The sequence below is a fragment of the Membranihabitans marinus genome, from assembly GCF_019802045.1.
In the GTDB taxonomy this organism is placed as follows: domain Bacteria; phylum Bacteroidota; class Bacteroidia; order Chitinophagales; family Saprospiraceae; genus Membranihabitans; species Membranihabitans marinus_A.
Map to the genome: position 1 here is coordinate 1 of NZ_JAHVHU010000007.1, position 57,671 is coordinate 57,671.

The following is a 57,671-nucleotide window of genomic DNA, read 5'->3' on the forward strand; positions in this document are numbered from 1 at the left end:
TTTTTAACCAACTGACTATCTTATTCCCGGATCGGGTGAAAGTCATAAAATGATTATTTAACTTTACTCATGAAATCAGAATCAATTTTGAGCGAATACACAAAATTTTAAACAAGCCCCAACTTAAATCTGCTTCGTAATTCCGCTTGAACTCCAATGCCATTTGGGGGTCCACTTGAACTCATAGCCGATAGATGAACGTCTTTTTAAGATTTTAGCAATAAATCCAACTCTTCCAAAAACTTATCTGCATTAATCACCTTTATTGGAGGGAATCTGATGGTACTTAAAATCCTAAAATCTTTGACATTGGAGACCAAATACTTTGCTCCGGAGGCAACTGCACAGTCAGCAAATTTGTTATCATCTGGATCTTTTGAGATTAAGTTCCATCGAAAGTATATTTGCGTTTTTTTCTACGTTTTTAAGCTTCACTAACAATTTGGCTACATTAACAGATATTTCTGAAGTTGTTTTCTGACCGATTATTTCTATATATTCTTGTAATATCTCATTACTTATGGTTAAAGTAAACTTTGATTTCAATAATCCATCAAATATCGGTCTGTACTTTGAAAATTTCGGGAGAGATATTAATAAGACATTCATATCTAATACTACTTTCACAATTCTTATTTATACTCCGTTCTCATATGTTCTTTTGACCATTCTTCTATCTTTTCTTCTCCCCAACCTTTTTCTTTAAATAATTCATCTACATCTGTAGTTGTCTTATCTGCAAAATATTCTACTAAAAGGCTTCTTATTTCTTTTACTTGCTCATCACTAACCTCAAAGCTAAAAACCTCGAGTAGCTCCATTTGCAAGCTACTTAGCTTTTTCCGAGAATTCATTTTCTATAATTTTAATTTATCGTAAGATTCAAAATAATTGTTTAAACACGGCCTAAAACCGGTACCCAATTCTCAGATGCAAATTCAAAGCAAATTCACCATTGTTTTTGGCAAACCCGGCTTGTTTTGCAAACTGATACCGGTATCCTGCACCTATTCCGGCCTCATAGGTAAAGTGTTTCCCCAGATGTCGCCGGATCCCCCAGGTAGGCATTATGGACAGGTCACTCATTACGCCCTTATCTTCATAATTTGAAATGGTGAACCAGTCCGGATGGTAGCTCATTTTCAATGAAAAAAAGTCGCCACTGTTCCCATCGATCGATTTCCCTTTTTGTGCTCTTTTCTGAAGATTGTAATACCATCGGGGTTCGAGCGTAAGCTCCGGAAACATTTGTATCCCCGTGTTGTCAAAATAGTCACTGCTCGATATACTGCTGCTAAATCCTACTTCACTTCGCAGCGCGATGGATGGAGATAGCCTGGTTTCGTTGTGCGCCCAAATTCCTATCGGTCCGGCCTGAATGCCGAAAGTGGAAGGAACCACACCTACATCTTGTGCGTAGGTGAGTATCGTCAGGGCACTCAAAATCAGTGTAAGTAGCAAAGCTTTCATATGATAGTATTTGTTGGTTGATTAATAGATCTGAACAACATACTTCTTCACAGTCCATACCGATGAACAGAAAGAATGCAGGCCATAATTTGTAAAATCCTGTCCACTCCAAAACGAATGAGCATTCTATACCGTTGCTTACGGTTTATATAAAATAATATACCAATAACAATAATTATGATTTTATTCTAAGGGATTGGGATGAAATAAAATAGCAAGTCAAGCCTGTTCGATTATTCCATACCGGTCCCTAATACCGCTTATCAGCCACAAACGGCACCTTCTCCATATGGGACACCTCCACGCTGGGAAACCCAAAATCCAGTACGATCCGTCCGCGAATCACGTACATTCCTTTCCCTTTGAACGGACACCGGGCGAGAGCTGGTGGAAAATGGACCGTATCAAAAAAGTGGCCCGCCCGGTCCAGCCAGGTTCCGAAGTTCATATGCTTTTTGTTGACCGTAGTCACATGTTTGCGGCACACGTAGTATCCCAGCATCGTCACCGATTGCCCTTCCCTTCGGTGCAGTTCCAGAGCCGGACATTCGTGAGCGGGGGCTTCAGCGACTAACTCAAACGGAGACGTGAGTGGAAACCCCAGAAGCTCAATTTCGTCAAAAGCCTGTTCGTGCGGAACCACCTCAAACCGGGGCAAGGTAAATTCATCGCGTTCCTCTTCAAATAAATCACCCACTCCACAGGCCGTCGTTCGGGCGGATCGGACTGTATTTTTCTCCCACATCAATTCATATTTGCTCATTCCCGTAAACCGGAAAGCACCCACCCGGATCAACAAGTCCAGTTGAATACGCGGGAGATGAACCCGTTGCAAAAAATCAACCAATCCCGTAAAAGCCCCGTTGTTTTCCCGCTCTTCGAGAATGGCCGTCGCTACTTTTCGTTCCAGTTCCCGAATATGAACAAATCCAATATAGATATCTTCCCCCGTGACATGGGTCAGATAACGACTGTGGTTGATGCAGGGTGATTCGATATTACCACCCGCCATCCGCGCCTCATGCACATAGAGCTCCGTGCTGTAGAATCCGCCAAAATTATTGATGACCGCCACCATAAATTCCAGTGGATAGTAGGTCTTCAGATACAGGCTCTGGAAAGATTCCACAGCAAAACTCGCGGAATGGGCCTTGCAAAAGGAATAGCCGCTAAAACTCTCTACCTGACGCCATACCTCCCGGGTCAGCGCCGGATCATGCCCCCGCTCCCGGGCATTCCGGAAAAACTTCGCCTGCAAATTGCGGAAGGTATCCGACGATTTTTTCTTTCCGGTCATAATCCGCCGCAGCACATCGGATTCATCGAGATCAAGCCCGGCAAAATGATGCACGATCTTCATCACATCTTCCTGATACACCATGACTCCATAGGTCTCCTTCAGATGAGTCTCATAAGTCTCGTGCAAGTAATTGAAGCTTTCCGGATGGTGTGCCCGATGGATGTATTCCCGCATCATGCCGCTCTTTGCCACACCGGGGCGGATGATGGAGCTCGCCGCCACCAGTCCCACATAATTGTCGCACTCCAGCTTGTGCAACAATCCCCGCATGGCCGGTGATTCGATGTAAAAGCAACCGATGCAATTCCCCGACCGGAGCCGCTCCTTCACCCGTTGATCCGATTTGATCCGGGCAATGTCGTGAACATTGACCGATTCGTGCTGGTTTTCCCGGATGTAGTCCACCGCATCCCGGATGTGACCCAGCCCGCGTTGGCTGAGAATATCGTATTTATGAAATCCCATGTCCTCAGCGGCATACATGTCAAACTGGACGATGGGAAACCCTTTGGGCATCATCTGCAATGCAGTGTGGTAATACAACGGACGTTCACTGATCACGATCCCTCCGGCATGGATCGACAGGTGATTGGGCAATCCCTCCAGTTTTTTTCCAAAATAAAAGATGTGCTTGCCATACGCATGGTGTTTGTCCGTACGCTGCGGTTCGTTGACCAGCACATCAATATCCGCCTTAGGCAACCCGAATACTTTTCCCAGTTCGCGGATGATCGAACGTCCTTTGAAGGTGCTGTAAGTCGCCAGCAAAGCAGTCCGCTCCCGGCCATACCGCTTGAAAACATAATCGGTGACGTCATCCCGTTCATTCCAGCTGAAATCAATGTCAAAATCGGGCGGTGAAGTCCGGTACGGATTGATGAATCGCTCAAAGTACAAATCGAGTTCCAACGGGTCCACATCGGTGATGTAAAGACAAAAAGCAACGATGGAATTGGCCCCGCTCCCCCGACCGATGTGGTAATACCCCACGCTCTGGGCATACCGCACAATATCCCAGGTAATGAGAAAATAAGTGGCAAAACCCAGTTGATCGATCACCTTCAGTTCTTTATTCACCCGCTCCCTGGCCCGTGGGTCCGACGCATACCGTCGTCTGCATCCCCGATACGCCAATTTGGTCAGAAGCGCCATATCTTCCTCCCCGTTTCCGGTGAAATACCGGCGGTTGTTTTCCGACCCCAGCCTCATTTCGAACCCACATTCTTTCAGGAGCGCTTCCGTGTTGTTGACAATCTGCGGATAAGGAGCGTACCGTCGCTTCAGTTCATCTACCGGAACCAGGTATTCGTGTTCATCGGCAATGGGGTAATCCCGGAGCTGCCCGATGACAATGTTCTCGTCGATGCAACGCAACAATTTGTGAAGACGATGGCCGTCTTCGCGGTCAAAAGTGACCGGAGCAAGCGCCACGACCCGGTCGAGGTGCTGTCGGATCGGCGATGAATATAAATTATTAACTTCCTCTGGTCGCACACCGTAGTATTCATGAGGCCGGAAGTCCCCGATGGGTTTGGGCAAAGCCGCATAGATCGCTACAGCATGTTCCCATTCCGGCGCAATCCGTGGAATCATCTTTCCCGCCGTCAAATGCGCAGACAGTAAAGTCGTCAGCTCCCGGAAACCTTCTTCATTCTGCGCCAGACCAATGTACCGGAGTTGGTTATCCTGACGAAACTCGATCCCCACCACCGGCGTGACCCGGGCTTCCCGGCATGCTTTGTAAAATTCAAAGACGCCCGACGTATTGTTGATGTCGGTTAACACGACCCGATCCAATCCACAATCCGTGGCCTGCTGCACCAGTTCCTGCGGCGACAAGGTGCCGTATCGTAAGCTGTAGTATGAGTGATTATTGAGATACATATGTCGCAATATACGACATTGATTTTATTTTTAGTCGTTTTTTTCGACATTGATTTTGTGAGAGCGCATCCATGAATTATGAAGGGCTACTCCTTTACCGAGAATTGAAGTCCTCACATCCTTGTTTAGGAACAACAAAGCTCCTTGAGCTATTCTAGGAACTGGACTTTCAGAATGACGATGCTCCCCTTCTTGACAAATAAATTTTTCCACTCGTCTACGTAGTACCACGTACATCAATGCGAATTTGACCTGATAACTTTACCGGGTAAAAACCTTAAAAAACATCACCATGAATGTTACACCCCTTATAATAGCCCAGTCTGCGCATAAAGTGTCAATCATTTTTTCCATAGCATTTTTGTTCGTGTTGATACTCACTGCAGGATCCGCCACAGCCCAAGCCACCTGGAACGTGACCAGCTCTGCCGATGCTGGCGCTAATACCCTCCGTGAAGCGATTGATGATTCCGCCGATGGGGACATCATCAACATCAATGTGTCTTCCGAAATTATGATTGAATCGGGGCTCTATGTATTTCTCAAGGATCTGACCATTCACGGAAACGGAGCCACGATCAATAGTGTCAATTCAAGTAATTATACGTTTTTCTTCGATATAAGCAACACCACCATCAATGATTTGACGATGAAAAATCTAAGCAAAAGTTGGCCCGTAATCACAGCCATCAATTCCGGACCGATCACGCTCAATAACTGCACTATAATAGATAATCCAACTTCTTCTGTCAAAGGGGGAGCTATACACAGCAACGTTCCAATAGTACTTAACAACTGCACCATTCAAAACAATACGGCCCAGGACGGAGGGGGCATCTACATGGATTTCAATGCCCTGACACTCCTCAATTCGATCATCTCCGGAAATACGGCTACCGGAAGTTTTGGAACCGGTGGCATTTCGTGTACGGGCCCTTTCAAGATGACCAATTCTGAAATCATCAACAACAACGCTCCTAGTGGGTGGACCGGCGGACTTCAGGTTTACAGTTCGGCCATTGTCGAAATTTCCGGTTCCAAAATCAATAACAATTCGGGAAATTCAGGAGCCGGTGGATGCTCGATTTTTGGTGCACTCGCCCTGACGAATTCTGAAATCGTAAATAATACCTGCAACGGAACAGGAGGCGGGATCCAGTTTATATCTTTTGGTGGAACTACACCTTCGATCATTATGAACTCTACGATCAGTCAAAACACTGCCAACCATTCAGGAGGAATAAGCTATGCCGGAACTTCATTAACCATTAATGATTCACATATCGATAACAACCATTCAACCCAGTTTAGTGGCGGGGGTCTGTTTATCAGCAGCGGGGAGCTAACCCTTAAAAATTCCACCGTAAATAATAATGAAGCGAAAAGCACAGGAGGAGGGATCTATTCCAATGTGGACTGTATCATTGACAACTCAAAAATGAATGGCAATACATCCAATGACAAAGGCGGCGGAATCTATATGTACGCTGGAAAGCTGGAACTTAAAAATCAATCTGAAGTCAATGACAATACAACTTCCATCGATGGTGGTGGTATCTACCTCAATAATAGTGCATCCACTCAACTGATCGCCAACAATAGCTCGATCAATAGTAACAAAACCATCCACTGGGGAGGCGGGGGCATCCACATCCGTCCTAATGGTCATACCAAAATCCTGACCAACTGCGAACTCAAAAACAATCGTGCCAACACACAGGGTGGTGCGATCTATAATCAGGGCGGGCTCCAACTGAACGGTGTGACCATGACAGGAAACAAAGCTCAATGGGGTGGCGGTCTCTACGTATGGTCCGGACAGGCAGAGATAAATAATTCATCCCTGGATATAAACGAAGCAAGCAGTGATGGGGGCGGTGTGTACTCCAGGAGCAAACTCATCATCGAAAATAATTCCACCATAAATGAGAATACAGCCGGCCAAACCGGTGGCGGACTGTGGATATCGCACACCGGCCAAACCTCGACCATATCAGGCAGTCAGGTCAACGGCAATGAAGCCCAGCGGGCAGCAGGAATTTTGATTGGAGATGGTGCACTAACCATTGACCAGGGGTCGCAGGTGAACAGCAACACGAATGTCAGCAATTTCGACGGAGCCGGCATTTATAACAGCAATGCCGCCCTGACCATTAAGAGTTCTTCCGTCAATGACAACACCACAGCGGCAAATGGTGCAGGTGTCTTTATAGCCCATGGTAGCCATGCTTCGTTGACCACGGACCAGGCGGATATTACCGGGAATACAGCCGGCAAAAACGGGGGTGGCGTGTATCTCAGCACCATCGGAAACATCCAGAATTCGACCATCACACAAAATACAGCCACAGGTCCCGGAGGAGGAATATATGTCCGTGAATTAGCCGGCGCAAAATTGAGCGTAACAGGGGGCAGTATCAGTGACAACACAGCCAGTTATGGCGGGGGCCTCATACTTTATCACAACAATAACGCCAACACCATTTCAAATTGTGATGTCAAAAACAATGAGGTGACTCAGCAAGGTGGGGGTGCATGGATCAAAGCCAACACTTCCATTACCGGATCAACTTTTGAGAGCAATTCGGCGGTCGCAGCGGGTGGTGGGATATTTATGGACTCCGGTACATCTACCGTGAAGTCTTCCACTCTTTCAATGAATTCAGCTGCCCAAGGAGCGGGTTTATATGTCCGTACCGGTGATCTCGAAATACAATCTACGAATATAGAATTTAATGAATCCTTAAATGCAGGTGGAGGAATCCATCAGAAGGAGGGCACATTATCCATTTCCGATCAGTCCTCCATCAGTAACAATGAATCCATCAATACAAGTGGTGGAGGGATTTATGTGGACAATGGAAAACTAACGCTCAATGATTCAGAGGTCAAAAACAATAAAGTGAAAAATGGAGGTGGCGGAATCTACCTGAATAGCAATCCGAACGTACAATTTTCCGCTGAAAACAGCTCTATTAGTGGTAATACTACCCAAGTCTATGGAGGTGGCGGACTTCTCATCAAAGCGAACAACCATAAAAAAATTATTCGCAATTGCATCATTCAAGAGAATACTGCCAAAGGTGAAGGTGGTGGTTTGGTCAATAATGGGGAATTGGAAATTCTGGATAACTCCATCATTAAAAACAACGAAAGCCAAACAGGCAATGGTGGAGGCTTATATAATACGGGCGCACTTATGTTTAACCATACAAAGGTATTAGAGAATCACGCCAGGAGAGGAGGTGGTTTATTTACAAAAACCGGAAATGCAACCATAGAAAGCAGTTCTGTGATTCAGGGGAATGAAGCCATTCATTTCGGTGGCGGAGTATTTTTTCATTCCGGTACGCATGTCATCAGGAACTCAGCAGTGCTGGACAACCAATCCAACAACAGCGGTGGGGGGATTTTTTTCAACGAAGGAAGTTTGACCATTGAAAGTGCAAAAGTAAATGACAATTCCTCAACGGGAAGCAAAGGTGGTGGAATACACAATGAAAAGGGCGCCCTGATCATCAAAAAATCGGAGATCAACGGGAATTCAGCGCTCACCTGGGGCGGAGGAATTTACAGCAGCTACCTCACAGGGGCTGTTTCCTTTTCCATTGATGGTTCTGAAGTGAACGGCAATTCGGCCAACAATGGTGGCGGGATCAGCGTGGATGTAATCAATAACTACACAATCTCCAATACAGAATTCAAAAACAATACCGCCCAAAATAACGGTGGAGCTATCAATATCATAGGTGGCACCGGCATGGTAGATATCAGTCAGGTCACAATTGTGAATAATCAGGCTACCCACGGTGGCGGGATCAGCAACACCAGCCTGGACTTGATGGTGCACAACTCGACCATCAACCACAATCAAAGCACCCACCACGGTGGTGGCATTTACAATGAAAATAATAATACAACCCTGACGAATTCGAAAATCAATGGGAATACATCCAATTCTAATGGCGGCGGGATATGGAATAACGGGACATTGGATATTTCGGACTCAGAAATCCGGGGCAATACGGCTCTATACTGGGGGGGAGGAATACTTACTTTCGGCACCGCCACCCTTGATAAGATGATCATAGAAGGAAATTCAGCGAACGATGGCGGCGGAATAGCCAATGTAGCCAGCATATCCATCGATTACTCCACCATCACAAACAATACCGCCACGAATGGCGGGGGGCTGCATAACCTGAGTTCCGGCGCTTACCAGGGGAATCTGACCCTCACAAATTCAATCGTATCTCTGAATCATGGAACCAGCGGTGCGGACATTCACAATACGGCGTCTATATCCGGAGATCACAACCTGCTGTCCGATTATACCGGCAGCGGATTGACTGCGAATGGTACTAATAATTTGACCGGTGATCCGCTCTTTGTTTCGGATTTCAATAATCTCAACCTCACAAAATGCTCTCCCGCTATCGATGCGGCGAGCAACGGAGATGATATGGGAGCTCTCCAATCGGGCTTGACAGCCATCGTCCCAGTCATCACCACAGCATCCATCACGGTAGCTCTGAATGATCAACACCCCAACCTGATCAGCATCGATCCCTCCATGGTGTCATACAACTTTATGGGTTGCACGGATATAACTATCTCCCTGGCGCCGGTGGACTTTGATTGTTCCCATGTGGGCCAATCTGTGACCACCACAGCTACGGTAACCTATTCCGGTGGACAATCTTTTCAGCAGCCCATATCGGTTATTGTATTAGATCAGGCAGCACCCCATTTTACTCCATTCCCACCTGATACAGTCTATGTAGCTGCCGGAGATCCTTTGCCGGCCCCTGATCCTGTGACCTACGCAGATAATTGTGGGGGAGTCGTGGCGTTGAATGTGAGTGATGGTTCATCTACTACCCTGAAATGCGGCGAAAAAATTTACCGAACCTATTCGATTACCGATGTCCACGGAAACGTTAGAGCTTTTGTTCAAACTATAATCATTGGTGATGGCATCGGACCAGAGATTACCGTATGGGATGAGGACCAGATGGATATCACCGGTTTGAATTCTCTCCCTGTTTACTCGGTACAGCACGACACCACGTACACTTCTTTCACCAGCGATGCCGTCCTGGCCCGGTATTGCGGACAATCGCAGTATATTCAGCGAACCTATACCGCTCTGGACGCCTGCCACAACGAATCGACAAAGACCCTGAATATTATGTTTTCTGATGAAGAAAAGCCTGTGCTGACCAAGGAAGCAGACTTTTTGCAAAACGTGGAGAATGGCGACACCATCGACTGGGTGGACTGCATTTACCCTGCCCCTTCCCGGAATGACATCTCCTGGTCCGACAACAGCGGCAAGGCGGTAGTGAAGACACACGTATATCCTCTTCCTCTGCCCGATACTGCGCCTTTCGGTCTATTCAAATTATTGAACTATGTCTATGAAGTGGAGGATGAATGTGGGAACTCAACCGAACTGAATTTCTACATGGGACTATATGATCTGCAGGGACCCATTTTCCAATACATTCCTCGAGATACGATCATTCAAGCCATCCCCGATCTCCCGCCGATCCCAAATCAAGTGATTATACTGGATGTCTGCAACTATGTGGTGTGGGATACCGTTGCGACCGCACCAATCATCGATCCTTGGACCGGGGACACCACCGCTTTTTCCCGAAAATGGATGGCCCGGGATGTGGTGGGGCATGAAACTTTTGAGGAGCAGATCATTTACATAAAATCAGACAAAATAGCCTACGGAGAGGTTACTGCCCGGATTGCGTATCACGATAAGTTGACTCCAAAACACTTTGATGGGGAAATCGGAGAAAATGGAATTGAAATTCACCTGTACCGACTAAATACGGATGGTGGGAAAAATGTTGTCACAGACAGCACCACCACGCAAAATTGGTTCGGACGCAATGGTTCTGGCTGGATGACAGGCATCCTGCCTGGCTCCTATCAGGTCAAGGTCGATGTACCGGAAGGATTTTACATCCGGCAGAACAGCCGGGTTGATTCGCTGGGTTGGTCGGACACTCTGACTTACAATGGTGAATTGATCGATTTGGGGTTGATCGTATTTACGCCTATTCTTGAACCCAAGGTCCAAAATGTGCAGCCCTTGCGATCCATGGCTCAAAATAAAATACCAGCCCAAAACCAGGAATGGATGGTTTATCCCAATCCCAGTCATGGACAGGTAAAAATAGAATATAGCAACAACGAACAATATGATTTTGATCTTTTTGACCGGACCGGGAAGCGGGTGCGATCGGGCAGGACAACCAATGGATCGATCATTTCCCTTGATGAACTGATTAATGGGGTTTACGTGCTGCAGCTCCGAAATGGTGACGAAATCATTGGTCATAAAAAATTGGTGCTAATGAGATAATTTGGTCTACCCATGTACCGTACCTGACGGCACGGGTAAATCTGCTGTATTCCTATGTGTCTACCCATGTACTGTACCTGACGGCACGGGTGAATCTGCTGATTCCCTGTATATCACCCACGTGCCGTACCTGGCGGCACGGATGGTTCTGAGCCATGCCCATCTTTTGGTAGCACCAGGCAGAAAAAAATGCCGCGGTGGGGCATGCCCTGCGTAAAAAATAGACATCGAATATCCATCGCATGTCCGGTACGCTACCTTTCCGTATATTGTGACTTCCAACTCATCCTTTTTTTTTGAGCATCATATAAACCTTCTTATGACCAATATATTCAAGATTTTCGTTGGCGTTATAACACTGCTGACCATATTCTCCTGTGGATCTTCCAAGCAAAACTTCAGCTTCTTTGCCATCGGCGATATGCCTTATAATGTGCCAGAAGATTATGAACGATTTGAGCACGTCATCACAGCCATTAACGAGCAAGATCCTGCATTTACGGTTCATGTTGGTGACATAAAAGGAGGAAGCAGTCCTTGTACCGATGCCGTATTTGAAAAACTGTATGACTATTTCCAGGAATTTAAGAACCCGGTCATCCTCACTCCCGGGGACAATGACTGGACCGATTGCCATCGAAAGGGAGCGGGTGAATATGATCCGGTGGAACGTTTGGAACAACTAAGATCTGTCTTTTACAAGGATCGGAAAAGCATGGGGCAAACCAAACTCGATTTGCACACCCAGGACACCTACCCGGGCTATGAGAAGTTCGTAGAGAATGCCCTTTGGGAACAAAAGAAAATCCTGTTTGCCACACTCCATGTGGTTGGGTCGAACAATAATTTCAACCCGGACAACCCGGCAGACAATACAGAATTCAACGAACGCAACACCGCCAACCTGTTTTGGCTGGAAGAAGTATTCCGACAGGCCAAAAACCGCAACAGCCAAGGTCTGGTACTATTCTTACATGCCGGCATGAACTACGCGGATTCAGACCAAAGCGGATTCAAGGACTTCACAAAAAAACTTCGACAGGAAGTTTTGAATTATGAAAACCCCGTACTATTAGTTTATGGGGATCACCATCGGTTCCTCATCGAGAAACCCCTGCGAAACGATGATGGCCGGGTTGTAAAAAACTTTACATCTCTGATGGTGTTCGGAAACCCGGACATGCATGCGGTTCAGATCTCTGTAAATAGAAAATATGACGCTCTGTTTGAGATTCGGCAACATTTTATAAAAGAAGCAGAATAAGAGGCGACAGCCCAACTTAGAACCGGAAACTTGGTTTCAACATGAAAACATCTACAAAACTGAGCCTACTTACGCTGTTGCTCTTTGGCGCAGGTGGCTATTTAGTCATCGAATACGCACAAGACCAAGACTTCCTAGAGGTATTGGAATCAGGACGGGGTATCAACACCCAGTTAATGACCGGATTAATCGCAGGTATGCTTGCTTCGGTGGTCGCTGTAGGATTGATCTCTCGTCGTTTTTTTAAGGAAGAGATGGAATGTTATAAAGGATTAATTGACCAGCTGAATCTGCGCTTTTTGGACATTATTTTTCTCTCACTTTGTGCAGGCATCGGCGAAGAACTCTTCTTTCGGGGTGGGATTCAGCCTTTCCTCGGAATATGGTGGACCTCCATCCTGTTTGTATTGCTCCACGGTTACCTCAACCCCAAAAACTGGCGGATCAGTATTTACGGAATGGTGATGGTAGGCATCATCGCAGGGTTTGGCTTTTTATTCAGGGATATTGGGCTAATTTCCGCCATGACCGCACATGCGGTCCTGGATATTGTCTTGCTAATCTATATTACCTCCTATGCCCCTGAATGATTCAGAGAATGGTTTTTCAACATTCTTTGACTTAGAAGAAGTCGCAATGTCTAAGCATGCATTACGACCTCTCTGAGGTCGATATTTTGAAAATAACCATTGCTAATATACTTCGACCTACGCTGCAGGTCTGCTTAGAATCTACATTTAAAGCGCTAACTACATACCCCAACTTGGCCGTGAATTTAATTGATCACATGAAGTAAGTTAAGACTAATTATTTGACACAGATCCAATCAACATTGTCGTTGATTTTCGAATTTCAATCCTTTAATTCTCCATTTACTGAAACCAATTAAAAAGGAATAAGGTTTTATTACAGATGAAGTTACCTCAAGAAATACCGGTCCTCGTCGATCATCGGGAAAGGAATTCCGTCCTACTACAGGCGTTGGAAGACCACCCTATATTTTGCCCGGAAACGGTGTATTTACCGGAGGGAGACTACCGGATCGGTGAAGAGATGTTGGTCGAGCGCAAGACCTGCGTTGATTTTGCGCTATCGATCATTCAGGGGCGGTTGTTCCGGCAGGCCATACGACTCAGTGCTGCCGTGAAGGACAGAAAGATAGAAGCGGCTGTGATTATCATCGAAGGTCAGGAAGATGAATTCCATAAAATTGACATAAACCGGGAAGCTGTTTTAGGGGCGATGGCCAGTCTCTCGCTGAAATTTCAATTACCGGTTTTCCGGACTTTAGCCCCGCTGGAATCCGTCAAAATGATGGATTACATTTATCATCAGATCGATATGGAAGTTGATCAGCACCATCGGACGTTTCCGGTTCGTTGGGGTAAGTTCAGCAAGGGAACCCGCAAGAGAAAGCAGATTTACATTTTACAGGGATTGCCGGGAATTGGTGCTGCGCGGGCTGCAGACCTTTTAGATCATTTTGGCAGCGTAGGTAGTGTTTTTGCAGCTTCCGATAAAGACCTTTGCGATGTGAAAGGAATCGGTAAAGGCATAGCGAAGGAGATCCGAAAGATCATTGAGCCATAGTCGTTGTATTTTGACTTAGAAGCGTCCAAAATAAGTAAGAAAGACGCGGTTGAGACTTCCATATAATCAGGTTATTAAAATACCAAACCCTTGTCAAAAAATAAGAGGGTCAGGTTGAACACGGAGTTCAAAGCACAACCATTCCCCTCCCCGAATGGCGCCTATCGGCTTATTCGGGGTTATTCACCTTCAACACCTCCGGCGTTGTTGGGTAGTCAATATGAGATCGAACACATTGAAACTTCACGATAATTGGAGATAGATCACCACTATTCAGAACCCCGGATGGGGTTCAATATTAAGCTTTAGGGTGAAAAAGATCAGGGTGTTTAATAGAGGATGAAATTGAAAATAATTCAACAATTTGGTAAAATAATGGGATCCTGAAAATAGGTTTGATTTCCAGAGCATCCTCTTAGTGTAATTTACTGGCTTTGAAAGGTTTTATTTATTTCTGAAATTTATTTTGGACGGGTGTGATTCTGACTATATAATTCTAATTCCGTCCGCTGATCTACAACAATGTGGATAGGCGATAGTTTGATTTGTCCCATATTTACCATCTCGGGTCCCCATTCTGCAGTTTTATTCTTAACTTAACGATCTGAAGCAAATAAGAATCCTTTAAGTGAATGATAGTATGTCCAGAAGAGAATCCAAGGTTCGTCAGATTCCGGTTCACGAATTGCAACAGCGCGATTTGGAAACCTTCGATTATAAACTTTACCACCTCAAGGGGCAATATTCCGAATCCCATGCACTTCCTTCCATGCCCGGAGATACGGCACGTCCGCACCGGCACAAATATCATGAAATATGCTTTTTTAAAACGGGCTCCGGCATTCATGAAATCGATTTTAAAAAGATCAAAATCCAGGCTTATAGCATTCATTTTGTCGTAGCAGGGCAAGTTCATTTATTGTCGGGCTCTCAAAACATGACAGGTCATGTATTGGCATTTTCACCCGGTTTTTTGTGGGATCACGCTCAGGATCACCTGTCCACTACCCAACGATACCCCTTCGTCAATCCGATCAATGACATACAGAGCCTCAATCTCACCAAAAAAGATTTTCATTCCATCACAAGTACGGTCGAAATGCTCGCCAGCGAAGGCCCCCTGTGGAAATCAAGATCCAGCAAAATTATTCAGCATTACATTCATATTCTATTGGAAAAATGCAACTACCTGATCGACCGGCAATTTGAAAACAACCCTGAGTTAAATCCTTTAAAAAACAATCTCATCTCCAAATATAAAAATCTCGTAGAAGCCAATTTTCGACGAAAACATCAAGTGAAGGAATATAGTCAACTGCTCAGCATCACACCCGGCCACCTCAACCGTCACTGTAAAAACCAAACCGGCATGACTGCTTCAGAAATCATCTTACAACGACTCATCCTGGAAGCCAAGCGTTGGTTGCTTTTCACAGACAAATCAAGCAAAAGAATCGCTTATGATCTCCATTTTGAAGATCCTTCGTACTTCAGTCGCTTTTTTAAGAACAAAACCGGCTATTCTCCCATGAAGTTTCGACAGCTATTGCGTGAAAAGTACCATTGATAACAGGAAATGTGCATTTTCCTCTACTCCATTTAGCTTAGTTTTGGCTCAGTACTTATTTAACACTTATTAAGTGACTTTTCTGTTCACATTGATGCTGTAAATAATTTTTTATGAAAATCAATCAAGACTTAACACTTCATGATTTAGTACCGAAAATTCGCAGACTTTGGGAATTGTCCGGCGAGAAAATCGACCACATTCACCAACACTACGATCACAGTCAGGGATCCCCCGTATTTACCGTCCAGGGAAAATATTCAACCCGGGGGTGGACCGAATGGACCCAGGGGTTTGAATTTGGTGCGGCGATATTACAACATGATATCACCGGTGAAAAACGATATTTGGAAATAGGCCGTCAGGCAACACTGGAAAAAATGGCGGACCACGTCGGTCATTTTGGGGTCCATGATCATGGATTCAACAATGTCAGCACCTATGGCAACCTCCTCCGACTAATGAAAGAAGGCAAAATAGCACAAAACGACTGGGAACAGAACTTTTATGAACTGGCCCTCAAACTTTCCGGTTCGGTGCAAGCCAAACGATGGACCAATATTCCCGATGGTGGCTACTTGTATTCCTTTAATGGACCCCATTCGCTCTTTGTCGATACCATCCGAACCATCCGATCGCTAGTCGTCAGCCACGAGCTGGAATTTTATATGATGGGCGAGAATGATCAAAAGACCAATTTACTCCATCGCGCCGTACTGCATGCTTTATCCACGGCCAAATATTCTGTCTTTTACGGGGAGGGGCGGGATACCTACGACGAATGGGGACGAACTGCACATGAAAGCGTTTTCAATGTAAATGATGGAAATTTCCGCTGTCCGGCGACCCAACAGGGCTATAGTGGCTTTACCACCTGGACCCGTGGACTGGCTTGGGCTATGGTGGGCTTCCCGGAACAATTGGAATATCTAAAAACGCTTGATCCGTCGGAGCTGGAATCACTTCCTGTCGAAGAAGACATTATTGAAGTCTACGAAAAAGCGGCCAGAGCCACTTGTGATTTCTTTATTGATAACACGCCAACCGACGGAATTCCATACTGGGATGCCGGAGCACCGGGCCTTGCCCACATGGGAGATTACTTATCTCGTGCATCGGACCCATACAATGATCATGAACCGGTAGACAGTTCTGCTGCAGCCATCGGAGCTCAGGGGTTGTTGCGACTGGGGAAATACCTCAATGATAAAAATGATGGAGACGGCACCAAATACTGGCAGGCAGGTCTCACCGTATTAAATCATTTGTTTGACGAGCCTTACCTGAGTACCGATCCGGAGCACCAGGGCTTGATCCTGCACTCGATCTATCACCGGCCCAACGGCTGGGATTATGTGCCGAAAGGGTCCAAAATTCCATACGGTGAGTCCAGCATGTGGGGCGATTACCACGCCCGGGAGGTTGCTTTGTTGGCCTATCGCATACTGAACGACGAACCGTATTATACTTTTTTTAGTGCTGTAAAGCCTTAAGATCAATGGATAAGAATCTCAACAAGCTCTGCGTTCACACCATCACCACAAAACCCTGGGAAATCGAAGAATCTTCAGAAGCCTTCTCGGCAGCCGGAGTGGGTGGGATTACGGTCTGGCGGCAGGCACTGGAAGGTCGAAACGCTGTTCACACCGGAGAACGACTGCGAAAAGACGGACTGGAAGTGGTTGCTTTGTGTCGCGGTGGATTTTTCCCGTCGTCTTCCGAGAAACAACGCCAACTGAATATCGAGGATAACCTACTCGCTTTGGAAGAAGCGGCAGCAATCGGTGCTCCACTCGTGGTTTTGGTCTGCGGCGCCGAACCCACTCAACCACTTGCCCAATCCAGGGATCAAATCCGGGCTGGCATCGAAACACTGCTCCCCCGGGCGGAAGACCTGAACGTAAAGCTCGCCATCGAACCTCTTCACCCGATGTATGCCGACACGCGATCAGCGATCAATACCATGGCTCAGGCCAATGACATGGCGGAAGCCATCGATTCTGCGCTGGTCGGCGTCGCTGTCGATGTTTACCACCTGTGGTGGGACCCCGATCTGGAAAAGGAACTCTATCGCTGTGGTAAGAACAACAATTTACTGGCTTTTCATATTTGTGACTGGAAATTTCCGGTGGAAGATATTCTCAATGACCGTGGACTCATGGGAGAGGGGTGCATCAACGTACCTGAAATCAGAAGTTGGGTCGAAAAAGCCGGATTTGATGGATTCAATGAGGTGGAGATTTTTTCAGATCGATATTGGTCGATGGATCAAAAAGACTTTTTAGACAAAATCATTCATGCATATCAGCATCATTCGTAAACTACTGCAACCACTATGAGCACAAAGAAAAAAACACATCGGATAGGTATCATCATGAATGGAGTGACCGGCCGCATGGGAACCAATCAACACCTGAAGCGATCTATAGTAGAGATCATAAAGCAAGGTGGTGTTCACCTGAGCCCTGAGGAAGTCATTCTGCCCGACCCCATTTTGGTCGGACGAAATGAAGCCAAGTTGAAAGCGCTTTGCGATGAATTTAACCTTGATAATTACTCCACGGACCTCGATCAGGTTCTGTCGGATGACCGGTATTCGGTATATTTTGATTCACAAACGACAGGGAGACGGGCCGATGCCGTAAAGAAAGCGGCAGCAGCGGGTAAGCACGTGTATTGTGAAAAGCCCATTGCCACGAGTGTCCAGTCTGCACTGGAATTGTATCAGTACTGTACGGAGCAGGGTGTAAAAAACGGGGTCGTTCAGGACAAACTCTTTCTTCCTGGCCTGCGGAAGGTCCAACGATTGATTGAAAATGGCTTTTTTGGCCAAATTTTATCGGTTCGGGGGGAATTCGGCTACTGGGTTTTTGAGGGGGACACCATTCCCGCTCAAAGACCCTCCTGGAATTATCGCAAGGAGGATGATGGCGGGATTATCGTAGATATGTTGTGCCATTGGCGCTATGTCCTGGATCGCATTTTTGGCAAAGTAAAATCGGTTTCCTGCCTGGGTGCCACACACATTCCGACAAGAGTGGATGAACAAGGTAAATCCTATCAGGCGACCGCAGACGATGCAGCTTACGCAACGTTTGAACTTGAAAACGATATTATTGCACAGTTTAATTCTTCCTGGACGGTTCGCGTTCGAAGAGACGACCTGCTGACCTTACAAATTGACGGCACCAAAGGTAGTGCCGTAGCGGGATTGCGAAACTGCAAGATTCAGCACTATGGAAACACCCCCAAGCCGGTATGGAATCCGGATATTCCGCAACCCATCGATTTCTATGAAGGTTGGGCAGAGGTTCCGGAACAGGAATTTTACGACAATGCGTTCAAAGTTCAGTGGGAAATGTTTCTGCGCCATGTGGTCAAGGATGAACCTTTTCCCTATGATCTGCTCGAAGGGGTAAAAGGCATTGAACTGGCTGAAAAAGGGATCGAAAGTTGGGAAAAACGATGCTGGGTGGATTTGGGCAATCTTGACAAACACCGAATCTCATGAAAAAAGTGGCACTTATTACCGGAGGAAGCCGTGGAATCGGGCTGGGAATAGCCGCCGCACTCGCTGAAGCGGGTTACCACCTCGTGATCAACGGTCGCCGGGACAAAGAAAAAGTGATGGATGTGATCGAATCTCTGGAGGAGAAAGGCGCAGAAGTATTGTATTGCCAGGCGGACATCGCTTCGCAGGATGATCGGTCGGGTATTATTGATGACATCAAAAGTCATTTTGGGCGGCTGGATGTGCTGGTCAACAACGCCGGCGTCGCGCCATTGGAGCGCAACGATCTCCTGGACGCAACCATGGAAAGCTACGACCGAGTCATGAAAATTAATTTACAGGGTCCGTACTTCCTGACACAGGCGGCAGCAAAGTGGATGATCGACCAAAAGGAGACGAATGAAAGTTTTAACGGATGCATCATTAATGTGGGCTCCGTATCAGCAACCATGGTCTCGGTAAACCGGGGGGAATATTGCCTCTCCAAAGCAGGCATGGCCATGATGACCCAACTGTTTGCCGTTCGTCTGGGCAGCCATGATATTCCAGTATATGAAATCCGACCGGGCGTTATTGCAACGGACATGACATCCGGGGTTAAAGAAAAATACGATCGTTTAATAGAAGAAGGTCTGATGGTTCAGCGACGATGGGGCCAACCTGAAGACAATGGAAAAGTGGTCGTGGCACTGGCGGAAGGATATTTCCCCTATTCCACCGGCCAAGTGATTAGGGTGGATGGCGGAATGACGATTCCGAGGTTGTAATGAGTTTTTATTGCTTAATTTTTAGTTTTTAATTGAAAAGCAGATCCTCCTACGCTATCTAATATAGCTTCGGCGGACAAGGAAAGCTGTAAGTGATACACCGAGCGAAGTCAAGGTGCTCAATATTCAACCCGGTAACGAAATAACTAATAACACAGTAACTCAATAACGAAACCACGAAATGAATACACAAAATTCCAACTCCGCCGAAGGCTACGCTCTTCCAGATCAGTCGGACCAGCGTTCGGTCATGATGCATCTTCTCCGCTTACCTGTGATCGTTGCATCATTGGGCTATTTGGTGGACATGTACGATCTATTCTTATTCACGATAGTGCGGGTAGATAGTTTAACCGACATTGGATATAGTGGGGATCAATTATTGGAATATGGGGTAGCTCTTCTTAACATCCAAATGGCCGGTCTCTTGGTAGGTGGGTTATTTTGGGGAATACTCGGCGATAAGAAAGGGCGTTTATCGGTCTTATTTGGGTCTATATTAATTTATTCGCTGGCCAATATTGCCAACGGATTTGTTCAGACGTTTGAGCAGTATGCTATTTTACGATTTATAGCGGGAATTGGCCTGGCAGGTGAGCTGGGTGCCGGTATTACCCTGGTCACCGAGATTCTTCCAAAAAAGATCCGGGGCTATGGAACAACGTTAGTGGCCACGATGGGCGTATTTGGGGCTATATTGGCTTTTGGGATTGCAGAGACTTTTGATTGGCGGGTGTCTTACTGGATTGGCGGCGTACTGGGATTATTACTTCTGGTCATGCGGGTCCGGGTCTTTGAGTCCGGGTTGTTCCTCAAGTCGGCCAGCGAAAAAGTAAAACGCGGAAATGTCCTGATATTGTTCAATAACAGGGAGCGGTTCCTGCGCTACCTGAAAAGCATCGTGATCGGATTCCCCATCTGGTTTGTCGTCGGAGTGCTGATCACGTTTTCACCCGAATTGGCCAAGGCGATCGGGGTTATCGAGCCCATCGAAGCCGGGATTGCCGTCTTGCTTTCATTTGGTGCACAAGCTGTGGGCAATGTAGTCAGTGGTGTAATGAGTCAATATGCGCAAAGCCGGCGAAAAATTATTGGGTTGTTTATTCTGTTGTCGTTCTTATTTACCGTATTGTATCTGCTCTTACCGATCACAAGTACCTATGGCTTTTATGCGTTGTGTATATTGCTGGGATTCAGCAATGGATACTGGACCCTCTTTATCACGGTGGCTGCCGAGTTGTTTGGCACCAATATCCGGGCCACCGTAGCGACCACGGTTCCCAACTTTGTTCGGGGAGCCGTAATTCCCATTACGACCTTATTTATGTTAATGAGGTCCGGTGTCGGTATTATTTATAGTGCGCTAATTGTCGGAGCCATCACCACCGCATTGGCGTTGTGGGCACTGCGCACGCTCCCGGAGACCTTTCACAAGGATCTGGATTACAATGAGTAAACATTCTTCTTCATTGGAAGATGGGCTCGTCAGATGAAAATCGGGCCCTTTTTCATCATGTAAAACACCACATTCAAAGTTTGCTGTTAATTTCAAAAGACGCATTCCCCTTTACAACGGGGATACTGAAGCCGCATTTAGCGCAGAACAAAATGCACTGGTTACGATGAATGCGGAAAGGTATTACCGCTCCGTGATGGAAGGAACTGGCAATTCATGGAACATTCGGGATCGCCATATGATGAGCACTCTGAACCGCCTGGCTGATTTCCACGGTAAGCGGTCCAAAGCGGTCATCTGGGCGCACAATACCCACATAGGCGATGCCAGAGCAACGGACATGGCCCAGCATGGTATGATCAATATAGGGCAACTGGCTCGCGAAAAATATAAGGATGATGCGGTGCTGGTGGGATTTGGCTCCTATGAAGGTACAGTTATTGCCGGCAGTCGTTGGGAAGGAGAAATGGAAGTCATGAACATGCCCTTGGCAAAAGGAGGCAGTTGGGAATCGGCGCTTCATACCAGGAGTCCCGAAAACAAATTATTGATTTTCGACAACAGATCCCGTAAACTTCTGAATTCACCTATTGGACACCGGGCCATCGGTGTGGTTTACGATTCCGGACGTGAAAACCAGGGAAACTATGTACCTACTGTCATACCGGACCGGTATGATGCTTTTCTGTACGTGGATCGTACCCAGGCGCTTCATCCTCTGCATTTATCTCCGGACGGCCACAAAATACCAGAGACATATCCTTTTGGTGTATAATTTGAGATAGATTCTCTTTCGCCTGGACTTTCACGATTTGTGAATAGCCTGGCCTTAGGAATAGCTCGATCCAATGGAATCACCACACTAGTGGTGGTACGATGCGATTTGCAAAAATAAATTTTGAGTTTGCCCGCCATACTTGTATCTTTCATCAAGTCGTTTGAGTGCCCAGACATATTTTCTGATTAAAACAACACACCATGATTGAAATTCAGCCCAGTGCAAGTTATAGCTTTACCATGCGATTGTACATTGAGAACAAACCGGGAATGCTGGCCAGAGTGCTTCAAGCCATAGGCCAGGAGAAAGGGGATGCCGGTGCCGTCGATGTGGTCAAAGTAGAGGGAAAATTCAAGGTGCGGGATGTTACCGTCAGTGCCCGGGATCAGGCTCATGCCAAAAACATCGTTGAAGCGGTCAAGAAAATCGATGGTATTAAAATCCGCTATGTTTCTGACCGGGTTTTTCTGCTCCACCTCGGTGGTAAAATTCGCATCGAGAACAAGGTGCCGGTGGACACGCGCGATGCATTATCTATGGCTTATACACCCGGTGTGGGTCGCGTATGTGAAGCCATCGCAAAAAACAAGGAAAAAGCCAGCACGTTGACCATCAAGCAGAACTCTGTCGCTGTGGTCAGTGATGGCACAGCAGTACTTGGGTTAGGAGACATCGGACCGGAAGCAGCGATGCCAGTGATGGAAGGGAAAGCCATGCTGTTCAAAGAATTTGCAGATATCGATGCGTACCCAATCTGTCTGGACACAAAAAAAACCGATGAAATCATCTCAGCGGTCAAATGGATGGCACCGGGTTTCGGCGCCGTCAATCTGGAAGACATATCATCTCCGCGCTGTTTTGAGATCGAACAACGGCTCAAAGAAGAACTGGACATTCCAATATTTCATGATGATCAACACGGCACTGCAGTGGTGACGCTTGCGGCCACCATCAATGCGTTGAAGGTCGTTAAGAAGAAAATGGAAGATCTGCGCATTGTCATAGTCGGTGCCGGAGCTGCCGGTGTCGCCATTGCCCGGATATTGCGTGGAGCTGGTGCTGAGGAAATCTTGGTCTGCGACAGCAAGGGGATCATCCAAAAGGACCGGGATGACATTACGGACGGCATAAAAAAATGGCTGGCCGAGAATACAAATGCCAGGAATGAATCTGGTGACCTTCATGATGCCATGAAAAATGCCGATCTGCTCATTGGAGTCAGTGGACCAGGGATTATCACCCGGAAGGATGTGGAAGCTATGGCCGATGACCCGATGGTCTTTGCATTGGCTAATCCGGTGCCCGAAATCCAGCCGGAAGAAATCAATGATCTTGCACGTATCATTGCTACTGGCCGCAGTGATTACCCCAATCAAATCAACAATGTTCTGGCCTTCCCGGGGATTTTTCGGGGCGCTTTGGATAGCCGGGCCACCGACATTAATGAAGCCATGAAACTTGCGGCTGCACACGCTATTGCGCAGTGCATCGATGAAGATGATCTCGGCACAGAGTATATCATCCCGAGCGTATTCAATAAAAAAGTAGTGCGCATGGTTGCCCGAGCCGTAAAAAAAGCGGCCTATGAAACAGGGGTAGCCGAACGAAAAAAAACGGCTTTTGGAGGGGAGATCGGAATGTAGCGCTCAGCTGTGATGAATTTCAGGAATAGCTCCTGGACGATCTGGAGGTGTTTATGAAGATGAGTTGAGCTTTCTCATTGAGGTCAAAACGAAGCGATTATTCGGATGGCTGGGTAGTTCCAGGTGCTGTGGTGAATTATGCGGATGAGTGTGTCTTTTCTACACACGTCCAGGGATTGACAAGCGGGATTCCCGGAACCACCGCCATAGGCCGTGGTGGTATGACTGTGCACACTGCCTGTTAAAATTAAAAGCTAAGCTGAGTATTTGATAGATCCGCCGTAATAGGGTGAAGACAACACCGCCAGCAAGGCTATTGATTGTACATGCGAAACAGCTCGATGAGTTCGGGAATGGAACTAATCTCAAGCTTTTCAAAAACCCGATTTTTGTAGGTGCTGATGGTCGATGTGTGAAGGTTGAGCTGGTCAGATACTTCTTTGAGCGGAATCCCTTCGCACAACTTATTTGCTACCTGCAGCTCGCGATTGGACAGGGACTCTATCGAAGCAGAGGATGAGTTTTGTTTTTTCAAAGTAGACATCACCATGGCATCCCGCACTTCATCGCTAATATATTTTCCATCTTCCAACATGGTATTGAGGGCCTTGTTGATCTTTTCGCTGGACGAAAGTTTATGTAAAAATCCATCTGCTCCCATCTGCAAATACCGGATCGCATACAACTGTTCATCCTGCGATGAAAAGATCAAAATTTTCATCTTAGGTTGCTTGATTTTGATAATCTCGATGGCTTCCTGGACAGTCCCATTGGGCATATTAACATCAATGATCGCCAGATCATATTTTTCTTTGCCAATGTGGGCATACAATGTTTCATAATCATTGACTTCGGTCAGGATAGCTTTAGGCTTCAACCGTTGTATGACCTGGATCAATCCCATACGGACTATCCCATGGTCATCCGCAACCAATATGCGTGGATCATGCTGCATCTTATTCTATTTTTTAAATTCTGTGTAGAAAAACAGAAACGGTAGTGCCCATTTTCATCTTTGATTCGATTTCTATAATTCCTCCAAGCAAAGATACAAATATTTTAATAATTTTTATGCTTATTCCGGCTCCTGTTTCTCCTTCTGTGCTTCGAAATACAGGCGAATCGAAGGTAAAGATCGAATCTACATGTTTTTGATCCATGCCCATCCCCTCATCGATGATCGAAAAGGTCGTACCCTGGTCAGAATCTGCTACTTTAAATACGATGGTACTGTCCGGGTAGGAATATTTGATAGCGTTATCCACCAATCCTTTCAGTATAAATTGAATCAGCAGTCGATCGGTATGAATTGAGGAGGTCTCCGGACCTTCCAGAATAAACCGAATCCGCTTGCGTTGAAAGCTCTCCTTAAATTCTTGCTTCAGGTAAACAAACAACTCTGCGGCATATACTTCGGAGGGACGCAGGCGAAATCCATCCTGCTGTGTTTTGATCCAGTCACTGGTAGCCGTAATTGATTTGAGGTTTCTTTGTGCATCCTGACGGACCTGTGGCAGCAATTGAAAAAAGTCGGCATCGCTGATGGCATTCTGCTCCCGGGCATCCAGAAGCGTAAGCAAACTACTGAAAGCACCCTTAAAATCATGCGATAAGAGCGATATCCAGGCAGTTTTTAGATTGGATTCCTTTTTCAGGCGCTTATTTTCGGCCCTTAAGGCTTCGAGTTGTTCGTTGATGTCGTGGTTGTTCTCCATGGTTCCGTCCGCAGAATAATTTCAATAAAACAGTCTGCCGGAAATGCGAGTGAACAGAACGAACGTTTTTGAAACTTCTGACTTTCCGGCGCGTCATGGGATAAGCCTATCACCAGTGGGAAAGTGAATCGAAGAAATCCTCCCTTTTCAGACGGGATCTTGTATATCAGATCCAGCCCATTTTTTTAACATTGCAGCAAAAGTTTTTTTCAAAAGAGGTTTTGCTAAAAAATCATTCATTCCGGCTGCCAGGCACTTTTCTCTTTCGCCCGGCATCGTTCCGGCTGTCAGCGCAATAATAGGAATTTCTACATGATCTTCCAAGGCTCTGATCTTTCTGGTGGCTTCATACCCATTGAGATTAGGCATCTGGATATCCATAAAAATCAAATCCGGTTGTTCTTTTTGAAATAAATCGACGGCTTCTTTTCCGTCCCTGGCTTCTATCACATAAGCATCGGCCACCAATTCGTTCGCAAATACCCGGGTAAGTGTCATATTTATCGGATTGTCTTCAGCGATCAATATGCGTAAACTTTGTTCGGTCGGTTCGGGAATTTCCGGTTTCGAAGGTGCTGATTTTTCTTGAATGTCTTTGATCTTCGCCAACACATCATACATTTGATTCATTCGGATCGGCTTCACCAGTCGATTTTCGATGTCCAATTCCTGGCAAGCCTGCTTCAGCTCTTCGTTGTCTGAGGAACTGTACAACACGATAAATGATTGTTCGCTGTTCTGATTGGCTTGTAATTCCTTGACTTTGCGTATGGTTTCGATTCCATCCATGATGGGCATGTGATAATCCATGATAATGACATCGAACTTGGCGTCATCCGAGAGCGTCATCAGAGCCCTGAGTCCGCTGTCTGCCTCCTCCACTTCCACGCCTTTGATCTCTAGCATTCGACGCAATATCTTGCGGTTATTACTATTGTCATCTACCACCAACACCCGCTTGATTTCTCCCAACCTAAGATCCAATTCTTCGTCCTCTGTCGTGACGCTCAAATCAAAGAAAAAATCACTTCCGACACCTTCCTGACTTTCCACCTGAAGCCGACTGTCTGCCAACTCCAGCAGTTTATTGGAAATACTCAATCCCAGTCCTGTCCCTCCATATTTTTTGGTCACGCTTCCGTCGCCCTGGGAAAATGCTTTAAATATGATGGGCAACTTATCTTCCGGGATACCGATTCCCGTGTCTTTGATACCGACTCGGATTCGCATGGAATTGTTTCCTAACTCTTCCAACACCCGGACATACACCTTTATCTCGCCTTTTTCTGTGAACTTTTGAGCATTGCCAAGAAGATTGACCAGGATTTGCTTCAGGCGCATGGCATCCATCCACATGTACCGCGGCAGTAACGGATCGATATCCAGCAGCACCTCGAGTCTTTTCTTTTCCAGTCCATACAATACGATGTTTACCGCTTCAGAAATCACTTCTTCCAGTACGATCTTATCGTAAGACAGTTCCAGATTGTTACTTTCAATCTTAGAGAAATCGAGAATATCATTGATGATGCCATACAGTGAGGTGCCCGATTGATTGATGAGTTCCAGGTATTGACGCTGTGTTTCATCCAGGTCGGTCTGCAACAGTAGTTCGGTAAAACCGATAATGCCATTCAATGGAGTTCGAATTTCATGGCTCATATTGGCCACAAATTCGGCTTTCGCTTTGTAAGCCATTTCGGCTTCTTCCTTGGCTTGTTTTAGCTGCCGGTCCATCTTTTTTCGTTCGCTGATATCTACCATATTTGTCAAGACCTCGCGATTGCCGTCAGCATCTTCATTGACCACACTCAAAAAATACCAGATCGATGATTCGCCGTTCTTTTTCACCATCGTCATCTCTCCGGATGCCTGCCCCCCCATATTGACAGCATTCAGATATGCTCTGACCTTACCATGGTTTTCGGGTGGGATCAGATCATACAAACTTATTTTTCCCAAATCTTCCGGTGAATACCCGGTGGCCATATAACCGGCCAGATTCAACTCGGTAAAATTTCCTTCCATATCATGGATACACAAGACGCCGCGGACATTATTAAAAAACTTTTGAAACTTTTCCTTGCCCTTGATAAGAAGCTCATCTTTGTGAACAGACTCTGTAATATCACGCCCCACAGTATAGATCAGTTCATCTTCCAGGTCGGGTGTCGCTGCCCATTCTATATATCGAACCTCTTCATTTCTGGTGATGTATCGATTGACAAAGTGATTGATCGAACGTCCAGCCCGCAATTCCTGGACGATTGAACTCGTCTTTTCGTAGTCATCCGGATGGACAAAATCAAAATATTCATGAACCATCAGTTCGTTGCGATCTATCCCCAACACCTCCGAGAAAGCTGGATTTATTTCGATAAAAACCCCATCAAAATTAGCAATCCCCATCAACCCCGATGACACATCAAACAATTTATGATACATGGCCAACCGGTATTTCTTGTTGTTGGATTCTATGATGGACAGGCTGTGGCTAACCGCTCTATCCACTACTTTTTGATCGTCAGCACGCCATGTTTTGGATTCGTGATCGGCGAGTACCAAGTAGGCCGCTATTTTCCCCTGAGCATTCTCTACAGGAAATTTCTTTATAAATCTAGTGTCTGCCTTCCCACCTATTTGGAGGGTATCCGCCAGGTTCGTGAATTCATCCGGCAACCATACTCTTTTGATACTTTCGTCTGTGGCACAGGCGACCACCAGATTGCATTCGCACGGCATCAGAACCGCACAAAAAGCGACATCTGTCATTTGAGCTACAGAATGCACCATAAAGTTAAATTGATGGTCGTAGCGACTGATCAGGGTTTCCGACCGACAAATATCATCGAGTTGCTGAGGGGATTGATCGGACGGTAGGTTTTTCATAATAGATAAATTTTTAAAAATTAAAGTGCCGTAAAACTATAGATCACATCGATGGAATAGGTTGTCTTCTCTTTAGACACTAAATCTCGAGCGCTGGTGGACGGAATCGTGTACTTGATATCGAGTTCCTGATCCAATACCGGCGTTCCATTTAAAATAATTTTTTGAGGCGTGACCGACAGAGGAACATTCAGGGGGTGCCCATCCACTCCGATTTGCAAAGTCTGTGCGGCGACATCGCTTTGTATCCCGGCTTTTTTAAAATAGGAGGTGGCTGACTTCACATACAGCTCAAAGTTTTCATTGTTGGACAACCTGATTTGACGGGGCATGACCTTAGACTGCCCGTCTCTATAGTGGGTCATCGTATTGAAATCAAAGTTGACTGACTGACCCGATGCCGGAATTACAATTTCGGACAACGGAGGAACCTCGATGATCACATCCGTATTCTGCGAAGCGGAAACCGAGTTATCAATACTTTTAGCGTCGAGATTCAGCTGAAATGTATAGGTGCCGGCTTCAAAAAACTGGTTCCTTAAGTCAGCCGCTGCAACCGACAATTGTAAAATAAAATTCTGGCGATTGCCCGGAGAAACTTTTAGGGGCGCAGCGGAATAATTTTTCCAGGTCGCAGCCAAGGATTGAGTCTTCAGGGATGGGTGGGTACCTCCCAGACGAATGGCAGATAGGTCCCGTCGGCCCGAAACCCCTTTGGAAGACGTATAACCAATGGATGCCGATGCCGCTTTGGCCAACAAATTAAAATCCACCGTGTGTCCTATCTCCGCCTTGCCCAAATCACCCAGCATTTTGGTTGAAGAGGTACGAAAGTCATTTAAAGAGGTTATCTCGATGTATTTTGACGGCGTGGCGGTCTGCCACAAAATATCGCCGGGGATAGAAAGCACTACAAAGAACCTTTCCGGCGTAAAACTTTCTTCATACGAACCGGTGTAATTGTGTGTAATCTCCATGGCATAATCTCCGGCAAGAAACACATTGCTGGTAAATTGAGTGGCCGGGATTCTAAAGGTAAAATCAACATTCCCTTTGTAATGCACTTTATGGACGGGCTCGTACCAAGTTTGTGGTGAACTGGAAAATACTTTAAATCCAGGCCAGGTGTCTTTATGATGAAAGGGTGCGTCTTTGCCTCTGATTCTTTTCAACCTAAATTGCAGGACATCTGCAGGTAGTGTCAATCCATTCTCAGTGCGATGTCTAAATACCGAACTAGAAATAGATGTAAAAGTCGGGTTTATAAGTTCCTTCCCGGACTCTCGCCATTTTTGATGACTCGCGTATAACACATTTTCAACTGTACTATATTCCGCCCTATTGATAATATTGGCTAATGGGATCGAAATATATACGTCCTGGGCCTGCAAAAATACTGAAGTGCACATCACTACAAAAAGTCCCCTAAAAAACCCGGCACATGTTTTCATACGTATCACATTAAAACTTTTTCACTTTGATGGTGGTATCTTTCTTCTTATATTCAAACACCATAAATTCCGGCTGCGTGCCTTTCTTCACCTTTATCGTCTGAAGCGGGGTGTCGAAGTGGTATTTGTCGCTTTTGATGTAAATGTCATAAAATCCGTCCGTTAGGAAAAATTCAAACTCATGCTTTCGGTTGACAACGGCAGTCTGAATATTTCCTTGTTCATCTTTTGCATAAACCATAAGGCCGGAGACATCTGTATTTTTTTCATCGTATTGTTGCTTCACTTCAGATAGTTTTCCCGCTACCCGTACATTTTTAACCAAACCCACTTTTATTGTTCTATTTTTGTGCACCACGATCATGGGATCCATCATCATTCGTGCCCCGGTCCGCTCATTAACTTTCAACGTGTAGGCTCCTTTCGGAACATTCTGAAAAGTCACTTTCCCGTTGTGATCGGTCATGGCCACAAAATTATCCAGCATAATCACCTCATTGGGAAGCACAGCTTCGTCCGCATCCAGGGCTCCGTTGAAATTGTCATCTTCAAACAATATAAAACTGAGTTTGTGATTTCCAGCTGAAGTCGCCGTTCTAAAATACTTTTTTATCCCCGCCCTAAATTGGAAATTGTCGCCCACATATCCTTCGTTCTGAATGGCACTGTACCGGACATAATTAAAATAAGCTGTCGCCGCCCAAGCGGGGGATAGCTTATATTCAACATCTGCTGTGGCATTGTTGTTTATATTCTGATAAAGCCCCGAATAACTGATTCCCGCAGAAATATTACCGCTCAAGGTCCGATCCGACGTCTGGAAATTATAGGAACCGTATATATTGTAGTTCGCGAAGTCTTCATTTTCCAGGTAATAGGCATTGAGATCAATGACGCTGGTGGGATTCCATTGAGCAGAGCTGTTCAATGAAAAACTCCGGTAACGGTACAGCATATTGGCCCGAAACCCGTGAAACCAATCGGGCCGGCCGGCTGCCTTGGAATACGAATATTCTGCAGTAAGATGGAGCCCGTGCGATCCAAAAGAGGTCCCCAAATTAGTCTGAATCCGATAAGCCAGCAGCTCGTGTGCATCAGAATTGACCGTATTCTTTTGCTTTTCAACCTGAGGAGCAATAAGTACATTCCAAGTGCGACGGGCATGCTGATATCCTGTTTTAAAATTTTGGGAACTGTAAAAATATTCAGGATAAAAACTTCCTCCCGGCGGGCTTTGCTGACTCTGAAAGCTCAGGTATTCAGGCTGTATCTGCGCATTGTGATAATGCATAAACAGCCGGTTGTGGTCTGAGAGTCTTAGGTCTACGCGTTGGTTAAAGTGAAATGAACCCCGGTTCAATCCTGCATAATTACCCGATCCGTAGGAGTTAATGGAATGAAACCGCCATTTGCCAATCTCGCCGTCATAATTCAATCCCGCCGAAACTCCCGGACTCTTATCCTTATTGATCCAACCTTTTTCGTGGCTCAGCCCTGCTTCAAAACGAAGATTGTGCCCGGAACTCAGTGGAGCGGAGGAAGAAAAATTAGTCACGTGGGTCGTGATCGAAAGTCTGGGATCGTGATCATAAATGTAAGAAACTTTGCCGTTGAAACCCTCCCTCTCTCCATAAAGATACTTAGCACCCACCATTTTGGCGCCTTTGGTCTGCGGAAAATAGGTGCCCAACAGCATGTAATTATTTTCAAGCGCCAATAGCTCTACTTCTTTATCAGATCCAATTTTTCTGGATATCTTCCCCCCTCGTCCTGAAATGGAGTAATCATAATCCGCTCCGTAAATGGACCCAAGTCTCAATTCTGTTCCCCTACGTTGCAATTCCAACCAAGTGTCATACAGATTGTACAAGCCACTCGTCCTATAGTAATCGGCGGTCACATTTATCCGGCCGTTAAAGTGGTCTTCAGCCGAAAATTCTGTATTTCCTCTGAACTGCATATAGTTCAGCCCGGAACTGTGATCGGTGTAGGCCACTTCTGCATAATTCGTTCCACCGCCCGTCCCACCCGGGCGACCAATTTGCCTGTTGTGCGACAAAACGATCACTTTTACAGTACTGGTGGCCACACTAGACTGGTCAACCAGATCAGTGGCCCTGATCTGTATGCTGTAATCCGGAAAAAGAGTTCTTTTATTGCGAACGGACACCTTAAATTCGATCATTCGTTTTTCCAGACCTTCCAATAAAAAAGTGTACTGTTTGGGGGTGATTTCCAGGCCATTTGGAAGCGATTGGATGTCGAGCTTTATATTTCTTTGCGAATACCCTCTGTTTTCAGCAAAAATAAAGACGGTAGACTCCGGCTCAGCGGGGTTGATGTATTTTTCTCTCGAAAAAGGATAGATCACTACTTGTTTCTCTTCTTCTTTCTGGATCTGAAACATCAACCGGCGATTTTCAGTTTCTTCCCCAGTATCGATGGTAAATTCAAAAGTCACCGAATCGGTCTCCATTTTCATAAATTCCACGTTGGCGATAAACTTTATAATCAACCGTTTACCCGTTCCGGGTGATATCGTGTTTTCCGACCTGGGAAAGTACACCAGTCCCGGATAGTTCGTGGTGGGGGTGATGTCTCGAACGGTGATTGTCCGGTCACTCTTATTTTCCACTACCAAAAAATTTGTAAAGGTAGTCCCTTGGTCAACAGCCACCGTTTTGGATTGAAAAGACGTTTCAACATCAGCCAGCTCCTGGCCGCTGAGCATAGAAACGGCCAAAAAGCTTACGACCACGCCGGTCAGTAAAGCTCTCCATATAAATAATGCTATTTGACAGGTATGTTTCAAGGTGAGATTTAAAAGGCAAAAGTTTTTTCTCCGACTCGCATATCATTTGAACCAGCCATCTTCACTATAGTCACGCCGAGATAGTTGCCTGATAGCTCTTCAGGTAATGGAAAGAGTACCACTTGCTCTGAGCCAGGCATCATGGAAATGGGGCGTGGATCCAGTTTAATTTCTGTACCGGTGTCCGTATTTGTCAATTCAAATTCTACGGTGGCATCATTAACCACATTTCCATCATTGAAAATCGTCACAGCTGCTTTTCGGCTTTCTGTATCCGTGTCCGTCACTTCTTCCATATTGGTAATTTCCAAACTTTTGACCGAATTGGACGGTGGCGTATGATAGATGTGCAACCCAAATTCAAACAGCGTAATAATGCCGATTCCGCCTTGCACCGCAGCCTCATCCGCTTGCGTAGCCAGCTGGGTAAAAAACATCATGCAATTGGTGACCTGATCGTCAGCGACGGTCTCCGGAATCTTCATAGTCACCACAATTTCTTTGGTGGAGTTGGCCGGAATTGTCACCGTATTTTCTAAGGTAGATACCCAGGATGCATTGGATTTTTCGAGCGTACCCGATTCATAATACACTTTGTCTCCGTGAATATTTCGCTCCCAATCTTTGTAATTGATGCTCAGTGTATAATCAGCATCTGAACTGTTGTTTAATATCACCGTCTCTGTAACAGTTTCACCCGGATTTCCCGAGAAGAAAAGTCGGGTTGGAGACATGGACACGCCTTGCGCAGCCCCGGAGGAGTTCGTGAAGATTGTGAAAACAAATACTAAGAAACAGAATCGCATAACACGAATGATTTTAAAGTGAAAGATTCCCAAAGTTAAGGCAGATTTATAACTTTAGGAATCTTTGGGGTTTAGCTGTTTCAAATTGGGGGGATAACTGCCCGTTTCCGATTGGGGTTTAGTAATGGGGGTCAATCGATGGTTTAGCACGGGAGTTTTTTTCTGGGAAACGGTTCTGTGCTTATAGTGCAGTTGCGGTATAAGTTACTTTTTGGGTATAGGTTCCGGCGGGTTTTCCCAGAATATCTGAGGAAGAAGATTTCGCCTGTGGAATCACATATTCCAGATCCAATACCAAGGAGCTTCCCAGATCTGCTCCCGAGATCAGTTTCTGATCCGAGGTAGACAAAACCACATTGGACGGTGTGCCGGTCATGGTCGTTGTTCCACCGGTCACTGGTTTGATCGTCAATACATCCACCGGGATGAAGTCTCTACCTTTTTCGAAGTTCGCACCGTTGGCTTTGACATTGACATCAAAACTCTTGGTGGAGGTGACGATCAAGCTCTTGGGGACTTTCTTTGTCTGCGTTGAGTTGTAGTCTGCTGCCGTGTTGTAGTTAAACTCCACCGTGCTTCCGTCAGCCACACTCCCTGGATCTATAGAGATGACATCAGACAGGTTGATGTTGACCTGGGTAGTAGCTGAAGTTATTTGTGCTGTTGCATTTTGTGCGACGGCCTGGTTGGTAGTGAATGCAATCGCTGCAAGCGCTAATACGGAAAGAAGGATCAATTTTTTCATAATTCTTAAGTTGTGGGTTGTGGGTTAAATTTATTTTTGATTGTCTTTGTCTTCGTTTGACAATACAAATATAGATGCACCCCAAAGGTTGACGTGTAGTCAAAATTGTAAGTTCTTGTAGTAAGAATTTTACAAGGAGGCTGCGATTATGGGTATTGGGACGCTAGCGCTTTGGAAGTTGGGTCGCTGCGCCTTAGCAGTTGGTGTCACACTTGCCGGAAGTGATTTGGAGGGGGAGTGTCTGGCACCTAATATATAAAAGACCGATTCGCTTTTGGGATTTGGGGCCCCTCCCTACTTCGTGACGGGAGGTAAACTGCGCTGTTGGGGTGCAGGGATTTCAGACCTTGGATTAATAAGAGAGCGTCGGGGTTCAATTACATCATGGCGGATCGTTCGAGCAGGCACGCTATCGTGCTGTAGCTGTATAGGTGACGGTCTGCGTATACGTACCCGATGGTTTCCCCATCATATCCACAGAGGAAGAGCGACTTTGAGGAATCTCATAATCCAATTCGAGCACCAGGGCACCGCCTACATCAGCACCAGAAACCAACTTTTGATCCGCAGCGGACAACACGACATTGGACGGGGTACCATTCATGGGATTGGGACCGCCGGTCACGGGTTTTATCGTTAATACATTGACGGGTATGAAGTCATTTCCTTTTTCAAAGTTGGCTCCATTAGCCTTCACATCAATATCAAAAGATTTGCTTGAGGTAACGATGAGACTGGTGGGCACACTGGCCGTTTTAGTGGAATTATAATCTTCAGCGGTCAGATAATTAAATTCTACAACGCCACCGATGGCTGCGCTGCCTTTATCTATGGAGATTACATCCGAAAGGTTGATCTTCACACTAGTCGTTGCGGAATGATTCTGGGCCGTTCCGCAAAGGTATGCAGAGACGATCATCCCCAGCGTTAATACGGTGATGAAGATAGCCTTTTTCATGATTTTTAATTAAATGGCCCACAATCTAAGCAATATCCTCCAAAATTTATACCATACCATTGGTAAATATTTTATTGGCCATTTTAAAAAACAATATCCGGTCCATCCCTCTTAACTCACTGATTCTGAAATCATCGCCCCAACGTGAAGAAAATCCGATAAACGCATCCGATCTAGACGCTTCGCTTTGGGCGTTGGAACGCTAGCGCTTTGGTATTTGGGACGCTAGCGCTTTAGCATTTGGGACGCTGCGCTTTGGGAGTTGGTGTCTGACACTTGCCGGGAGGTTTTGTGGGTGGGTAGGGTCTGGCACCTATGTAATGGTATCAGGTTTGGATGGGACAGAAATAAGTATTCTTGAACGATGATTAAATAACACCGGTTCCTTTTGGGCAAACTACTTATAAAATAGTTACATCTGAAAATCACAGTTTGGCCATAAAAAAATTCCTGCAGAACTACCGAACTGCAGGAATCTTTAAATTTTTATTCTTTTGTCTGTGGATTTCGCCGATTTTTCAGATTTTCATTCCTTCGATGTGTTTTACAACGCCGTAGCAGTGTAAGTCACCTTTTGGGTATAGGTTCCGGCGGGTTTTCCCAGTATATCTGAGGAAGAGGATTTCGCCTGTGGAATCACATACTCCAGTTCCAGAACAAGTGAACTTCCAAGGGCAGCTCCTGAAATCAGTTTTTGCTTGGCAGGTGACAAAACCACATCAGAAGGTGTTCCGGTCATAGTCGTTGTTCCGCCACTCACCGGTTTGATGGTCAACACATCCACAGGAATATGATCACCTCCTTTTTTGAAGTGCGCATTCTTAGCTTTTACCACGATGTCAAAATTCTTTGTGGACGTCACGATCAAACTATTGGGAACGTTGACTTTTTTAGTAGAGTTATAATCCGCTGCAGTGTTGTAGTTGAACTCCACTGTGCTTCCATCCGCCACGCTGCCTCTGTCAATGGAGATGACATCAGACAGGTTGATGTTTACCTGGGTGGTGGCTGAAGTTCTTTGAGCCGATGCGTTTTGCGCGACGGCCTGGTTGGTAGTGAATGCAATCGCTGCAAGCGCTAATACGGAAAGGAGGATCCATTTTTTCATAATTCTTAAGTTGTGGGTTGTGGGTTAAATTTATTTTTGAATGTCTTTGTCTTCGTTTGACAATACAAATATAGGGACAGCCCGAAGGCTGACTTGTAGTCAAATTTGTAAGTTCTTGTAGTAAGAATTTGACAGGGTACTACGCTTTTGGGCGTTGGGACGCTAGCGCTTTGGTAGTTGGTGTCAGATACTTGCCGGGAAGTTTTGTGAGTGGGTAGTGTCTGGCACCTTATGTAATGGTATCAGGTTTGGATGGGACAGAAAACAAGTATTCTTGAACGATGATCAAATAACATCGGTTCTCTTTGGGCAAACTACTTGTAAAAAAGTTACATCTGAAAATCACAGTTTGGCCATAAAAAAATTCCTGCAGAACTACCGAACTGCAGGAATCTTTAAATTTTTATTATATCGTCTGCGGATTTCGCCGATTTTCAGATTTTCATTCCTTGGATGTGTTTTACAACGCTGTAGCGGTGTAAGTCACCTTTTGGGTATAGGTTCCGGCGGGTTTTCCCAGTATATCTGAGGAAGAAGATTTAGCCTGTGGAATCACATATTCCAGATCCAATACCAAGGAGCTTCCCAGATCTGCTCCCGAGATCAGTTTCTGATCCGAGGTGGACAAGACTACATTGGACGGTGTACCGGTCATGGTCGTTGTTCCACCGGTCACTGGCTTGATCGTCAATACATCCACCGGGATGAAGTCGCTACCTTTTTCGAAGTTCGCACCGTTGGCTTTGACATTGACATCAAAACTTTTTGTGGAGGTGACGATCAAGCTCTTGGGGACTTTCTTTGTCTGCGTTGAGTTGTAGTCTGCTGCCGTGTTGTAGTTAAACTCCACTGTGCTTCCGTCAGCCACACTCCCCGGATCTATAGAGATAACATCAGACAGGTTGATGTTTACCTGGGTGGTAGCTGAAGTTCTTTGTGCTGTTGCATTTTGTGCGGTGGCCTGGTTGGTAGTGAATACAATCGCTGCAAAAGCCAGGGCGGTGATAATGATTGATTTTTTCATAATTCTTAAGTTGTGGGTTGTGGGTTAAATTTATTTTTGATTGTCTTTGTCTTCGTTTGACAATACAAATATAGGGGCAGCCCGGAGGATGACTTGTAGTCAAAATTGTAAGTTCTTGTAGTAAGAATTTGACAGGGCGCTACGCTTTTGGGCGTTGGGACGCTAGCGCTATGGTAGTTGGTGTCAGACAGCTTGCCGGGAAATTTTGTGGGTGGGTAGTGTCGGGCACCTTATATAAAAGGACGCTGCGCCGTTAGGTGTTAGGGTGCTCCGCTTTGGATATTTTGACTGTACATGCGATCTTCATCAACCATTCACCATTACATATTCACCGTCACCCCTTCAGGGCTCAATCTTCCCCCGACACCATTACCGATGGGCTGTGCCCATCGCTGATATACCAACGCCCTTGCAGGGCTTAAGTGGAACGCAGTCTGCTTTTTTACAAAAGGAGGTAAGTGTATGAGTCCCTGGGCCTCCCTGCTCCCCCTGGTGTTAGACACTTGCGGAGTGGTTTTGGTGGGAGGGGTAGTGTCTGGCACCTAATATAGTGGGACGCTGCGTTTTGGGAGTTGGGACGCTGCGCTTTTGGGCGTTGGGGAGCTTTGCCTCCCGCCTTTGTCACGGGAGGTAAACTGTGGGTCGCTATGCTTTGGAAGAGAGCCTTCGGCTCGACCGAATGTGGTAGCCACCGGTTTCAACCGGTGGATAGATAAATCAAAATAATTGGAGAGCTGTAGGCTCGGAACATATTGATACGGACAAATTAGAACCTCAACAAGATCGGGATTGAAACAAGAAATAGGAGGTGTGGGATAAAAAAAATTCCCAAAGTTTGTGATCTTCTCAACTTTGGGAATCTTTATGGTTTAAGCCGTTTCGAGCTTGGGGTTAGCCATTTCCCAGGGGTCTTAGCATCGGGGGTGTCTCAAGTTTTAGCACGGGAGTGAAAAAGGGTTTAGTTGTTTCATTTTTACAGCTCCGACGCGATACAGACCTCTTTTCGTGACTACATTCCGATTGAAATCTAATTGTTTGGCTATTCCAAATGTAGATCGACATCAACTGTCATTTTGTAGTAAAACTTGTAAACCTTTGTAGTAAAAATACGACACGCCGTTCTGAGGGGCAGATCCAATTATTTTTTAAAAAAATTCCCAAAAATATTTGGTTGCGTAAAATGTTTTATAGCTTTGGCACCGAAGTTCAAATACTGATTGAACCAAATTTATTTATAAAGAAGCGGCGAGAGACTGGCTCTGTGACCCGCTGGCAACCACAACTGAAAGGTGCCAATTCCTGTCTTCCATTAGAAGAGCATATAAAACACTTGAAATGCAACACTCGACCTTTTTTCCGACACTTGTGAAAGCGATCACTGCATCGTCCCGTATTGACACGCACCACCACAGCGACACCATGTCAATGTATATGTGTCCTTGTTGTTGCTGCTAGCACCACGACCCTCATCCACCCGTCCTTTTTGAGACTTCAGCCCGCTGTACAGCGAGGTGGGATTTTCATGCCCATTTCTGATCATTTCTGAAAAACGACGCCAGCCACCGCGCCCACAACGGCGTCGGTCGCCAATGAACAACTATTCTTTTTTATTAACCTATATAACTCATTTATTATGTCTTATGCCACCTTAAAACAGACCTTGGATCAGGTCATTAACCATTTTGAACGGAAGCCCGAAAAGGCCCTTTTCACCTACGAGGCCCGGACCGAATATGGTGACGGACTCAGTGTCATCGCGAAAGCCCAGCAATTTGCCTTTAAGATCGATGAACCCCGCAACATCGGCGGGAAAGATCAGGCGCCCAAACCAACAGAATACGCATTGGCCGCGCTGGGCGCCTGTCATTCGATCGTCTACAAAGCACTGGCCTTGAAAGAAGGCATAGAAGTGGACGAGGTCAAGGTAGATCTCAAAGCCGTATCGGACAGCCTCGGATTTTTTGGGATCGACCCGGACGTTCGACCCGGATTCCAGAAGATAGAACTGGAAACCGAAGTTACTTCGGGAGCACCCGTGGAAAAACTGGAAGAAATTTTTCAGCAGGTCGAAAAGCTCTGTCCCGTGAACGACATCATCGCCAATCCGGTACCGATCACCCAAAAGGTAGCGGTTCAAAACTCCAAAGGAGAAATCATTCGCATTTAATATTCATCAATTAAAACACATTAACCATGTCACAAACAAATTACAAAGCGTACGCCGCAGCGAAAACATTTATTGAAACCCACCCGGAACAGGCCCAAAAAACGGTCCATGCGCAAACCGAAATCGGAGACCGCTACAATGTACAAGCGAGAGTCCGCGATTTTGAATTCACGCTGGATGAAGAAAAGCCCATCGGGAGTTACGATTCCGGTCCCAACCCCCTGGAATATATACTGGCTTCATTGGGTGCCTGCCAGACCGTCGTCTATAAGATCCTGGCCGCCCAAAAAGGGATCGAATTGAGAAATGTCAAAATCACACTCAAAGGGATCATCGATATACGTGGATTTTTGGCGTTGGGAGATCAGGTAAAACCCGGCTTTCAGCAGCTGGAATATGAAACCGTGCTCTTCTCGGACGAAGATCCGGAAATCCTGCAGCAGCTGGTTCGCGACGTCGAAGCACAGTGCCCCATCCAGGACACCTTGGCGCATTCGGTCGATGTCCAAGCCCGGCTCAAGACACCCGTTTTTCAATAACCTCTAAGCACCGACAAATATGACAGAAGTAGGCGTATGGCTGATCGGATTTGCATTGATTTATACATTCATCTTAATTGGGGTCGGAACCATTTCCAGGAAACGAGCCCATAAAACCGGCTATTTTGTGGGCGGCCGGACCTTCAACAAATGGATGGTTGCTTTTTGCATTACGGGATTATTTTCGGGCTCCACCTTTATATCGGTGCTGGAGTTGTCGTATCTGACCGGGATTTCAGCGGTGTGGTACGGCGTGGCCGAAACCATTCAGGTACTGATCATTGCGTATCTGATCATCGGGCCCTTTCGTAAGAAGCTGGTGGTGACGGTATCCGGGATGATTGGTGAAAAGTACGGGCGAAAAGCGCTGGGCATCGGCGGGGCCATCACGGCCTTTGCCTTTCCCATGTGGTCGGTCGCAACCTCTATCGGATTTGCTTCGGCCATTCATGTGTTCACCGGGATATCACTGACGGCTTCGATCGCATTTACGGCTTTTCTGTTGTATTTTTATTTGCGGGCCGGCGGGATGTGGTCGATCGCTACCACCCAGACACTGAACTTTTTTGTCTTTATCCTGATGTTTGGCGTGGGGATATATGCCGTACTCCTAAATCCCGGACTGGACGGATTGACGGCGTTTGCTGTGGAAAAACCAGCGATGTTCTCGTTAAACGCCGTGGGGAACCAGGTGATCGTGGCGTGGATGGGCACCTTTCTGGTCAATGTGATCCTGGCTCAGGCCGCCTTTCAAATGGCGCTGTCCTGTAAGACTCCGGAAGAAGGTCAAAAGGGTTTGAAATTGGCGGCGTTGTTTGGCGTACCGTTTATTTTACTGGCGATTGTGTTCGGGGTAGCGGCCGCCATCGTAGTGCCGGGGTATTCGCAGGGGTTGGTGGCTTTGCCCCATTACCTCACCGAAGTATTGCCGGCACCGCTGGTCGGCCTGTTTTTTCTGGGCGTCTGGGCGTGTGCCCTGAGTTGGGGTGCGCCTTGTCAGTTCTCCGGAGCCACCAGTCTGGGTAAAGATGTGGGGGCAGCTCTGAATCCAAAAGCCACCGAAGCCCAGTTGGTCAGTTACACCAAAAAGGCGTTGTTGCTGCTGACTTTTCTGATGATCGCTTTCGGGGTTTTGCGAACAGAACAATCGGCGTGGTGGAATATCCTGGCCTGGACGCTCCGCAATTCGAGCACATTTGCTCCGGTCGTGGCGGTGCTCTTTTGGAAACCAGCCACCCGAACCTCCGTGGTTTATTCGATGGTGGTTGGTTTTTCTGCCGGGCTGGGCTGGTATGCGCTCAGCGGATGGTCCGTTTCGGAGTTTCATCTGAACATTCATCCGGTGTGGGTAGGCATGTCGGCCAATTTGATGACGATCATGGCGATAACGTTCATTCAGAAAGGGAATCAAATGATCGCAGTGCCCCGCGCTGTACTAACCAGGTCAGGCTATGGAATATTGGCGGGTTTCCTGACCCTACTCATGCTGTTAGCAATCCGGTTTCAGGAGATTTATGTGAATGGCTTGCTCGGGTTATCGTTGTTCCTGTTACTGGTCACGGTATGGATCGGAGTCATGAAAGTGTTCCCCGAGATCAGAAGTCTGGCAGAAGCCCTTTTTCGGACAGATCCGCTGGAAGTGGAGTATGCGATAGAATCCGGGATAAAGGAATAATAAATGTTAATTTTTGTAAAATTCTCTAAACGAATTAGCGACGTGTTAGTGGAAACATTGGTTAATAAGATAGCCCGGAGATACGTATCGATTAATCCTTTATCAATGATTCACCGTATACCCGGGATTCCTCATGAATCTCATTACAGTAATGGGCCGTACTTCGATCATTGTGGCGATTCGTCACCGTGGACCAAAATGAATCGACCTGGCGACGTATTAATGAAACTGATTGAATCATGAAACATTCTAGCTGTAATTTGCGGTTCCCTTTTATCGCCATATTTTTTTATTAAAATTCCGTATATTAAGGAATTGGATACGAAGTAATCCAAGTAGAATGGACGAAGCTATTTTATGCACTTACGAGGCATGACTGAGCGGTTCCTATGGGTCAAATGCAACGGTAGTAGAAGTGAAGAAATCGCGTGCAGCTAATTGGAAGCAGGACATAGCGATCGTTGCAGCGGCGCTTTTTCAAGCATAGTTTAGCCTAAGCGCGAATCCATACGGAATGAATTGGTCGTATCAGTTTTGATGCCCATAAAACGAAGATGGAGAGGTCAGCGGAATAATTTCTAAATGATGGAAAATGAAAGCATTTCTAATTTCAATCTTTGTTCTTCTTTTAAGCAGTGGTACTGGATCTTCCCAGCAACCTCATCCCCGAAGCCAGTACCGAATCGCCATTAGAACAACCAACGGGGAAGCTGAATTTTACGACCGCCAGACCGGCGAAACCTTTTTACCCCGCGGCTTCAATTACATACAACTGGTTTTATCTCCCAATGGGCCGTATGGGGAGTCGGCGTTATTCTTGGATGACTCCCACAATCTTATTGATGTAGACAGCGATTTTCAACGGATAAGTGCGCTGGGGTACAATGCTGTAAGAGTTTTCATCGATCTGTGCCGCGATGCCCGGTGCATAGCTGATGAAGACGGCCTGGTGGAATCATACATGGATCATATGGTCGAATTACTGGAACGAGCCCGTCAATACGGTCTGCAAGTGATGCTCACCGCCAACTGGCTGCCAGACCTGGGAGATTACTCAGGTCCCGCTCATGAAATCTGTCACAGCACCGGCGACTTTGAAGGGGGAAACTGCCTGTTGCTTTCGCCCAAAGGGGTGGAGTCGTATGTAAAATTCTTCACGGATTTCATTAGAGAACTACAAAAACGAGACGCTCCTTTTTCCAATATCTGGGCCTACGAACTGCGTAACGAGTTTTTTGTGGAGAACAACATTCCGCCTTATACGCTTAAACGCTCTATAACCGCAGCTAATGGCAGGACCTACAACATGAATACCGCGGCTGACAAGAAAAAACTGGCAAGGGAAGGGTTGAAATACTGGGCGAACACCACAACCCGGGCAATAAAGGAACTGGATCCGGAAGCACTCGTTTGCTGTGGATTCTTTACCCCCTCCAACCCCATCGATCTGCGACCGGGCGATTACCGGATCGTGCCTTTTAAATCATTGCTGGAGAATTCGGAACTTGATTTTTTTGATGTGCACATGTATCCCGGTTTTGAATCCATGGCCGACCACCTCACCAATTATGGAATTGAAAATTATAGGGAAAAGCCGGTGGTGCTTGGAGAATATGGTTCGTTTCTTCCGCTGGCTTCATCGGAGTATCCAGCAGCTCAACTATCTGATGCCTGGCAATCAGCAGCCTGTCAGTCAGGCATCGATGGCTTCCTGTACTGGACCTGGGAACGGCACCGGGTACCGGTTAGCCAGCCCGATGATCCCTGGGGTGGCAACGACGCGGGCGCTTTTATAGCAAAAGTCCTGTCCCCCGCTTACAAAACCAATCCCTGCCAGGTCGTGTTACCAGAAACCAATGTGGCAAAAGGAAAACCGGCCAAAGCTTCCATGGTATGGAAGGAGGAATTCAAAGCGGCCAATGTGGTGGATGGAAAACCAGTGACTACCCCCTGGATATCAGGAGGTGATCCACCGCAATGGGTGGAGGTTGATCTTGGAAAAAAATATGATCTGGAATCCATAGTTCTTTACGTAGAGACGGGCTCCAACGATCCGCATTACTACGAACATGAAATCCTGGTAAGCGCTGAAAGTACCGGTAATGATTATCAGAAAATCCACCATTTTAAAGGTAAGCGTGTTAATTTTGAAGCGCTGACCTACCAGCCGGATGGTGGCATTAAAAATGTCCAACGGATCCGGGTCCGTATTCCCGCCGCCCCCGGATGGGCGGCCCTGCACGAACTACAGGCTTTTATTCCGGAACAAAGGGCGACATTCGATGTACCACCGCCGCCCATCCTCACCTTTCCTCGTCCGGGACTAGATAAGGTGGACAACAGCCAGAACATCAGGCTTCGGTGGGACAATGCGATAGAGACCACCAACTCACAGATCCAGATAGCACGGGACCGGGCATTTTCAGCTATTGTAATCGATGAGCGATTGCACAAAAAGTCGTTTATACTGGATGATGACTTATTCGATAATCCACTTTATTGGCGGGTAAGACAACGGAACAATGATGGATATGGTATGTGGTCGGTCACAGGCATAATCACCAATGTGCTAACGAATGCACAGGAGGCTATTTTGGATAATGAGATCGTCCTTTATCCCAATCCAGCCAATGATTTTTTCCATATTAAATGGTTGAATAAAAATAACGGAAGATCTTCGTGGGAAGTACATATTTATACTTTGGAAGGAATGGAAGTGAGTCATCATCCTGACCAGGTATATGATCAGGATCCTCGAATCTCAATTACCCATTTACAACCGGGCATATATATAGTGAGAATAAAAAGAGGAAATAAAACGAATTTTGCAAGAGTGGTGAAACAGTAATAATTCATATGATCAGGCATCTACCGGATTGAAACCCGATGCCCGATGGCCTTAAAAATAAAAGAATCCAGGGGAGGATCGATCTCAATTTTCAGATCTAAGAAGAAATCTGGATTTCTTTGATTTGCAGGAATATTTCGATTTGATATCTTCGAAAATCAACTGGAAGGTGTTTGAAGACAGTTTTGGAAGTAAAGGGACTTTACAGATTCGCTTCAGTCAGCTTGGTGAGTTGCGGAATGGGATCAGACACAGCCGGGGTGCGACGGATATTGCCATCAAAGATGGCGAAGCAGCTATTTCCTGGTTTAGTTCTGTGCTTAAACCGGTTCAGGCTGTATTGGAACCTCTAGATTAATATGGTAAATTAAATGTTTTTCGATATTCCTGATAAAAATCCACGTGAATGAAACACCTTGCAAGAAGATTTAATAAGCTCCGTTATTGAGGAAGTTTACCCAGCCATCTTTAGCCGCAAAAATATCAGAGAGCTCCCTTTGGGAAAGTTGCAAGCAGCTGTGCGGTAGCAGAGATCACCTTATCCACCTTTCACCCATAGGGTCGCAGAAAGAACTGAAGAGAGTTTTGTCATACTGTATGGTATGACAGAGCATAGGTTGGTGGAAGGAACTTGCCGGGGAGGCGGAACGATGGCGTAGTGCCTTACACCTTTGCCAAATTCTTTGGAATCTTGTTAACTGTGATATTGGTGAAGGTGTCAGAAAATATCCTTACGCAACAGCCAGACCGCCAAATGTCAGAAACCCGAAAAGGCTTCGCAATCCGCTCCAGCACTCTACCAGCCCGCTGACTTACGAATCCGACTCAATGTGTGAACCAAATCTGCACATGACCTTCTTACCTTTACATCGTTCATTCTGCTTATCCCAACGGAGATGAATACATCACACCTCCTGGCAGGTCCCAAAAGAAACACCGACAAACGGTGTGACCATCCTCGCCCACCGTCATTTCGCAATCTTGCCATTCAACAACGCCTCTCTGCGGAATGACTTTTTTTGGTCGAATAGGATCTGCTCGCATCAAAATGATTAATTTCCATTTTAACCTCAAAATCTGTATCTATGATAACCTTTTTAGTTTCTATGAATTTCATACAAGTACGAAATGCCCCTGAATAAGAACCAACAAATCCGAGCGCAGATCCTGGATGGTTGCCTGTCCAATGTGATCAAGTGGTATTCGATAGATGATTTACTTCATCATGTCAATAATTACCTCGTACAAGAAGTGGGCGGGGAACCCATTTCCCGACGCACGCTGTATACCGATCTGGAACGATTGCAGGACCCGGACCTGTATGGTGCCGACCTCGAGAAGAAAACCATCGACAGGAAAGTCTACTACCGGTACCGTGAAAAAGGGTTTTCGATCAAAAACAGTCCCATGACACCCCAGCAACTGACCGAGCTGCAGCACATCTTACTGTCCCTGGAACGCGTGTCCAACTTCCCCTTCGGTGCCTGGCTGGACGCATTGCGCGAAAACGAACACCTGCCCTTCATCGACCCATCCAATGAAAAAGCCCTGATCGGCATCGAGCACAACCCCGACCTGACCGGCATGGATGAGTTTTTCGTGGGTGCCTTCCAAGCCGTGGTGAATAAACAAGTTCTGTCGATTGACTACCGCGACTTCGCCGGCGCCCATTATTCATACATCTTTCATCCCTATTACCTCAAGCAGTATAACCAGCGCTGGTTTCTCATCGGCCGCCAGGAAGCGGAACCCGACACCATCTGGAATCTGGCCATCGATCGCATTCAAAACCTGACTCCGGTTCAACATTATTTCTTTCCGTCCCGGATTGACTTTGATGATTATTTCTACGACATTATCGGGGTGACCCATCAGGCTGACAGCCAGCTGGAAAAGATTCTGTTGCGATTTTCAGACGAGACGCTTCCCTACGTAATCACCAAACCCCTGCACCCCAGTCAGAAAACACGGAAAAACGGAGCAGAAACCTTGATTCAGATTACCATCAAGCCCAATTATGAATTCTACAGCGTCATCCGGAGTTTTGGTAAAAATGTCGAGATCCTGGAACCAGACTCCGTCCGGCAAACTTTTGTCCAAGAAATAAAAGAAGCGCTGGACTTATATGCAAGACCGTGAAAATGGAGTGTGTGAATTATAGAAGAGTCACATTTTGTGGGTAGAACCAAACAGACTTGTTAAACGACCACCCACTTCGATGAAACCACGCACCATCTCCGGAAATTATTATTACCCTAACATCATTTCGCACAGTAGCCTTCAGGCTGTGTGAAAAAGGCGGAATTATTGATTTTGTATGAGTCTCCAAACACTGTCAGGTTTTTATTGCACAGATTTCATGTGTTTTATATATTACACAAGTTACTATATAATTAATAAATCCAAAACGCTGTCAGGTTTCCACACACGCTGTCTTGCAGTGAATTATATCACAATATGTAAGACTGAATGCACATAAAATGAGGGATTCAGTGCAAATAGTTCAATAGAAATGGCTAAATTAAGACCATCGTAAGGATAGAGTGGATTTTGCAAAATTAATTTGAATGGGTGAATTCACTCCAGAAAGTCATATTTTAAAATGATTAGCTCCGGTGCTTGCGCCACCGCTACAGCTTTAGCGCACGCGGTCAGCCCGGGGCATCTATCATGAAGCACATATTGGCTTTAGCCGTTAAAATGCAAATCATTTAGGGCTGAAAGCCCAATATATTTTTGCATTATCACCCCCGGCCTAAAGGCACGGGGCTACTAAAACAATAAACTGACTTTCCGGAGTAAGCTCATGAGTAAGTATTCAACAGGCGATAGCGATTTTCGACCTATTCCCGATAAGCCAGAATAATCAATAATGTCAGAAAAAATATTAATTCTATGGATGCTCCATTGAAATATGATGAAAAACTGGTCAGAAAACCGGCTTTTCTGATGCTTTTCCTTGGCGCAATTCCTGTATATCTAGTAGTTTCATACGCGAACTACAGCCATGAGAACTTAACCATAGTACAAATGGCATTTGGATATATGTGGTTGTGGTGTGCTGGGGTGGTGATGTATTGGCATTATAAAAAAGTGGTAACAAGACCTGTATTTTATATTTTCACCCTTACTTTCGGTGCTTTGTTCATCGTATTCCTTCCCTACTTTTTTAGTGATGCCTTTACGGATTTGTTTTGGAAGTGAGTTAATTCGGCTGTATAAAGTAAAAACGGAATGAGAATGTAACATTGCAGCGGCTTCGCAATCCTCTACAGCACGCTAACAGCCCGCAGACTTACGAATCCGAGCTTCCCCTGAGATTTGCAAGCCTATGAATTTCGTGGAAGCGATAGCTAGCACGAAAGAACGGATTGTAAAGCCCGTATTTCGAAGACTCGGGGACTATAACCAAATATCATTTGATCTTCCATATTTATCGTGTCAGTAATGGAAATTTTCTAAAAGCCATTCCTTAAAGCTGTAAGATTCATTTTCCAGACACCATGGCAAGGCTTCGCAATCCTCTGCAGCACTCTAACAGCGCGCAGGCTTACGAATCCGAACTAACCCTGGGATTTGAATTTCGTGGAAGCGATAGCTAGCACGAAAAGAATGGATTGTAAAGCCCGGATTGCTAAGACTCGGGGACTATGACCAAATATCATTTGATCTTCCATATTTACCGGGTCAGTATTGGAAATTTTCTAAAAGCCATTCCTTACAGCTGTAAGATTCGTTTTCCTGACGCCATGGCAAGGCTTCGCAATCCTCTGCAGCACGCTAACAGCCCGCAGGCTTACGAATCCGAACTAACCCTGGGATTTGCAAGCCTATGAATTTCGTGGAAGCGATAGCTAGCACGAAAGAACGGATTGTAAAGCCCGGATTGCGAAGACTCGGGGACTATATCCAAATATTATTTGATCTTCCATATTTATCGTATAAGTAATGGAAATTTTCTAAAAGCCATTCCTTACAGCTGTAAGATTCGTTTTCCTGACACCATGACAAGGCTTCGCAATCCTCTGCAGCACGCTAACAGCCCGCAGGCTTACGAATCCGACCTTCTCTTGGGATTTGCAAGCCTATGAATTTCGTGGAAGCGATAGCTAGTGTACGGAATCATAAGTAATGCATGCTATTGAAGAGATTATTTTTTGACAGATCGAAGAATCTAAACCGCGCATAGCCATAGCTCTGGAAGGATTTAGATGATGAAGATATGTCAGTAAAAGAAGCCTTCAATAGTGTACAGTATTTGTGAGTTCGTGCACTAACATGAAAGAACGGATTGTAAAGCCCGTATTGCGAAGGCTCGGGGACTATGGCAAGGGTGGTACCTTACCCCTTAGAGTTGGTGGGCGGGGGTACTCAGGTGTAAGCCACTATCCGTCCGCACCTACTCTGGCTGCAAGTGTCTTCCATGGCCTGGTGGAGGGCACCTTCGAGCGTGCCTTACACCTTAGAGTGGGTGGGTCTTTTATCCAGGTGTAAGCCACTACCCAACGCTCATCCTGTTCCGACAAGTGTCTTCCACCATCCACCATCAACAATCAACAATTAACAATTAACAATCACCTCCACTCCTTCTTCCCGGGACGAACCGCTGCAGCCCATCTTTATTTCTTAGCCCGTCTTTTCCGCTTTTTCTTCTTCTTTTTCCGCTTTTTGGATGTTTCCTGCTTCGGATGCACCAAGGTCAGTTCCTCGATCAAATGTTGGGCGCCGGCGTACTTATCCATAATAAACAGCACATACCGGATGTCCACCATAATGTTCCGGGACAAAGCGGGATCATAATAGTAATCACTCATGGTGCCTTCCCACACCCGGTCAAAATTAATCCCGATCAGGTTGCCATGGGCATCCAAGGCGGGACTCCCGCTGTTGCCACCCGTGGTGTGGTTGGTCCCGATGAAATTCACCGCGATCTTCCCGTCCTCGGCATACGGCCCGTAATCTTTCTTCTCGTACAACTCGATCAATTTCTCCGGTACATCAAATTCATAATCACCCGGGACGTATTTTTCCATGACGCCTTCCAGGTGGGTCACCGGTTCATAATACACGGCATCGGCCGGGGAGTAGCCTTTCACCTGGCCGTAAGTGACACGCAAGGTGCCGTTCGCATTGGGGAATAAGCGCGAATCCGAAGGACTGAGCTCCAGCAAAGCACGCATGTAATCCCGCTCCAGACCGCTGATCTTAAGCTGGAGCTGATCATAGGTGGGGGCAACTTTATCAAAATACGCATCGGCCAGATCGCTGGTGATTTGAAACCCGGGATCAGCGTTAAGTTTTTTTGCGACCGCATCCCCATCACCGCTCAGAATCTGCGCCAACGATTCATAATCGACAAAAGCCGAATGGTTGTACACCTCTTTTGTCCATTGTGCCGCATCGATGTTTTTCATGGATGCCGGTAAAAAACGATCGGGAACCTCGCGGCTGTATAACTCAATCAATGCTTCAAACACCTCGCGATCCAGGGTGCTGTTGTAGTTTTTGAACTGAGACTGAAAACTCTTCAGGAGGTTGTCCCTCCGATCCGAAAATGCCTGCGCGCCCCGGTATTCATAGACCTGCATCAACTGATAGACCTGAAAGGCCGTTCGCAGCAATTCGCCATTCCGAAGCACTGTTTCGAGAAAATACTCCCGCGCCAACGCATACGGCTCGATCTCGGTGTAATACTGTTCCATTAGCGGAAGCAAATCCCCGTACTCTTCTTGTTTTCCAGTCCGGTTGATCTCGGCGGTCAGTGCCTGCTCCTGTGCTCTTTTCACACCGGCGGCATCGGACTTCGTCAATCCCAGAGTTTCACCCCGCCATTTTTTCCAGTAGTTGGCGATGCGGGCAAATTTGGAGGCGTATTGAATCTTGATCTCCGGATCGGCGCGCATGTATTCATCGACGATGGCCAAAGCCGCATCACGTATGGCAATCCGGGCCGGATTGAGGGTCTCCACCAATTGGTCGATGGCAATCGACGGCAGGTATTCGTCGGTGGTCCCCGGAAACCCAAATACCAGGGTGAAGTCATCTTCAGCGACTCCGTCCAACGATATCGGCAGGAAATGGCGCGGCGTATACGGCACATTGTCCTCGGAATATTCCGCCGGCCGGTTGTTCTTGTCCGCATAGATCCGGAACAACGCAAAATCGCCCGTGTGCCGCGGCCATACCCAGTTGTCGGTATCACTGCCAAACTTCCCAATGGAGGAGGGGGGTGCGCCGACCAGCCGGATGTCCTTGAAGGTTTCCACGACAAAAAGCATGTATTGATTCCCCTCGTAAAAAGCCCGGACCCGGTTTTCCTGATAAGATTCCTTGGGCGAGTCCCGCACTACTGTGGCGGTGTTCGCTTCGATCAATTGTTTCTTTGCGGCTTCATCCATCGAGGGGGTAACCCCTTCCAAAATCTGATCGGTCACGTCTTCGATGCGGATAATAAATGTCGCCGTAATTCCGGGATTGGGCAATTCCTCAGCCAGGCTGCCCGCCCAAAACCCGTGTTCCAGATAGTCATTTTCCAGGGTCGAATGGCTCTGAATCAAGGAATAACCACAGTGATGATTGGTTAGCAGGAGTCCCTGGCCAGAGATCATCTCCGAGGTACATCCGCCGTTGAAGTGAACGATCGCGTCTTTCAGACTGGATTGGTTGACGCTATATATATCCTCGACCGACATTTTCATGCCGAGGCTTTTCATTTCATCTTCATTCATCCCTTCCAGCAGCGACGGCACCCACATGCCCCCTTGTTGTCCGAAGAGTGAAAACGATAAAAAGAGAAAACAAAGTTGAAGTAATCGTGTCATGAATCTATGTTTATTTTCTAAATGGATGTTGAACCAGACTTATTCTTAAATTGGTCTTACCAAAAAACCCCTAAATTACAGCAAATTTTGATAATAGACCTGATCTGCCCAAATGGAGCAAAAGCATCCGCGCTAGTGCTCCGTTTCACAAATCATTATGGTTAATTTTGGCCCGTTTTTGTGATATCCTGCGTTGCAAAGCCTCGACAGAACCCCGGCTTTGTCTGCGTTTTGACGCCTTGTCCATCACAAAACTGATCTCAGAATTATTCCACATAACTTATGAAACAGAACACTAGTGCAGCATATCATAAATAATGTAGTGGTATTACCTCGCGCTTCCAGATCGCGCCGTTTTACTTTGCGCTCACGAATCGCTTCTTTTGAGTGGCGATCCGTGAGTGTGGAACGAAGTGGAACAATCTGGGAGCGCCTCAAAATAATGTATTCAACTTGTGAATTACAGCACTAGGCGTGGGGAGTTCTGCTTTTGGGAATGACTCTGTACACGGGGCTGGAAGCTTCAGCTACATTCATGTTTAATTGTGAAACACACCGTTAGTACAATTCATCAATCAAACTAGTCATAACTATCCCAAAAATCTTTTTAATCCTGTTCTAATTTCGAATTGCAGAACAGAGACCTAACTTTCTTTAGCCTCAGATGCTGCTCCCCAATCCTGACTATCCCGAAATCTTACAATCCTGTTCTAATTACGATTTGCGGAACAGGACCTAACTTTCGTCAGCCTCAGATGCTGCTCCCCAATCCTGACTATCCTAAAATCTTATAATCCTGTTCTAAATTCGAATTGCGAAACAGAGACCTAACTTTCTTCAGCCCCAATTGCTCCTACTGAATCCTGACTATCCTAAAATCTCAGAATCCTGTTCTGACTTTTCTCTTGCATAGAATCCCGAATCTTGTTACCTTCCCATTTAGCACGTGCTTGCATGCAGATGCATCAAGATGTTTAGAAAAACCAATAACAACATGAAAAAACCACGTATGTCTTTCCTCAAATTCCTTCCATTCGGCGTCTTCTGCATGGTCCTACTCGCTGTGTCCTGTGCGCCCAACGATCCGGCATCCGCCCCTGCTAAACCAGCAGAATCGGATGACTTTCAGTATATGACCGAACAGTTTGCCGATGTCAAAATCCTCCGGTACCAGATCCCCGCGTGGGACAAACTGGATTTGCAGGAAAAAAAGCTGGTATATTATCTCACCCAGGCCGGACTGGCGGGCCGGGACATCATCTACGACCAAAATTACCGCCACAATCTTGAAATCAGGAATGCGCTGGAGAAAATCTATCGGACGTACGATGGAGACAAAACGGACGAAAACTGGAAAAACTTTGAAATCTACCTGAAACGGATCTGGTTCTCGAACGGAATCCACCACCATTATTCCTATGACAAATTCAACCCCGGCTTTCCACAGGACTACCTGGAAGAGCTCCTGAAGGAAACGGGCACCACCCTTCGGGATGAAATGCTGCCCGTCATCTTTGATCCCTCGGTAGATGCCAAAAAAGTGAGCAAAGATGGCTCACAGGATCTGGTTCTGAACAGTGCGGTCAACTTTTACGGGCCCGATATCACCGAAAAAGAAGTGGAGGCCTATTTCAAATCAAAAACGGCAGGCAAAGATGCTGCACGACCGCTGTCCTATGGCCTCAACTCCAAATTGACCCGAAATGACAATGGTCAGGTGGTCGAAAAAGTGTATAAAGTCGGTGGCTTGTATGGCGCTGCGCTTGAAAAAGTCATCCATTGGCTGGAAAAAGCAAAGGCTGTCGCTGATACGCCACAGCAAGCAAAGGCTCTGGGACTGCTGATCGATTACTATCAGACCGGAGATTTGGACACCTGGGATAAATACAACATCGCCTGGGTGCAGGACACATCTGGAATCGTGGATTACATTCAGGGCTTTGTTGAAGTGTACAATGATCCCATGGGGTACACCGGATCCTATGAGTCCATCGTCCAGATCAAAGACCTGGATGCTTCTGAAAAGATGAAGGTGCTCGCCGATCACGCGCACTATTTTGAAGAAAATTCACCCATTGACGATGCTTTTAAAAAGGAAAATGTGGTTGGAATCAGTTACAATTTTATCAACGTGGCCGGTGAGGCAGGGGATGCGTCGCCATCAACTCCGATCGGAGTGAATCTTCCGAATGCAGACTGGATCCGCAAGGAATATGGCTCAAAATCGATCAGTCTTGGAAACATCGTCAACGCCTACGAGCAGGCCGGCACCAAGGGATTCCTCGGTGAGTTTAGCAACGACAGCACCGAAGTGGAACGGGCAGAAGCCTACGGGGGCCAGGCCAGCAAACTCCATACGGCACTGCACGAGGTGATCGGTCATGCCAGTGGAAAACTGGCCCCCGGTGTAGGGACGCCGAAGGAAACGCTGAAGAATTATTCGAGCACACTGGAAGAAGCCCGGGCGGATCTGGTGGGCTTGTACTATCTCCTGGATCCCCGATTGATTGAATTTGGCGTGATGGACGACCTCGATGTCGGACGCACCTCGTACGACAACTACATCAAAAACGGGTTGATGCTGCAGCTGCGGCGCCTCGAACCTGGCACGATCATCGAACAGGACCATATGAGGAACCGCCAGATGGTGGCCAGCTGGGTCTATGAAAAAGGGCAAAAAGACGAGGTCATCGTCAAGGAGGTGCGCGATGGAAAAACCTATTTTGACATCCGCGATTACGAAGCATTGCGCCAATTGTTTGGCCAACTCCTGGCGGAAGTGCAACGGATTAAATCCGAAGGAGATTTCGAAGCAGGCAAAGCGCTGGTGGAAAACTATGGGGTGCAGGTGGATCCGGCGATGCACCAGGAGGTGCTGGATCGAACAGCCCGGTTCAAGAGTGCCCCCTACGGCGGGTTTATTAATCCCAGGTTGGTGCCCGTCGAAAAAGACGGGGAGATCAATGATGTGCAGGTGGAATACCCCGATGATTTTGCAGAACAGATGCTGGAATACGCGAAGCAATATTCTCATCTAACACCGGAATAGTCTGACTCGCGGGGATGGGATTTTAATACAGGTTAATCAAAGCCTATAAATCTGTATTTATAGAAAAATGATCCTTTGATTCGGTACTTTTGCGCCCCGCTATGAAAACCAACGGATCACAAAACGGCTTGAATCAGCTGCAAACCACGACGGTTTACAGCATCCTCTTTGGCATCAGCCTGTCGCATATGCTAAACGATATGCTGCAGTCCCTGATTCCATCGATTTACCCGATGCTCAAAGAGACCTTTTCGCTGAGTTTTACCCAGGTAGGGCTGATCACGTTGACTTTTCAGTTGGCAGCCAGCATTTTCCAACCTTTTGTGGGTCGATATACCGATAAGAATCCGCAACCTTTTTCCCTGGCCATCGGGATGGGGGTGACGATGATCGGACTGATCTCCATCTCGTTTGCCGGCAGCTTTGAAGCGGTGCTCGTCTCCGTGGCTTTGATCGGCACGGGCTCTTCGATATTTCATCCGGAGGCCTCGAAGATCGCCTACCTGGCGTCCGGTGGAAAACGGGGTCTGGCGCAGTCGATTTTTCAGGTCGGGGGCAATTTTGGCACCGCGGTGGGTCCGTTACTGGCTGCCTTGATCATTGTTCGATATGGGCGCAGTCATGTGATTTATTTCGGCATTTTGGCCGTGATTGCCATCATCGTATTGATCTATGTGGGCCGGTGGGCCAAAAAGAAGTTTGAGGAGATGAGCATACAAAAAGCAAACGGACACCCTGAGGCCCCGACGCATCATCTATCGAAGCGGACCGTTCATGTATCCATAGGTATCCTTTTGGTATTAATCTTTTCGAAATACATCTATCTGGCCAGCATTACGAGTTACTATACGTTCTTTCTGATTGAAAAATTTCAGGTCAGCATCAAGTCTTCCCAGCTGTTTCTTTTTGCCTTCCTGGGGGCTTCGGCGGTGGGAACCTATATGGGCGGTCCGTTGGGCGATCGCTACGGCCGGAAGTATGTGATCTGGTTTTCTATCCTGGGAGCGGCGCCCTTTAGCCTGGCGATGCCCTATGCCAATCTCTTCTGGACCGCGGTATTCAGTGTGCTGGTCGGGTTTATTTTGTCGTCTGCATTTTCAGCCATTCTGGTGTACGCCCAGGAGTTGATGCCTGGAAAAATCGGTATGGTTTCCGGTTTGTTCTTTGGCTTTGCCTTTGGTGTGGCTGGAATCGCTTCGGCCTTATTGGGGCTTCTTGCTGATGTGCGTAGTATATATTTTGTGTATCATATTTGTGCCTATCTCCCATTGATGGGTTTGATTGCCTGGAAATTGCCCGATATGAAACGAGATGTAAATGAACCAGCTTGATGCACCAAAAAAATAGAATGACGTGATGAATGAAGCGGGTTAGGTGCCAGACACTACCTCACCCTCAAGCCCTTCCCGGCAAGTATCTGACACCAGTGGGGGGTCCTAATGACCAAAGCGAAGCGTCCAAAATCGGTAGCGTCCCAAATACCAAAGACTATGAACTATAGACTAATGTCTAACGCCTACCTCATCATTGATCTCGATCCAATGACCTTCGGGGTCTACGATGTAAATTTGCTGAACACCATCGGGTCGCGTTTGCCGCGTTTGCGGACTGCCCTTAGAATTGTAGTAGGGCTGATCGATGCTATCCAGATGATCGACAAATGCATCCATGGAAGGAATGCTCACGCACAAATGATCGTTTCGGGGATGTTCTTTGACCTCCTTCGCGTCAGCAACCAAGTGCAGGGACATACCAGGGCCCAGACTAAACCAGGAATGTCGCCCGACCTTAAACGGTTCTTCAATTTGCTCCAGGAGCAGAACATCTTTGTAAAACGCGGTGACCTCCGGTAAATTTTTAACAGAAATCGCCAGGTGATTAAACACCGGCGTGATTTTTTCTTGTGCACTTACCGTCGAAACCATCACCGTCAACATTATAGGGATCCATAAAAATTTTAAAACAGATTTCATCATATCGCTAAAATAGGGAAACGGGCGGAAAGCAGGTGCATAACCGGCTCATATTTTTTGTATAAATGGGGCATCCAAGCCGGTACATGGCTTCCTTTTGGCAGATTTTGATTATATTAGAAGCCCAGATCCGAATTCCTGATGGCAATGGATGCATCCCGGTTGAGATTCTGAAATGAATTCATCGATCGGATTGATTCTCTTCACCAAAATTTAGTACGATGAAAAATTTAATTTTAGCCTTCAGCATTCTTATCATGGGGTATTCCGCATCCGGACAGATCACCGATCCGACCTACAAGACCAAAATCAAAACGTTGATGGACATACAAATGGGGCAAGGCCTGATCATCGATGAAATGATGAAACAAATAACTCCAAATATTCCCACGGAAAGCAGAGCGGAATTTAAAAAGGAATTTGAAATGATCATGGATAAATCCATGGACAAAATAGCCGATGTTCAAATGGAGGTCTTCACCAAAGAAGAAGTGGATGCATTACTGGAGTTTTATAATTCACCGATCGGCCAGCAGATTCAGAAAAAACTGCCGCAGATCATGATGAAGACATCAAAAATGCAGCAAGAACTCACCATGGAACTCATGCCTATCATGCAAAAATATATAAAGTAGCTGGTCAGATTATAAAACCATCTAGACCCTGTTCAAATTTCAATCCCTTGATAACCAATGTAAGATAAACTATGCGTGCAAATTCCCTGACCAGTTGGGGACCATGAGATTACAGCGATGTCTCTTCAGGACATTCTCACTCTAATAAGATGCCTGGAATTGCCATCGATCATTGAAATCATTCCCGCTCCAGCTCTTCCCCGGCCAGCTGAATCCGTTCCAGTTCCTCCTTAATTTCCTTAATATCCACCCCGTCCTGCTCCGCATGATCGATAATCAGATCTTCGAGCACCCGCAGAATGCGGTGGGCAAAGAGTGTCATATTCCGGAACTCTCCGAGTAGATGCAGATAGAGGATACTGTTCCGGGTTCCGACTTTGCGCTTTTTGATCCGTTTGATCTGTTTCTTCCGGATATCCCGGATCCGACTGGCGTACTGCTGAAGCCGGCTGGCGTATTCCCGGGCCTTTTCGACGTCCAGGGTTTTAAATATTTCAATAATCTGATTGAACAGATCCTTAATCATCTCGTGCATTTCCTGCAGTTCATCGATTTGTTCGGCAATCAGCGGTTTATGATTGTTGTCGACGTGTTTATAACTGCTTTTCAGGATGGATTCCGTCTGAAGCGCCAGTTCGTGCAGATAATCGATCACGATGATGTATAAATGACCAGCCTCCAACTCATCTTCCGGTACATCATCCAGAATCTTGCTGGACTGCAGCTGTCGCCATTCGATCTTTTTCCGGGTAGGCTCAAACACCTGCTTTGCGTCATTCAATCCACTCCGGTCCTCCTTCTTAAGCGCTTTCAATGACTTACTGACCGCCTCATCGTATTT

At 46.3% G+C, this 57,671-nt stretch carries 42 protein-coding genes and 1 riboswitch (1 of these 43 running past the window's edge); of the genes, 23 read left to right on the forward strand and 19 right to left on the reverse strand.

Annotation, left to right across the window (positions count from 1 at the left end; genetic code table 11):
• Positions 1-206 precede the first annotated feature (206 nt).
• From KUV50_RS19695 to KUV50_RS07465, 5 genes are all read right to left on the reverse strand, one after another.
• A complete protein-coding gene (locus KUV50_RS19695) occupies positions 207-404 on the reverse strand; it encodes a putative toxin-antitoxin system toxin component, PIN family (protein ID WP_410000032.1) in 198 nt (65 codons plus the stop codon).
• Positions 364-609 (reverse strand): hypothetical protein, encoded by a 246-nt coding sequence (locus KUV50_RS19700; protein ID WP_410000033.1) that lies wholly within the window; start codon positions 607-609, stop codon positions 364-366. The genes KUV50_RS19695 and KUV50_RS19700 overlap by 41 nt, the downstream gene beginning before the upstream one ends.
• Before the next feature lie 23 nt (positions 610-632).
• The gene (locus tag KUV50_RS07455) at positions 633-854 is read right to left on the reverse strand and encodes a hypothetical protein (RefSeq protein ID WP_222579497.1); all 222 of its coding nucleotides are present in this window, start codon (positions 852-854) and stop codon (positions 633-635) included.
• 52 nt (positions 855-906) lie between these two features.
• On the reverse strand, positions 907-1,470 hold the full coding sequence (locus KUV50_RS07460; protein WP_222579499.1) for a hypothetical protein: 564 nt from the start codon (positions 1,468-1,470) through the stop codon (positions 907-909).
• A 250-nt stretch (positions 1,471-1,720) separates the two neighbouring features.
• Complete coding sequence (locus tag KUV50_RS07465) at positions 1,721-4,654, reverse strand: DNA polymerase III subunit alpha (RefSeq protein ID WP_222579500.1); 2,934 nt, start codon at positions 4,652-4,654, stop codon at positions 1,721-1,723.
• A gap of 292 nt (positions 4,655-4,946) precedes the next feature.
• Between KUV50_RS07465 and KUV50_RS07470 the strand changes: the two genes are divergently transcribed.
• From KUV50_RS07470 to KUV50_RS07525, 12 genes are all read left to right on the forward strand, one after another.
• On the forward strand, positions 4,947-11,039 hold the full coding sequence (locus KUV50_RS07470) for a right-handed parallel beta-helix repeat-containing protein (RefSeq protein ID WP_222579501.1): 6,093 nt from the start codon (positions 4,947-4,949) through the stop codon (positions 11,037-11,039).
• Between the two features lie 319 nt (positions 11,040-11,358).
• Positions 11,359-12,303, forward strand: coding sequence for a metallophosphoesterase (locus KUV50_RS07475; RefSeq protein ID WP_222579502.1), 945 nt, complete (start codon positions 11,359-11,361; stop codon positions 12,301-12,303).
• 41 nt (positions 12,304-12,344) lie between these two features.
• Positions 12,345-12,893 carry a CPBP family intramembrane glutamic endopeptidase gene (locus tag KUV50_RS07480; protein ID WP_222579503.1) on the forward strand — a complete coding sequence of 183 codons (549 nt, stop codon included), beginning with the start codon at positions 12,345-12,347 and terminating at the stop codon, positions 12,891-12,893.
• 322 nt (positions 12,894-13,215) lie between these two features.
• On the forward strand, positions 13,216-13,893 hold the full coding sequence (locus tag KUV50_RS07485; RefSeq protein WP_222579504.1) for an ERCC4 domain-containing protein: 678 nt from the start codon (positions 13,216-13,218) through the stop codon (positions 13,891-13,893).
• Between the two features lie 640 nt (positions 13,894-14,533).
• Positions 14,534-15,460 (forward strand): helix-turn-helix domain-containing protein, encoded by a 927-nt coding sequence (locus tag KUV50_RS07490; protein ID WP_222579505.1) that lies wholly within the window; start codon positions 14,534-14,536, stop codon positions 15,458-15,460.
• 113 nt (positions 15,461-15,573) lie between these two features.
• Complete coding sequence (locus KUV50_RS07495; protein WP_222579506.1) at positions 15,574-16,953, forward strand: glycosyl hydrolase; 1,380 nt, start codon at positions 15,574-15,576, stop codon at positions 16,951-16,953.
• A 5-nt stretch (positions 16,954-16,958) separates the two neighbouring features.
• Positions 16,959-17,780 carry a sugar phosphate isomerase/epimerase family protein gene (locus tag KUV50_RS07500; RefSeq protein ID WP_222579507.1) on the forward strand — a complete coding sequence of 274 codons (822 nt, stop codon included), beginning with the start codon at positions 16,959-16,961 and terminating at the stop codon, positions 17,778-17,780.
• A gap of 15 nt (positions 17,781-17,795) precedes the next feature.
• The gene (locus tag KUV50_RS07505; protein WP_222579508.1) at positions 17,796-18,971 is read left to right on the forward strand and encodes a Gfo/Idh/MocA family protein; all 1,176 of its coding nucleotides are present in this window, start codon (positions 17,796-17,798) and stop codon (positions 18,969-18,971) included.
• Positions 18,968-19,738 carry a 3-ketoacyl-ACP reductase gene (locus tag KUV50_RS07510; RefSeq protein WP_222579509.1) on the forward strand — a complete coding sequence of 257 codons (771 nt, stop codon included), beginning with the start codon at positions 18,968-18,970 and terminating at the stop codon, positions 19,736-19,738. The genes KUV50_RS07505 and KUV50_RS07510 overlap by 4 nt, the downstream gene beginning before the upstream one ends.
• Before the next feature lie 181 nt (positions 19,739-19,919).
• Positions 19,920-21,194 carry an MFS transporter gene (locus tag KUV50_RS07515; protein WP_261395045.1) on the forward strand — a complete coding sequence of 425 codons (1,275 nt, stop codon included), beginning with the start codon at positions 19,920-19,922 and terminating at the stop codon, positions 21,192-21,194.
• Positions 21,195-21,297: 103 nt separating this feature from the next.
• Entirely contained in the window at positions 21,298-21,969 is a 672-nt protein-coding gene (locus KUV50_RS07520) for an erythromycin esterase family protein (RefSeq protein ID WP_315899949.1), read from the forward strand.
• Between the two features lie 206 nt (positions 21,970-22,175).
• Positions 22,176-23,615, forward strand: coding sequence for an NAD-dependent malic enzyme (locus KUV50_RS07525; protein ID WP_410000034.1), 1,440 nt, complete (start codon positions 22,176-22,178; stop codon positions 23,613-23,615).
• 313 nt (positions 23,616-23,928) lie between these two features.
• Here KUV50_RS07525 and KUV50_RS07530 read toward each other — a convergent pair whose 3' ends face one another.
• From KUV50_RS07530 to KUV50_RS07580, 11 genes are all read right to left on the reverse strand, one after another.
• The gene (locus tag KUV50_RS07530; protein ID WP_222579511.1) at positions 23,929-24,570 is read right to left on the reverse strand and encodes a response regulator transcription factor; all 642 of its coding nucleotides are present in this window, start codon (positions 24,568-24,570) and stop codon (positions 23,929-23,931) included.
• A gap of 13 nt (positions 24,571-24,583) precedes the next feature.
• Positions 24,584-25,330, reverse strand: coding sequence for a sensor histidine kinase (locus KUV50_RS07535; RefSeq protein WP_222579512.1), 747 nt, complete (start codon positions 25,328-25,330; stop codon positions 24,584-24,586).
• A 147-nt stretch (positions 25,331-25,477) separates the two neighbouring features.
• The gene (locus tag KUV50_RS07540) at positions 25,478-28,219 is read right to left on the reverse strand and encodes a PAS domain-containing hybrid sensor histidine kinase/response regulator (RefSeq protein WP_222579513.1); all 2,742 of its coding nucleotides are present in this window, start codon (positions 28,217-28,219) and stop codon (positions 25,478-25,480) included.
• A gap of 20 nt (positions 28,220-28,239) precedes the next feature.
• Positions 28,240-29,670, reverse strand: coding sequence for a hypothetical protein (locus KUV50_RS07545; protein WP_410000035.1), 1,431 nt, complete (start codon positions 29,668-29,670; stop codon positions 28,240-28,242).
• 10 nt (positions 29,671-29,680) lie between these two features.
• The gene (locus KUV50_RS07550; RefSeq protein ID WP_222579515.1) at positions 29,681-32,482 is read right to left on the reverse strand and encodes a hypothetical protein; all 2,802 of its coding nucleotides are present in this window, start codon (positions 32,480-32,482) and stop codon (positions 29,681-29,683) included.
• An 8-nt stretch (positions 32,483-32,490) separates the two neighbouring features.
• Positions 32,491-33,288, reverse strand: coding sequence for a DUF916 domain-containing protein (locus KUV50_RS07555; protein WP_222579516.1), 798 nt, complete (start codon positions 33,286-33,288; stop codon positions 32,491-32,493).
• A gap of 181 nt (positions 33,289-33,469) precedes the next feature.
• Positions 33,470-34,033, reverse strand: coding sequence for a hypothetical protein (locus tag KUV50_RS07560; protein WP_222579517.1), 564 nt, complete (start codon positions 34,031-34,033; stop codon positions 33,470-33,472).
• A 409-nt stretch (positions 34,034-34,442) separates the two neighbouring features.
• A complete protein-coding gene (locus tag KUV50_RS07565) occupies positions 34,443-34,991 on the reverse strand; it encodes a hypothetical protein (RefSeq protein ID WP_222579518.1) in 549 nt (182 codons plus the stop codon).
• A gap of 544 nt (positions 34,992-35,535) precedes the next feature.
• Positions 35,536-36,099, reverse strand: coding sequence for a hypothetical protein (locus tag KUV50_RS07570; protein WP_222579519.1), 564 nt, complete (start codon positions 36,097-36,099; stop codon positions 35,536-35,538).
• A 460-nt stretch (positions 36,100-36,559) separates the two neighbouring features.
• Positions 36,560-37,123, reverse strand: a complete 564-nt coding sequence (locus KUV50_RS07575) for a hypothetical protein (RefSeq protein WP_222579520.1) — start codon at positions 37,121-37,123, stop codon at positions 36,560-36,562.
• Between the two features lie 1,229 nt (positions 37,124-38,352).
• Positions 38,353-38,451, forward strand: a riboswitch (SAM riboswitch).
• 47 nt (positions 38,452-38,498) lie between these two features.
• Entirely contained in the window at positions 38,499-38,720 is a 222-nt protein-coding gene (locus KUV50_RS07580) for a hypothetical protein (RefSeq protein ID WP_222579521.1), read from the reverse strand.
• Between the two features lie 36 nt (positions 38,721-38,756).
• On the opposite strand from KUV50_RS07580, the gene KUV50_RS07585 reads away from it, so the two are divergent.
• The 8 genes from KUV50_RS07585 to KUV50_RS07620 all read left to right on the forward strand — a co-directional run bounded on the left by KUV50_RS07585 (position 38,757) and on the right by KUV50_RS07620 (position 48,188).
• The gene (locus tag KUV50_RS07585; RefSeq protein WP_222579522.1) at positions 38,757-39,290 is read left to right on the forward strand and encodes an OsmC family protein; all 534 of its coding nucleotides are present in this window, start codon (positions 38,757-38,759) and stop codon (positions 39,288-39,290) included.
• A gap of 26 nt (positions 39,291-39,316) precedes the next feature.
• Positions 39,317-39,829 (forward strand): OsmC family protein, encoded by a 513-nt coding sequence (locus KUV50_RS07590; protein ID WP_222579523.1) that lies wholly within the window; start codon positions 39,317-39,319, stop codon positions 39,827-39,829.
• A 19-nt stretch (positions 39,830-39,848) separates the two neighbouring features.
• Entirely contained in the window at positions 39,849-41,504 is a 1,656-nt protein-coding gene (locus KUV50_RS07595; protein WP_222579524.1) for a sodium:solute symporter, read from the forward strand.
• Between the two features lie 592 nt (positions 41,505-42,096).
• On the forward strand, positions 42,097-44,352 hold the full coding sequence (locus tag KUV50_RS07600) for a T9SS type A sorting domain-containing protein (RefSeq protein WP_222579525.1): 2,256 nt from the start codon (positions 42,097-42,099) through the stop codon (positions 44,350-44,352).
• Positions 44,353-44,494: 142 nt separating this feature from the next.
• A complete protein-coding gene (locus tag KUV50_RS07605; protein ID WP_222579526.1) occupies positions 44,495-44,710 on the forward strand; it encodes a hypothetical protein in 216 nt (71 codons plus the stop codon).
• 770 nt (positions 44,711-45,480) lie between these two features.
• Complete coding sequence (locus KUV50_RS07610; protein ID WP_222579527.1) at positions 45,481-46,491, forward strand: helix-turn-helix transcriptional regulator; 1,011 nt, start codon at positions 45,481-45,483, stop codon at positions 46,489-46,491.
• A gap of 756 nt (positions 46,492-47,247) precedes the next feature.
• A complete protein-coding gene (locus KUV50_RS07615) occupies positions 47,248-47,556 on the forward strand; it encodes a hypothetical protein (RefSeq protein ID WP_222579528.1) in 309 nt (102 codons plus the stop codon).
• Between the two features lie 446 nt (positions 47,557-48,002).
• The gene (locus tag KUV50_RS07620; RefSeq protein WP_222579529.1) at positions 48,003-48,188 is read left to right on the forward strand and encodes a hypothetical protein; all 186 of its coding nucleotides are present in this window, start codon (positions 48,003-48,005) and stop codon (positions 48,186-48,188) included.
• A 783-nt stretch (positions 48,189-48,971) separates the two neighbouring features.
• Here KUV50_RS07620 and KUV50_RS07625 read toward each other — a convergent pair.
• A complete protein-coding gene (locus KUV50_RS07625) occupies positions 48,972-51,173 on the reverse strand; it encodes a S46 family peptidase (protein ID WP_222579530.1) in 2,202 nt (733 codons plus the stop codon).
• Between the two features lie 994 nt (positions 51,174-52,167).
• Between KUV50_RS07625 and KUV50_RS07630 the strand changes: the two genes are divergently transcribed.
• The gene (locus tag KUV50_RS07630; protein WP_261395048.1) at positions 52,168-54,222 is read left to right on the forward strand and encodes a dipeptidyl peptidase 3; all 2,055 of its coding nucleotides are present in this window, start codon (positions 52,168-52,170) and stop codon (positions 54,220-54,222) included.
• A gap of 101 nt (positions 54,223-54,323) precedes the next feature.
• Positions 54,324-55,553 (forward strand): MFS transporter, encoded by a 1,230-nt coding sequence (locus KUV50_RS07635; protein ID WP_222579531.1) that lies wholly within the window; start codon positions 54,324-54,326, stop codon positions 55,551-55,553.
• Positions 55,554-55,724: 171 nt separating this feature from the next.
• On the opposite strand, the gene KUV50_RS07640 is transcribed toward KUV50_RS07635, so the two are convergent.
• Positions 55,725-56,147 carry a VOC family protein gene (locus tag KUV50_RS07640; RefSeq protein WP_222579532.1) on the reverse strand — a complete coding sequence of 141 codons (423 nt, stop codon included), beginning with the start codon at positions 56,145-56,147 and terminating at the stop codon, positions 55,725-55,727.
• Between the two features lie 269 nt (positions 56,148-56,416).
• Between KUV50_RS07640 and KUV50_RS07645 the strand changes: the two genes are divergently transcribed.
• Entirely contained in the window at positions 56,417-56,830 is a 414-nt protein-coding gene (locus tag KUV50_RS07645) for a DUF2059 domain-containing protein (RefSeq protein WP_222579533.1), read from the forward strand.
• Between the two features lie 178 nt (positions 56,831-57,008).
• Here the strand turns inward: KUV50_RS07645 and KUV50_RS07650 are convergent, their stop codons facing one another.
• Positions 57,009-57,671, reverse strand: the 3' end of a protein-coding gene (locus KUV50_RS07650) for an inorganic phosphate transporter (protein ID WP_222579534.1). Its footprint extends 1,665 nt past the window's final position; the window shows 663 of its 2,328 coding nt (coding positions 1,666-2,328); its start codon lies off the right edge, out of view; the stop codon is at positions 57,009-57,011.

Bases quoted from the DNA above. Each gene is read 5' to 3' on its own strand.
- KUV50_RS19700 (WP_410000033.1), bottom strand. From the start codon at position 609: ATGAATGTCTTATTAATATCTCTCCCGAAATTTTCAAAGTACAGACCG.
- KUV50_RS07455 (WP_222579497.1), bottom strand. From the start codon at position 854: ATGAATTCTCGGAAAAAGCTAAGTAGCTTGCAAATGGAGCTACTCGAG.
- KUV50_RS07460 (WP_222579499.1), bottom strand. From the start codon at position 1,470: ATGAAAGCTTTGCTACTTACACTGATTTTGAGTGCCCTGACGATACTC.
- KUV50_RS07465 (WP_222579500.1), bottom strand. From the start codon at position 4,654: ATGTATCTCAATAATCACTCATACTACAGCTTACGATACGGCACCTTG.
- KUV50_RS07470 (WP_222579501.1), top strand. From the start codon at position 4,947: ATGAATGTTACACCCCTTATAATAGCCCAGTCTGCGCATAAAGTGTCA.
- KUV50_RS07475 (WP_222579502.1), top strand. From the start codon at position 11,359: ATGACCAATATATTCAAGATTTTCGTTGGCGTTATAACACTGCTGACC.
- KUV50_RS07480 (WP_222579503.1), top strand. From the start codon at position 12,345: ATGAAAACATCTACAAAACTGAGCCTACTTACGCTGTTGCTCTTTGGC.
- KUV50_RS07485 (WP_222579504.1), top strand. From the start codon at position 13,216: ATGAAGTTACCTCAAGAAATACCGGTCCTCGTCGATCATCGGGAAAGG.
- KUV50_RS07490 (WP_222579505.1), top strand. From the start codon at position 14,534: ATGTCCAGAAGAGAATCCAAGGTTCGTCAGATTCCGGTTCACGAATTG.
- KUV50_RS07495 (WP_222579506.1), top strand. From the start codon at position 15,574: ATGAAAATCAATCAAGACTTAACACTTCATGATTTAGTACCGAAAATT.
- KUV50_RS07500 (WP_222579507.1), top strand. From the start codon at position 16,959: ATGGATAAGAATCTCAACAAGCTCTGCGTTCACACCATCACCACAAAA.
- KUV50_RS07505 (WP_222579508.1), top strand. From the start codon at position 17,796: ATGAGCACAAAGAAAAAAACACATCGGATAGGTATCATCATGAATGGA.
- KUV50_RS07510 (WP_222579509.1), top strand. From the start codon at position 18,968: ATGAAAAAAGTGGCACTTATTACCGGAGGAAGCCGTGGAATCGGGCTG.
- KUV50_RS07515 (WP_261395045.1), top strand. From the start codon at position 19,920: ATGAATACACAAAATTCCAACTCCGCCGAAGGCTACGCTCTTCCAGAT.
- KUV50_RS07530 (WP_222579511.1), bottom strand. From the start codon at position 24,570: ATGCAGCATGATCCACGCATATTGGTTGCGGATGACCATGGGATAGTC.
- KUV50_RS07535 (WP_222579512.1), bottom strand. From the start codon at position 25,330: ATGGAGAACAACCACGACATCAACGAACAACTCGAAGCCTTAAGGGCC.
- KUV50_RS07540 (WP_222579513.1), bottom strand. From the start codon at position 28,219: ATGAAAAACCTACCGTCCGATCAATCCCCTCAGCAACTCGATGATATT.
- KUV50_RS07545 (WP_410000035.1), bottom strand. From the start codon at position 29,670: ATGAAAACATGTGCCGGGTTTTTTAGGGGACTTTTTGTAGTGATGTGC.
- KUV50_RS07555 (WP_222579516.1), bottom strand. From the start codon at position 33,288: ATGCGATTCTGTTTCTTAGTATTTGTTTTCACAATCTTCACGAACTCC.
- KUV50_RS07560 (WP_222579517.1), bottom strand. From the start codon at position 34,033: ATGAAAAAATTGATCCTTCTTTCCGTATTAGCGCTTGCAGCGATTGCA.
- KUV50_RS07565 (WP_222579518.1), bottom strand. From the start codon at position 34,991: ATGAAAAAGGCTATCTTCATCACCGTATTAACGCTGGGGATGATCGTC.
- KUV50_RS07570 (WP_222579519.1), bottom strand. From the start codon at position 36,099: ATGAAAAAATGGATCCTCCTTTCCGTATTAGCGCTTGCAGCGATTGCA.
- KUV50_RS07575 (WP_222579520.1), bottom strand. From the start codon at position 37,123: ATGAAAAAATCAATCATTATCACCGCCCTGGCTTTTGCAGCGATTGTA.
- KUV50_RS07585 (WP_222579522.1), top strand. From the start codon at position 38,757: ATGTCTTATGCCACCTTAAAACAGACCTTGGATCAGGTCATTAACCAT.
- KUV50_RS07590 (WP_222579523.1), top strand. From the start codon at position 39,317: ATGTCACAAACAAATTACAAAGCGTACGCCGCAGCGAAAACATTTATT.
- KUV50_RS07595 (WP_222579524.1), top strand. From the start codon at position 39,849: ATGACAGAAGTAGGCGTATGGCTGATCGGATTTGCATTGATTTATACA.
- KUV50_RS07600 (WP_222579525.1), top strand. From the start codon at position 42,097: ATGAAAGCATTTCTAATTTCAATCTTTGTTCTTCTTTTAAGCAGTGGT.
- KUV50_RS07610 (WP_222579527.1), top strand. From the start codon at position 45,481: ATGCCCCTGAATAAGAACCAACAAATCCGAGCGCAGATCCTGGATGGT.
- KUV50_RS07615 (WP_222579528.1), top strand. From the start codon at position 47,248: ATGGATGCTCCATTGAAATATGATGAAAAACTGGTCAGAAAACCGGCT.
- KUV50_RS07620 (WP_222579529.1), top strand. From the start codon at position 48,003: ATGACCAAATATCATTTGATCTTCCATATTTACCGGGTCAGTATTGGA.
- KUV50_RS07625 (WP_222579530.1), bottom strand. From the start codon at position 51,173: ATGACACGATTACTTCAACTTTGTTTTCTCTTTTTATCGTTTTCACTC.
- KUV50_RS07630 (WP_261395048.1), top strand. From the start codon at position 52,168: ATGAAAAAACCACGTATGTCTTTCCTCAAATTCCTTCCATTCGGCGTC.
- KUV50_RS07635 (WP_222579531.1), top strand. From the start codon at position 54,324: ATGAAAACCAACGGATCACAAAACGGCTTGAATCAGCTGCAAACCACG.
- KUV50_RS07640 (WP_222579532.1), bottom strand. From the start codon at position 56,147: ATGGTTTCGACGGTAAGTGCACAAGAAAAAATCACGCCGGTGTTTAAT.
- KUV50_RS07645 (WP_222579533.1), top strand. From the start codon at position 56,417: ATGAAAAATTTAATTTTAGCCTTCAGCATTCTTATCATGGGGTATTCC.